We start from the raw sequence: 57,671 nt of genomic DNA, 5'->3' as shown, positions 1-57,671 counted from the left end.
TGGACCGGTACGGCGCGCGCGTCGAGCGAAGAGGGTGGCAACAACGGTGGTGGCGGCCTGATCGGCATGCTGATCACTGCCGCCGTGAAGCAGATCATCAACAGCTCCACCGATGCCGGCTACCCGATTGCCGGTGTGGCGAGCAATCGTCTGCTCTCCGCCGGCCACCCGGCAGGCCTGCTGTACGGCCCGCGTTCGCCGAAATACGGCACCGATTGAGCCAGTACCGGTGATCGTTCCCACGCTCTGCGTGGGAATGCCGCCATGGACGCTCTGCGTCCACTGTGACGCGGAGCGTCACGGGATGCATTCCCACGCGGAGCGTGGGAACGATCAACACCAGCTGCCGCTACCAGCCGCGCCGCCATCTCCCCACCGAAACCCCTGTATCCTGACGCCAAAGTCGATATTCTGCGCCTCGGGCCAACCGACGCCAAAGGAGTGTTCGTATGACCGACAAGAAACCGGAGACCACGGTCGACCGCGTCTATCAAGGGGTTTATCAGGCAATCAGCAAGCGCTCGCTGCGTCCGGGGATGAAACTGGGCGAGGCCTCGCTGGCCGAGCTGTTCAATGTCAGCCGCACCTCGGTGCGCGCGGCGCTCAAGCAACTGGAAGCGGAAGGGCTGGTCACCACCGAGCCCAACAAAGGCGCATCGGTGTCATTGCCGAGCAACGAAGAGCTGCGTTCGCTGTTCGAAACCCGCCGTCTGATCGAGATTGGCATCGTCACCGAACTGTGCCGGCGCAAAGACCCGGCGGCGATGCAGGACCTGCGCGCGCACCTGCTGCTCGAAGACGAAGCCCACGCGGCGGGCGATCATGAACGGCTGATTTACCTGCTGGGTGAATTCCATCTCAAACTGGCGCGCAGCCTGAACAACCCGGTGTTGCTCGACTGGTTTCAGAAGCTGATTTCCCGCGCCTCGCTGTATGCCGCTGCACTGGATGATGACAGCCACGAAGTCTGCCGCGACGACGAGCATTTGCGTCTGATCGAGCATATCGAGGCCGGCAACCAGAGCGCTGCCATCGAACTGACCTGTACTCATCTGAACGGTATCGAGAAGGCCATTCTCGACGTCGCCGCGAAAATGAAAACCGGCTACCACCCGCTCAAGCACTTGATCGGCGTCTAGTCGGCTGCACGCCAACAAATCGGCTAATCTCTGATGAAACCAATACGACCGAAGACGCTCGAAACACACGAGCGTCGCGTCGTTCCGGCGTCGCGACAGATCGGGCATTCACCACAGGACACCGAGTCAATCGATGCAGTTTTTATCCGATAGCTACGGTTGTGACGGCTGGAAAGGCGAAATGGCCGAGCGCATCCGCGCGTTCGACTGGAGCCCTACCGAGCTTGGCCCGTTGCACAGCTGGCCGGCCAGTCTGTGCAGCGCGGTACAACTGATGCTGGCCTCGCCGCTGCCAATGGTGATGCTTTGGGGCCGTGCCGGTTACATGATCTACAACGACGCCTATTCGCAGTTCGCTGGCGGTCGTCACCCTTATCTGCTCGGAGCGCCAGTGGAACTGGGCTGGCCGGAAGTCGCCGAATTCAATCGCAACGTGGTCGATACCTGCCTGGCGGGTGGCACGTTGTCCTACCGCAATAAACTTCTGGTGCTGTTGCGTGATCGCGTCCCGGAAGACGTCTGGCTCGATCTCTATTACAGCCCGGTGGCCAATGATGAAGGCGCGCCCGCAGGCGTGATGGCAATGGTGGTGGAAACCACCGAACTGGTGATTTCCGAACGCCTGCGTCAGGAAGCGGAGAATGCCTACCGAGCCGATAACGAACGGGTGCGCCTGGCGCTGAATGCCGGGGCGTTGCTCGGCTCGTTTGTCTGGGATATCAAAAACAACCGACTCTCGGCTGATGAGCGCTTCGCCCGGACTTTCTCCTATCCGCCGGACCAGGACCTGAGCAACCTGGCCCAGGACATTGCCGACTCACGCATTCATCCCGATGACCTCGCCTGGGTCCAGGAACGCGTCGCCCATTCGGTGCAGACCGGTGAGCCGTATAACGCCGAATATCGTGTGTTGCGCGGCGATGGCAGTTATCTATGGGTGCTGGCCAGCGGTGCTTGCGAATTCGACGAAGACGGCGCGCCGCTGCGTTTCCCCGGTGTGCTGATCGATATTCATGAGCGCAAGAACGCCGAAGAATCGCTGCTCAAATTCACTCGCAACCTCGAGCAACGTGTAGCCGAAGAAGTCGAGGCGCGGCTTGCGGCTGAAGAGCAGTTGCGCCAGTCGCAGAAGCTCGAATCGATCGGCGGATTGACCGGCGGCGTCGCTCACGATTTCAATAACCTGCTGCAAGTGATCGCTGGCAATCTGCATCTGCTCGCACGGCATGAGCCGGACAACGCCAATGTGCAGCGCCGGGTCGGTGCTTCGCTGGCAGCGGTCGAGCGCGGCGCCAAGCTGTCTTCGCAACTGCTGGCGTTTGCCCGGCGCCAGCCGTTGTCGCCGGCGGTGTGCAATCCGCAGCAGATCTTCGAAGGCGTCGGTGAATTGCTCCAGCGCGCCCTCGGCGAAACCATTCAGATCGATGTGCAGCTGCCGCCAGCACCGTGGCATGTCTACGTCGACCGCAACCAGTTGGAAAACGCCATCCTCAACCTGGCGATTAACGCCCGCGATGCCATGCAAGGCGAGGGCGTGATCGGCCTCAGTGCCTCCAACGTCCAGCTCGACAGTGCGTTCTGTGCCGGTAAAGGCATCAGCCCCGGTGACTTCGTGCGGGTCGCGGTCAGCGACAGCGGCGCGGGTATCCCGCCGGACATTCTCGAGCAGGTGTTCGAGCCGTTTTTCACCACCAAGGCCGATGGCCAGGGCACTGGTTTGGGCCTGAGCATGGTCTTCGGTTTCGTCAAGCAGAGCGGCGGTCACGTCGAAATCGACAGCCAGATGGGCGAGGGTACGCGGGTGCAGTTGTATTTTCCGCGCAGCCTGCGCCCGATCCTCGATGAATCACCTAATCTGCAACGCCAGCAGAGCGGCGGCAACGAGACGATTCTGGTGGTCGAGGACAACGATGCCGTGCGCACCTCGGTGGTCGAGTTGTTGCGCGAGGAAGGTTATCGTGTGGTCACGGCCGGCAATGGCGATGTGGCGATGCAGATATTGCTCGAAGGCACCGACGTCGATCTGATTTTCACTGACGTGGTCATGCCCGGGCTGATCAAGAGTTCCGATCTGTTCGCCTGGGCCAAGGTGCAGACACCACCGGTGGCGGTGCTGTTCACGTCCGGGCACACCCGCGACATCATTTCGCGTAATCATCAACTCAGTCCCGACACCCATCTGCTCGGCAAGCCGTACAGTCCGCAAGCGCTGCTGCAGACGATCCGCGCGGTCCTCAGCAGTTGAGCGTTGCACACTTCTTCAGCAAGGCAGGTCGATGACTTCCAAACGCAGCTCGAAAGCGCCCGCCGGCATGGTCCGGGTTCGCGGCGCCCGCGAACACAACCTGAAAAACGTTGACGTCGATATTCCCCGCGACGCCTTGGTGGTGTTCACCGGGGTGTCAGGTTCGGGCAAGTCATCGCTGGCCTTTTCGACGCTGTACGCCGAGGCGCAGCGCCGTTATTTCGAGTCTGTGGCGCCTTATGCGCGGCGTCTGATCGATCAGGTCGGCGTGCCGGATGTTGACTCTATCGAAGGCCTGCCGCCTGCCGTGGCGCTGCAGCAACAGCGCGGTACGCCGAGTACGCGTTCATCGGTGGGCAGCGTGACCACGTTGTCGAGCCTGATCCGCATGCTTTATTCGCGCGCCGGCAGTTATCCGCCGGGGCAACCGATGTTGTACGCCGAGGATTTTTCGCCGAATACCCCGCAGGGTGCCTGCCCGGAATGTCACGGGCTCGGTCGCGTCTACGAAGTTACCGAGGCGCTGATGGTGCCGGATCCGAACCTGACCATCCGCCAGCGCGCTGTGGCGTCGTGGCCGTTGGCGTGGCAGGGGCAGAACCTGCGCGACATTCTCGTAACGATGGGTATCGATGTGGATATTCCATGGAAGAAACTGCCGAAAAAGCAGCGCGACTGGATTCTCTTCACCGAAGAGACCCCGACGGTGCCGGTGTACGCCGGGCTGACCCCCGAAGAAACTCGTGTCGCCCTCAAACGCAAAATGGAACCGAGTTATCAAGGCACCTTCACCGGCGCCCGTCGCTACATCCTGCACACGTTTACCCACTCGCAAAGTGCGCTGATGAAAAAGCGCGTTTCGCAGTACATGCTCGGCAGCCCCTGCCCGTTGTGTGAAGGCAAGCGCCTGAAGCGTGAGGCGTTGTCGGTGACGTTTGCCGGGCATGACATCGGTGCGCTGTCGCAGATGCCGTTGCTGCAAGTGGCAGAGGTGTTGCGCCCGGTCGCGGCGGCGGATTATCTCGAGCAGGCTGAAGAAAGCAGCGCCACCCTCAGCCATGCGCAAACCCGCGAGGCCCGCCAGCAGCGCGTGGCCCACGGCGGTAGCGGCCACGCCAGCGCGCCGGATGTGCGTCACACGCCGAACCTGTCGCTGGAAAAACGTATTGCCGCACAGCGCATCGCCGAAGATCTGCTGGAGCGAGTCAGCACCCTGACCGATCTGGGCCTGGGTTATCTGGCACTGGAGCGCAGTACGCCGACGCTGTCGTCCGGCGAGTTGCAGCGCTTGCGCCTGGCAACGCAGTTGGGCTCGCAGTTGTTCGGGGTGATTTACGTGCTCGACGAGCCGTCCGCCGGTTTGCATCCAGCCGATGGCGAGGCGCTGTTCGAGGCCTTGCAGCGCTTGAAGGCGGATGGCAACACGCTGTTCGTGGTCGAGCATGATGTCGAGACCATGCGCCGCGCCGACTGGCTGATCGACGTCGGCCCGGCGGCGGGCGAGAAGGGCGGTCAAGTGTTGTACAGCGGCCCGCCGGCCGGTCTGGCCGAGGTCGAGTCGTCGCAGACCCGGCCCTATCTGTTTGGCGAATTGCAGCGTCCGCCACGCAAGGCGCGTAAGCCCACGGCGTGGCTGAAACTTGCGGGCATCACCCGCAATAACCTGAACAACCTCAATGCCGAATTTCCCTTGGGCTGTTTCACTTCGGTGACTGGCGTCTCCGGTTCCGGCAAATCGAGTCTGGTCAGCCAGGCCTTGCTCGAACTGGTCGGTGCGCAACTGGGCCGGCCGACGGTCGACGCCGAACCCGAAGAACTCAGCCTCGAAGACGATGCGCCGCAGGTCAGCGGTGGGCAGGTCACGGGGGGGCTGGAATCGATCAAGCGTCTGGTGCAAGTCGATCAGAAGCCTATCGGCCGCACGCCACGCTCCAATCTGGCGACCTATACCGGGCTGTTCGACAACGTGCGCAAACTGTTTGCCGCCACCGATGCGGCGCGCGCCGAGGGTTACGACGCCGGGCAGTTTTCCTTCAACGTCGCCAAGGGCCGTTGCGCCACTTGTGAAGGCGAGGGGTTTGTCAGTGTCGAGTTGCTGTTCATGCCCAGCGTTTATGCGCCGTGCCCGACCTGTCATGGCGCGCGCTACAACCCGCAGACCCTGGCGATTGTCTGGCAAGGCTTGAGCATCGCTCAGGTGTTGCAATTGACCGTCGATGAAGCAGTGACGGTGTTTGCCGAGCAACCGGCAATTCGCCGCTCCCTGGAAGTGCTGCGCGACATTGGCCTCGGTTATCTGCGCCTCGGGCAGCCGGCCACCGAGTTATCGGGCGGTGAAGCGCAACGCATCAAACTCGCCACTGAATTGCAGCGCAATCAGCGCGGGGCGACCTTGTATGTGCTCGACGAACCGACCACCGGACTGCACCCGCGCGATGTCGATCGGCTGCTGGAGCAACTGGACACGCTGGTAACGGCGGGGCACACAGTGATTGTGGTCGAGCATGAAATGCGCGTGGTCGCGCAGAGTGACTGGGTGATCGACATCGGCCCGGGCGCGGGGGATCAGGGCGGCAGGATCGTCGCCGCCGGCACACCGCCAAAAGTCGCCGCCAGCAAGAAAAGCAAGACGGCGGCGTTTCTCGCACGTGCCTTGAACCGATGACGGCGGCGCTTGGACTCGCGCCATCGCTGGCAAGCCAGCTCCCACAGTCATCCTTGGTGTTGCCGAAAATTGGTGCACGCCGGCAATCCCTGTGGGAGCGAGCCTGCTCGCGAACGCGTCCGTCCAGCCAACTCATCTGCAGCTGACACAACGCTTCGCGAGCAGGCTCGCTCCCACAGGGAAAGGGGTGTGTCGGCTATTCCTGCACCACTGCAAAACTGTGTGGGAGCTGGCTTGCCAGCGATAGCGTCAGTTCAGGCACCATCCAGCGTGCGGCGAACCTTGTCGAGCAGCTCGTTGATCTGGAACGGTTTGACCAGCATGTCCATGCCCGTGCCAAGGAACACTTGGCGGTTGAGTGCGGTTTCGGCGTAGCCGGTCATGAACAGGATCGGCAACCCTTCGCGCCAGCCACGGGCGACATCGGCCAGTTCGCGGCCGCTCATGCGCGGCAGGCCGACGTCGGTCAGCAGCAACTGGATCGACGGATCATTCTGCAAACGCTCCAGCGCCGATTCAACATCGACCGCCTGCGTGCAACGATAACCGGCATCTTCCAGCACTTCGGTGACGAACAACCGCACCGTCGCCATGTCCTCGACGATCAGCACGTGTTCGCCGCTGCCTTTGGCGTCGGGCAAGGGCGCCGGGACGTCGGCACCGGTCGGGTCGTTGGTGCCAGGGAGCATGATGGTCACTTCGGTGCCACGCCGGGCGACGCTGCGAATGTGCGCGTCACCGCCCGACTGACGGGCGAAACCGTAGATCGTCGACAGGCCCAGCCCGGTGCCCTGACCCAGCGGTTTGGTGGTGAAGAACGGTTCAAACACCTTGTCGATCACGTTGTGTTCGATGCCCGTGCCGTCGTCCCGCACCGACAGGGCCACATACGCGCCATCGGCCAGATTCGGATCGCCATGGGAATACGCAGCGTAGGTGTTGACCCAGATATTGCCGCCCGAGGGCAGGGCATCGCGGGCGTTGATCACCAGGTTCAGCACTGCGCTTTCCAGCTGCACCGGATCGACCAGGGCAATCGCCGGTTTATTGGTCAGTTCCAGCTTGAGGGTGATGCGCTCGCCGATGGTGCGCACCAGCAGCTCTTCCAGCGAGCGAACGTGTTCATTGATGTCCACCGGCCGCGTGTCGAGTGGTTGCTGACGGGCAAACGCCAGCAGGCGATGGGTCAGCGAGGCCGCGCTCATCGCTGAGCTCAGCGCCGCTTCGGTATAGAACTGGACTTTGTCCAGACGCTCATCGGCAATGCGCTTCTGAATCAGTTCCAGGCTGGTGATGATCCCGGTCAGCAGGTTGTTGAAGTCATGGGCAATGCCGCCGGTAAGCTTGCCCAGCGCATCCATTTTCTGCACTTGCAGCAATTGCGCTTCGGCGCGCACGCGCTCGGCGACTTCCTTGGCCAGTTGCGTAGTGGTGTCGTCGAGCCGGGCCAGATGCGAGCGCTCACGGTGACGGTGTTCGGTGACGTCCTCGACGAACACCAGGCTCAGTTCTGGCGTGCGATAAGGCGAGATCTGCCACTGCGTTTCGCGAATCTCACCCTGCACGCGCATGTTCAGCGTGCCTTTCCAGCGCTCGCCGTCCACCAGACGCAGACGTAATTCGTCGAGAATCGCCGATTGATCCTCGGCAAAGCATTCATGCAGGACCTGCGGGTCGCGATTGTCGACGATCAGTTGGGCGAATGCATGGTTACATTCATGAACTTTGAGGCTGGCATCGAGCACCGCGATCGGCGCCGAGACGTTGGCGAAGATTTCGCGAAAGCGCGCCTCGCTCTCACGCAAGGCATTTTCCGTGTCACGCACCCGCAGCAAGGTGCGCAGCGTGGCCAGCAGCACGTCGGGGTCGACCGGGTGAATCAGATAGGCATCGGCGCCCGCGTCGAGGCCGGTGATGATGTCGCCGGTCTGGATCGATGCCGCCGACACATGAATCACCGGCAGCAGCGCCGTACGCGGGTCGGCACGCAGCAGGCGAACGATATCGAAACCGCTCATGTCCGGCAGGTTGACGTCGAGGATCAACGCATCGAGCGCTTCGCTCTCGATCAGGGCCAGCCCGTCGCTGCCGGTGCCGGCTTCCAGCACCGTGTAAGCGTGGCGCTCCAGGCGCCGGCGCAAGGCATACCGGGTGGCCGCGTTGTCATCGACGATCAACAGGCGGATGTCACGATTCATCGACGTTCTCCAGAGCGATCGCCAGCGGGATGATGACAAAGAACGTCGAGCCGACGCCCGGGGTACTCTGCATGCCGACTTCGCCGCCCAGCAGCGCGGCGAAACGCTTGCACAGTGACAGGCCCAGACCGGTGCCGCGCAGGCGTTTCTGCAAAGGCGAATCGACTTGGGAAAAGTCTTCGAACAAGGCGTCATGCAGTTCCGGCGCTATGCCGATGCCGGTATCGCTGACGGCAAAACGAATCCGGTCTTCGCCTTCCATGCGCGCCGACACCCGCACCTCACCTCGGGTGGTGAACTTCAGCGAGTTGGAGATGAAGTTGCGCAGAATCTGCCCAAGCTTCTTGTCATCGGTATACAGGCGCGGCAGGCCACGCGGTTCTTCGAAAATCAGATCGACTGCCGAGGCATCGACGATCGGCCGGAACATTCCGCGCAGGGCCGAGAACAGGTCGAACATGTCGAACCAGGCGGGAGAAATGCTGATGCGCCCGGCCTCGATCTTCGCCAGATCGAGCAGGTCATCGACCATGTCGCTCAGTTCGCGGGCAGCCGTACTGACGAAGGCCACCTGCTTGTGCTGTTCCGGGCTGAGCGGTCCGTCGAGTTCGTCGGCCAGCAAGCTGTTGATGCTCAGAATCGAACCCAGCGGCGTGCGGAACTCGTGGCTCATGTACGACAGGAAACGGCTTTTCAAATCCGAGGCCTGACGCAGCTCTTCGGCCTGGGTGTCGAGTTCGGCGTACAGCGCCAGCACGCCCTGGTTGGTTTCATCGAGTTCTTCGCGCAGCGCCGTGGTTTCGCGCTGCAACTGGGCGATCAGGGCAGCCTGTTCGGCAGGGCTCAAGTCGGTCGATTCAGCCATGGCTGGCCTCCAGCGCAACGACCAGTACCGTGACGTCATCGCGACCGCGACAGAAGTCGCGGTGCAGGACGCTGGCTATCACGGCGGGATGGCGATGCACCAGGCCGGGGTAGTCTTTGAGGTTCCAACGGGACTGTAAGCCGTCGCTGTACATGATCAATAAATGTCCGTTCACGTGAGCATAGTCAAAAGGTTTGGCTTTTCGGTACTGAGCACCGACGATGCCAGGATGCGAGGCCAGGCCGCGCGATTTTTCCGGGTCAAGCAGACTGGCGCCGATATTACCGACACCGGCGAACGTCAGGCCATCGCGCTGACTGTCGAACTGGGCGAACGCCACAGCGCCGCCACGCGTGCCGAGCATGTCCTGATGCAGATCTTCCATCAACCTCACCGGATCGGCAAACGGCGCTCGGGCAAACGCCCGGGCCCCAGCCAAAGCAGCACGTTCGGCGTCTTCGCCATGACCCAGGCCATCAATCACCAGCGCGCTGATCCGCGAGCCTTCATACGCCAGGTGCCAGACATCGCCGCACGCAGGGTCGGCATGCAGCGAATGCTGGCTGACGCCATATCGGATATCCGCCTGCCGATCGCAGCGTGGGAAGATCCGCGCCAACAGCACAGCGCCACGGTGGTCAGCGTAGACATCGAACGCGTCGGTCTGCCGAGATACCGCCCCGAGACCAATGCCTTGTGTGCCGCCGGTGGAAAAGCCATCGGCCAGACACGCATCGAGATCAAAACCCTGGGCCCGATCCACCGTCTGCATTTCAATGCCGAAGCCGTTGCCCGGCCGCGCCAGTACCCGCAGGTGAAACTCACCGCGCTGGGCGTGCTTGAGCACATTGCTGGTCAGTTCCGTCGCTACCAGCGCGACACGGCCAGCATCGTTTTCATCGAAACCATGCTGTTCGGCGAGTTTCTGCGCAGTGCGCCGCGCGTGGCCGATCTGGCTGCTGTCCTCGATCGGCAAAACCTGGGTCAACGACCCGGCAATATTCATGTCCATCGGGTGATCGTTATGCGCGTGCCTTTGCCGGGCTCAGTGTCGAGTTCGAACTCATTGACCAGCCGCTTGGCACCGGTCAGGCCAAGGCCCAGGCCACTGCCGGAGGTCCAGCCGTCGGTCATCGCCAGTTTGATGTCGGGGATGCCCGGGCCTTCGTCGCGGAAGGTGATACGCAAGCCGACCCGGCCGTTTTCCTCGAGGATCTGCCAGTCCATGTCGCCGCCACCGCCGTAGACCATGGTGTTACGCGCCAGCTCGCTGACGGCGGTCACCAGTTTGGTCAGGTCGATCAGGCGCATGCCGCATTCAGTGGCGAGCTTGCGCGTGGTCTGGCGGGCCAGCACTACGTCCTGTTCAATGAGAATGGGTTGAGTACCACTGCTGCGCACGGTCATTGCAGGCGCACTCGATCCTGCAGCAGTTTCATTCCACGCTCGACGTTCAACGCGGTGCTGACGCCGGGCAAGGTCATGCCCAGCTCAACGAGGGTGATCGCCACCGCCGGTTGCATGCCGACCAGCACGGTTTCGGCGTCCATGATTTTCGACAAACCGGAAATCGTGCCGATCATGCGCCCGATGAACGAGTCGACCATGTCCAGCGCGGAAATGTCGATCAACACGCCGCGCGCCGAGGTACGACTGATGCGTTCGGACAGATCGTCCTGCAGGGTCAGGGCGAGCTGGTCATGCATGTCGACCTGAATGGTCACCAGCAGCAGATCGCCCATTTGAAGAATCGGAATACGTTCCATCGGCTCAGACCGCTTTGCCGAGGGTGATGCCCAGCCGTGTCAGGGCCAGCTTCAATGCATCGGCCAGATTGGCTTTGGTGACCACGCCTTGCAGGTCCAGGCCCAGGTGCACGATGGTTTGCGCGATCTGTGGACGCACGCCACTGATGATGCAATCGGCACCCATCAGACGGATCGCGGTGACGGTTTTCAGCAAGTGCTGGGCGACCAGGGTGTCGACAGTCGGCACGCCGGTGATGTCGATGATGGCGATTTCCGAACCGGTGTCGACGATGCGTTGTAGCAGCGATTCCATCACCACTTGCGTGCGCTGCGAGTCGAGGGTGCCGATCATTGGCAGGGCGAGCACGCCGTCCCACAACTTGACCACCGGGGTCGACAGTTCGAGCAGCTCTTCCTGCTGACGCTTGATCACCGCCTCGCGGGATTTCTGGAAGGTGCCGATGGTGTGCATGCCGACCGTGTCCATCAATTCGGATATTTCCAGCAATTGCTCGGCCAGCAGTGCCGGCTGATCCTGATAATGGTTTTGCAGCAAAGCGAACAACGGACCCTTCAGGGCAAAGATGAAGTTGGCGGTCTGCTGGGAATCCTGGCCGAGCAGGGCGCGGCTCTGCGAGAGTTTTTCAAGGAACTGCCGGGTGTCTTCCCAGCCGGTGGCGGCGACTTTGCTGCCGTTGCCATTTTCCAGGCCGGCCAGCAGCAGGCTCAGCAAGTCGCGGGTTTGCTGAGTGATGTCATGCTCTTTGAGATTGCGCGTGGCGCCGCTGGCTTCGAGGCGTTTGGTCCATTCGTTCAACAGTTGAGTCTGGTTGTTCTTGATTGCTTCGACTGTGCTGTTCTGCAGTGCTGCCATGTGCGTGTCGCTCCGTTGCGTAAGGGGGCCGGCGTGGCGAAATGGCCGGCGCGAATTGACTGACATTTGCCGCTTGAAATAGTTGTTCATCCAGCGGTGAATTTTTCTGCCTGCCGCGTCGAACGCCCCGGTAACTCTAGTCGGCGTGGCAGCAGGCAACGATGTTTTGAACGAATCTACGGCGTCAGGCTTCGAATCTGCAGGCCCGACGTTTTTCCAGTCGTGCTGGAACAACAATGCTGGACTATGAATGAGGTGCCCATGAACGATCAAGCGTCGCAACCGCAACATCAATCGCCTGATTCGATCAACCGCAACGACCCCGCGATCGACCCGCAAACACCGGGGCAAACCACGCCCGCACCGGCTGAAGAAGGGCAGGCGGACAGCGCTGCTGCCGAGGTCGATCAAAAGCAGCATCACGACGATAACAGCAACGACTTCAGCCCCGGCTTCAAGCCCGATCCGGACCGACCTGCACCCGGCGAGAGCACCGATGCTGACATCGACACGGACGGTGGTTGATTGCTGCGCAAACACAAAAAAGCCGCATCCATGGATGCGGCTTTTTATCGCCCGTGCGTTTATTTGCTCGGGTGCTTGGCTTGCAGCTCTTTGGCGTGGGCCAGGTGTTTTTCCAGCGCCGGGAGCATTTTCTGTGCAAACGCTTTGAGTTCCGTAGCGCCTTTGGTCTTGTCATCGGTCACGGTGTTCGCCTGTTTCTTGAACAGCTCGATGGTTTCCTGGTGCGCCATGACCTGGTTGTTGGCATAGGCCGCGTCGAAGGACTCATCGCGCATGTCGAGAATCTTCGCCTTGGCCTGTTTGGTCAGGGTGGTGGTGTCCGGCACTTCGATGTCGTTGGCTTTGGCAATCGCCGCCAGCTCATCGTTGGCCTTGCTGTGATCAGTGATCATTTGATTGGCGAAGGCTTTGATGTCGGCGGACTGACTTTTTTCCAGGGCCAGGCGACTGGTTTCGATTTCGGCGATGCCACCGGCGGCGGCGTTATCGACAAAGTCATTGTCAGTCGCGGCAAAGGCGCTGCCCATGCCGGCAGACAGTGCAACAGCCAGAGCGAGATGACGCAGGTTGAATCCGTCCATTAGGTATCTCCACGCAGGTTTTTGTGAGCGTTATCCAATGGAGCGAACGCAAACGGCAAAGGTTTTATCGCATTTACGACAGGGCGACGAACGGCAACCGCTGGTCTGACAGGGTGTCGACAGACGCCTGCGGGTGAGGCCATGCTGATAACGAGTCAGCGCATCGGTCGCGTTGATTGTCGATCAATTGATGGAGGTGTTTCATGCCGGTTTCACACGATCTGTATCAGGACCTGGGTTGCAAGAAGGAAGAGATCGAGCAAAAACGCTCCGAGGATCCGAAGCTGGATTCGCTGCTCAACAAGTATTTCGATGTCGATAAAGCGGTCGTCGAGGCGGAGAAAGCCCAGTCCGACGCCCCCACTGACGACGAGCTGAAAAAACTCAAAGAGAAGCGTGTGATCGTCAAGGAACAGATCGTCTCCCAACTGGCCGGGCAACCGCTGACGGGCCAATAAGCCGCCGACCGGCGGTCACTGACTGACCGGAACGACCCTCGGCAATGGCACCTCGAATATTCAGAGTCTTCCAAACCCGACTCTTGGCGAGGTGCCTTATGAACGACCCCAGATTCCCCAGTGAGGAGCAGGGTGGATTCGACCCGATTCCAACCCGTCCCGAACAGCCCGGCGCACACCACCGCGCATCCCGAGAAACCCGTGGAAGAATTGCCCGAGGATGAAGATCCCGAAAAATTCGACAGATCCAGCAACTGACACATCGCTATCGCCAGCAGGCTGGCTCCCACAGGGTTTTGTGCCGTTGCAGGATGTGTGATCAACACAATTCCCTGTGGGAGCTAGCCTCCTAGTGATGGCGGCCGCCCATTCGACGAAAGTCCAAGCGGCTCACTTCAGAGCCGCCTCCAACGGTATCCGCGCCATATGCCGGGCCTTCAACGAGCCGAAATACAACCACTCCCCATACTCGCGCACCGTGGTAATCGGCGAATAATTACCGCTGCTCGCATCCTGCAGATTGGCGATCACCTTGCCCTGCAGATCCAGCCCCAGCACAAAGCCGCGTTTTTCCACCGGTTTGGGCAGCACGGTCAGCGCCCGCACGATCATCTTGCGCACGAACGGGTGCTCGGCAGTGCCATCGAGCAAAGCATTGCGCGGCGCATACAAAGCCACCCAGAAACGATTGCTGCCATTGAACGCGAGGTTGTCCGGCAGTCCCGGCAAGTTGTCGATGAACACGTCATGGGTGCCGGCTTGCGGTCCGCTCAGCCAGTAACGGCTGATGCGGTAGGCGCCGGTTTCGTTGACCAGCACGTAGGCGTCGTCCGGGCCAAGTGTCACGCCGTTGGCGAACTGCAATTTGTCCAGCAGTACGCTGGTCTTGCCGGTCTGAAAGTCATAGCGCAGCAAACGCCCGTCAGCGCCGTGCTCGATGATCGCCTCGCCGTCGTGGCCATAGCCCCAACGGCTGGAAGCGTCGCTGAAGTAGGCGTAATGCCCGGATTTGTCGATCGCCACGTCGTCGGTAAAACCGAAACCCAGACCGTTGGCCTCAGTGCTCAAAGGAATCAACCGGCCTTGCGCGTCGAGGGACAGTAACCCCTTGAGCGCATCAGCGATCACCAGCAAACCGTTGGGATGCCGCGCCAGGCCCAGCGGACGTCCGCCGGTGTCAGCCAGCACTTTGCGTTCCTGGCCGTCGAGGCTGGTGCGGATCAGTCGGCCGTCGTGCAGGCCGGTGATGAGGTAATCGTTCTCCAGCAGCAACGCTTCCGGCCCGTCGATATCGCTCGGCCCGATCTTTACCGCGGCTTTGAGTTTCTGGTTTTCGATGTAAATGCCCTCTTTGAGCGAGGGTGCTGGCGGCGGGGTCCAGGCCTGGGGTTCGACGCGGGTCGGCATCAGCAACACAAATCCAATAACGATGACAATCAGCAATAACAATCCATGTCGTAGCTTCACGCGCGCGCCCTCGCTGAGGCCAGGTACTGCGTGGCCATGTCGCGCAACGCCAGCAGCGACGCGGCGGACTCACGTTCGATACGCCGCTTGAGCAGCAGGCGATTGGCGATGCGCAGGGCGAAACCGTCGAAACGATAGTCCAGCGTGCGCACGAATCGCGTCGCGCCAGCCTCGGCGCTGCATTCGTAGGTGAGGTGCAACGACAAGCCCTGATCACCCTGTGCCCACGCACACCAGCGGCGGCCCGGCAGATATTCGCTGACTTCCCAGCGCAAATGGCCGCTGCGCCCGCCGGCGTTGATGTCTTCCTCGAAACGCGAGCCGGCATGCAGCGGCCCTTGTGCGCCGTCGATTTTCAGCGACGAAGGATGCCACTCCGGCCAGCGACTGACGCTGGCGGCATAGGCGAGGACGGCAACCGGGTCGCCAGCGATATCGATCTGGTGCTGCATGCGGGTCATGGGCAGTCTCGAATGGCTCGAAAGGGTGGCTTCAGGCTCGCGATAAAGCGTCCCGAACAGGTAATCCATCAGCGGTACAACGATGTTGAAATTGCTTGCTTGCATGTGTTCGCGGCGGTGATGCAATTCATGCAGGCGGCGCATCTGACTAATCCACGGCAGGCGCGCCAGTGGATGATCTGGCGGTAGATGTTCGCAGGCGTGAAAGACTTCGTAAGTCAGATAGCCCAGCACCATGCAGCCGCCGAACAACCCGGCGACGTTGGCGTTGGCCTGCGCCAGCAGCCACCACAGCGGCAAGGTGACGAGCAGCGTATGAATTACGATCAGCCACGCCGGAAACAGAATCACCCGCCAGTCGCGCGCGCTGTCGTAGCTCATGTGGCCAGGGGTGAAAAAGCTGTGGTGATCGCCGGCATGGCGGGCGTAGAACATTTTCGCCCAAGCCTTTTTATGATGGCCGAGATGGCGATGGACCATGTACACGCCGAAGTTGAACAGCAGCAGGGTCAGCGGCACCGTCAGCCATTCCAGCAGACTGACCTGCTGCACGCCGCTCCAGAACCCAGCGATCGTCAGCACACCAAACGCCAATACAAACCCGCCGTGCAGCCACGGGTTGTAGCGTGGATGGACGGCCGCGCGATAGCGCTCGCGGAACATCTCGGTGGTCTGCCTCACTGCCTCACCTGCGGGTGTTGTTGTTATACCCGGCAGCGTAGCCGATCCGGCCATTCGTGCAGGCCCGACCTTGATGGCAGTTGCGCCATCATCGGGTGTAAAGCGTCAGAGTCAGCTCAACGGGTTCCAGCGCTGCGACCAGTCGTCGTCGGTGCGGATCACTTCGCGCAGCAGATCGAAGGCCTGCTGCAGGGTTGCCGAATCCCGGTCGCGTGAATAGACGAGGTAGGTCGGGTAGCCGAATTCCGGGGCCTTGGTCACCGCCTCGAGCGCGCCAGTCTCCAGATAGGTGCGCACCACGCGAGTGCGGAAGTAGCCACTGCCGCCGTGTTCGAGAATGTATTGCAGGGCCAGCGGGCCGAGATTGAAACTCAACGGCGCCTTGGCTTTTTCAGGCAGCGCCGCGTCGTGCTGGCGGCGGAAGTCCGGGCCCCAGTCGATGTACACGTAGGGATCCGGGCGATCGGGCGCGCGCACCAGAATCAGTTTTTCTTCCAGCACTTGCTCGACCTGCAAGCCCGGCCAGTATTCCGGTTGATAGACCAGAGCTGCGTCGAGCACGCCGAGTTCGAGCTGGCGCAGCAGGTTCTCGCCGTCGCGGATTTCCATGCGCAGGGCGTGACCGGGGATCTTCTCGCGCAGTTCCGCCGCCCAACTGAGCATCAATGGGTTGCACAGGCTGACTTCGCCGCCGATGTGCAGCACGTTGTGATAACCCTCGGGCAGCGGCAGGTCGCGGCGTGCGGCTTCCCAGGTCTGCACCAGCTGGTTGGCGTAGATCACGAAGGCCTCGCCGTTGGGCGTCAGCTTCGCCCCGGCGCGGTTACGCACGAACAGCGTACTGCCGAGCTGGCTTTCCAGCTTCTGTACCCGCGCGGTGATCGCCGTCTGTGTGACGAACAGCTTCTGCGCCGCTGCGGCGAGGCTGCCATGGCGGACAATTTCCAGAAAGGTACGAGCGAGATCGATGTCCATGGGGCGGCCGGTGGTTTCAGATGGCGCATTGTAAGTGTCCACTTGATACCGCGTCATCGTTCATCGCGAGCAGGCTCGCTCCCACCGAGATCCCTGGCGACCCTGAATTCGGGGCTCACTATCGAACCCTGTGGGAGCGACGCTGCTCGCGAAGAGGCCCGTGCGGTCAACCAGAAGTCACCCCGCCAGCTCAACCGAACGCACCCGCGCCCAATCCTCGACCAACCGCGCCGGCGTGCCGCAAACCTTGCGCTTGTAGACGAAGTTGCGACACTTCTCGGCAAACCGGTTGCGGTTGTGCAGCATGTCTTCCTGCATCTCCCGCAGCTCGTTTTCCCGGCATTCGCGGATCAATTCGTGATCAACCCGCGCCTTGCGTTCGCGCACTGGCGCGTAAGCCGGATCGCTCAGCGCCGCATTGGCTCGTTGCAGCACCCACAGGGAAAATTCGTCGGGGCAGCGCGGGCCGACTTCCTGCACCATGCCCAGTTGCCACGCCTGCATTGCGCTCAGCGGCAGGCAGGCCTGGGTCAGTTGCTCGGCCACCGCCGGGCCGACGGCGCGGGACAGGCTGTAGGTCCAGTATTCGGAACCGTACAACCCCATGCTTTTATAGTGCGGATTGAAGACGATATCGGCGCGGGCCAAAACGATGTCCGCTGTAAGCGCGAGCATCACACCCCCGGCGCCGGCATTGCCGGTCACACCACTGACTACCAGTTGCCGGGCTGTCAGCAGTTCTTCGCAGACGTCGTCGATCGCCTGAATATTCGCCCAGGCTTCGGCACCCGGCTCCTGCGCGGCCTGGATCACATTCAAGTGCACACCATTGGAGAAACTGCCACGCCCACCCTTGATCAGCAACACCTGAGTATCGCGCGACTTGGCCCAGCGCAGCGCGGCAACCATGCGTTGGCATTGCTCGCTGCTCATCGCACCGTTGTAGAACTCGAACGTCAGCTCGCCGACATTACCGCACTCGCGATAGCGCAGCGGCTGATAGGCCTCATCGCAGAACGGCTGCGTCGCAACCGACCAGTCCAGCACCGGCACATCCACCAGTTGCCCGGCCAGCACATGCCGCGCCGGGCGCTTGAAGGTTTCCTCGCCCGGTTGCGGTTTGCGCCGCAGTGCGCCAATCCACAGGCTTTGATCGCCAGCGGCCACCAGCACGGCGTCGTCGTGCACCGCGAGAATTTCCCCGGGCAGGCCGCTGCGCGAGTCGAGGTGTGCGTCGTAAACGTAGTACTGACCGCCGGCCAGGCTCGCGAGCACACCGGGCTGGCCGTCGGCGGCATCGATGCAGCGTTTGATGAAACGCGCGCAATCGTGCCAGCTGAAACTACGGTCGAGCTGCTTCATGTTCGGCTGCAAACGCCCGCGCACGTTGGCATCGGTGTAATCCAGCACTACCGGTACGAAGCCTTCGACGAATTTTTCCAGCACCTCGCGTATGCAGCGAATCGCTGCATCACTGACCCGACCGTTGTACAACTCAGATTTACGCAGGCCCGCGGGCAGGTTGAATTCACAAGCGGCCCACACCGGCCCGGCGTCCATTTCCTCGACCGCTTGCAGCGCAGTCACGCCCCAGCTCGGCAATTGCTGGGTGATCGCCCAGTCCAGTGCGCTGGCGCCGCGGTCGCCAACAATGCCCGGATGGATGATCACCACCGGGCGCTTGGCATTACTCCACAGCGTGTGTGGCACACGGTCCTTGAGAAACGGGCAGATCACCAGGTCCGCGCCGCTGTGCTCAATCTGCTGACACACCGACGCTTCATCGGTAAACAGCACCACGCTGGGCAGATGTCCGGCCTGGCGCAGCTCCAGCCAGGCGCGCTGGGTCAGGCCGTTGAACGCAGACGACAACAGAATGATCTTGAGTGACCGCATGGTGATTTCTTCCTTGAGCGACATCGGGCCGCAGGCTCCCGGTGAGCCTTCCCTGGCGTTCGATGGAGCCGGAAGATTAATCAGTGCTTAGCGATGTGACAGTGATCGGGGTCAAGGTTCTGTCAGCAGGGGTTTATTGTTGCGCAGCCCGGCGTTTCGTTCAGGTCCTACGGAAACGGGCCAGTTTTCAGCAGATCAGGGGATATTTCTGACGAGTTTTTCAGGTTGGTTGTCGGATGCCTGACCTATAGCATCAGTCCTGACATTGAAGTCATTGAGCGCGCTTATCGCTCTGCACCCAGACAAAGGACGGAATCATGCGAATCCCATTGATTGAAAACCATACGCCTGCTTACTCCCCTCGCCATTACTGGCGCGACGATCGGGCCAGATGCCCCTCGGAGGACGTCGCCATGCCTGCCGCCAAAGCGCCCCGGCTTACGGGTTTGAAGAAGCTCGAGGGCAAGCCCGTCGAATTGTTGCTGCGAGGGCAGGACACCGGCGACGACCCGATGCTGATTCTCCGTTGCACGACCGAAGGATTTGAACTGCACGACGTCATCAACATGCTCGCCACCAGCGAGCTCTATCAGCGTGGCGATCTGGTCAAACGCATCACCGGCAGGTCCGTCAGAACCGTGCGGCGCCTGATCAAAGAGAACAAACCGGTGCGCCTCGACACGCCGCAGAGCATCATCGCGTACCAATATGCCGCAGCGCTGGAACTGGCCACCGAAGTGTTCGCACGCCAGGCGAAGGCCGAGTCGTGGCTGCAACAATCGGCTACCTATTTCTATGGCCATGTACCGCTCGATCTGGTCGGTCACGCATTGGGCTTCAGTATGGTCGAGGAGTATCTGAACCAGATCAAATACGGGGTTTATCAATGAATCCCTTGCCCTGGGATGAACGCTGGTACGCCTGGCGACTGGATCTCGAGATGTACAGCGATACGTGGGATCGCGGTCTGGGTTCGAATCGCCGTGGCGGCCGCTGGAATACACCCGGGCGACGCGTGGTTTATGCGTCAGTCGACCCATCCACGGCCATCCTCGAAGTGGCCGCCCATGGCGGGTTCGATGCACTGGACGGGGAGCCTCATGTATTGACCTGTTTTGAGGTCATCCACGAAGCCAGCGTCAGAATCGTGCAACCGGAAGAAGTGCCCAATCCGCATTGGCTGCACCCGATGAAAACCTCGCCCAATCAGCGCCGATTCGCCGACGCCTTGTTGGCCGAGCACCCCTTCGTACTGGTGCCCTCGGTGGCAACCCGCCATTCCTGGAACTTGCTGGTGAGTTGCGAATTGGCAGAGGGGCAATTCAAGATGATTTCGCAGGAACGGTTTGGTCTGGATACGCGGTTATTGAAGGATTTGGCGGCAAGCTGAGCAGACGCTCAACTGTCAGACTAAAGCTTGGCGCTGAAACGACAAATCCCGCCACAAGGACGGGATTTGCAGATAACCAAGCCGCTTCTTACGAAGGGAACAGCTCGGAAAGTTTCATCGACAGCATCATGTCGCCTTCAACGCGCAGCTTGCCGCCCATAAAGGCTTGCATGCCGTCGGTTTCGCCGCTGACGATGTCTTTCAGGGTCTGGCTGTCGAGTACCAGCGTGCAGTTGGCATCCGGGTTTTCGCCTTCCTGGATGTCGCAAGTACCGTCCTTGACGATTAGTGCGTACTGCTTGTCTTCGTCGGTGATGTTGAAACCGAAGACCAGATCCAGACCGGCAGCGGCGGCTGGGTTGAACTTGGCTTGCATTGCTTTTACGGCATCAGCTACGGAGGTCATGGTTCGATCCTTTGTTGGGTAATGGTGCTGGTGTTACAGCAAGGTCACAGTTGTCCGGTACTCAGCGGAAGGTGATGAGTTCCGGTGCCTTCAGCAGTTGCAGGTGCGCATGACTGTTGAAGGAAGCCAGGGCCACCTCGCGACCGCGGAATTTCAGCTGGTTGAGCGAGGTGTTGACGATTTGCCAGTTCAATTCAAAGGCCTGTTTCGCAGGCATTTGCGTAATGAGGTGGAGCAGGGCGGTGATGGTGCCGCCGGAAGTGAACACGGCGACGGTCTGGTGTTTTTCCGCCAGGTCGAGGATTCGGTGCAGCCCGGCGCGGACGCGTTCAACGAAACCCAGCCAGCTCTCCAGGCCAGGCGTGTCGTACGTGCCGGCCAGCCAGCGTTCGATGATCCGGGCGAAGATGCGCTGGAATTCGCCTCGGTTCTGCGCAGCGTTACGCAGGATATCGAGCGCTTCCGGTTCTTCCGGCAGCATCGCCGGGAGCAGGGCACGAATCACCGCGTCAGCATCGAATTCATTGAACGCGGAATCGGTTTCGAGAATCGGCACCGGCAAGCCTTTGGCGCTGAACTGCTCCAGAGCACTGGACGCCGTGTGTTGCTGGCGGCGCAGGTCACCGGCGAGGCAGCGGTCGAAGCGAATCCCCAGTTCCGCGAGGTGCTGACCGAGGATTTCTGCCTGGCGTACACCGGTCGGCGACAGCACGTCGTAGTCGTCTGCACCGAAGGAGGCTTGGCCATGTCGAATCAGGTAGATGCTGCCCACGTCCGTGTCTTCCCGGTACGTTGAAGGTTCGGCGAGGTTATGAGGATGGCGGGTAGCTGTCAATGAAAAAACATACGCTTGTTTGAAATGCCCGTTACAGGGGTGTTGCCGAAGGTTTCACGGCTGGTCGACACGGCGGCGCATGGGTATGCTGGGGCCATCCCGCGTGTGCCGTATAACCACGCATTGTTCTAAGGAGTCTCTGTGGAGTTTTTCACCGAATACGCCAGCTTCCTGGCCAAGACTGTCACGCTGGTGATCGCCATTCTGGTGGTGCTGGCCAGTTTTGCTGCATTGCGCAGCAAGGGCCGGCGCAAGTCGGCGGGGCAACTGCAGGTCAGCAAGCTCAACGATTTCTACAAAGGTCTGCGTGAGCGTCTGGAACAGACGCTCCTCGACAAGGATCAACTCAAGGCGCTGCGCAAGAGCGAGGCGAAATCCGAGAAAGGCGAGAAGAAACAAAAGAACAAGCCCGAGAAAAAATCGCGGGTGTTCGTGCTGGATTTTGATGGCGACATCAAGGCCTCGGCCACCGAAAGCCTGCGCCACGAGATCACCGCCTTGCTGACCCTTGCCACGCCCAGGGACGAAGTGGTCCTGCGCCTGGAAAGTGGCGGCGGCATGGTGCACAGCTACGGTCTGGCCTCCTCGCAACTGGCGCGCATCCGTGAGGCCGGCGTGCCGTTGACCGTGTGCATCGACAAGGTTGCGGCGAGCGGCGGCTACATGATGGCCTGCATCGGCGAGAAGATCATCAGTGCGCCGTTCGCGATTCTAGGCTCCATCGGTGTGGTTGCGCAGTTGCCCAACGTCAACCGCCTGCTGAAGAAGCACGATATCGACTTCGAAGTGCTGACTGCCGGTGAATACAAGCGCACCCTGACCGTGTTTGGCGAAAACACCGAAAAGGGCCGGGAAAAGTTTCAGGAAGACCTGGACATCACCCATCAATTGTTCAAGAACTTCGTCGCGCGTTATCGCCCGCAACTGGCGATCGATGATGTGGCAACCGGTGAAGTCTGGCTCGGCATCGCGGCGCTGGACAAGCAACTGGTCGACGAACTGAAGACCAGCGACGAATACCTGGCAGACCGGGCGAAAAAGGCCGAGGTTTACCACCTGCACTACGCCGAGCGTAAAAGCCTGCAGGAACGTATCGGCATGGCCGCCAGCGGCTCAGTCGATCGCGTGCTGTTGAGCTGGTGGAGCCGCCTGACCCAGCAACGCTTCTGGTAATTCAACAGGCAAAAAAAACGCCGGTCACATGACCGGCGTTTTTGTGTTCGCAGCAAAAGCCCTGTGGCTTAACGGCGACGGAACAGCGGCAGCGGTTCGTCAGTCGCGGCCTGATAGGTCACCGAGAAATCCTTGAGACCTTCCAGCGCTTCGTACGGGTCTTTGTCGGCGCGAATGGCAAAGGCGTCGAAACCGCAGCGATGCATGTAGAACAGTTGATCGCGCAGCACGTCGCCGATCGCCCGCAGTTCGCCTTTGAAACCATAGCGATCACGCAACAGGCGCGCATTGGAATAGCTGCGGCCGTCAGTGAACGCCGGGAAGTTCAGGGCGATCACCTGAAACTCATTGACCACTTCACCGATCTCTTCTGCTTCTTCGTCTGCATCCAGCCAGACACCCAGACCGCCGTCGCGGGCCTTGAGCATGCGGCTGTGCTCGCGCCACAGTTGCAGGGGAACGATGAGGTCGTCGCAGTTGCTGATCTCGTCGATGTTGAAATCCTTGGGCAGCAGGTGCCAGGTTTCGTCGACGACTTCGTTGTTCTTAATGATTCGCTGCATAGACGCGTTCCTTGAAGAGGTCGATGCCAATACGCTGGTAGGTGTCGATGAAACGCTCGTCTTCGGTGCGTTGTTCAACGTACACGTCGATCAGCTTCGAAATCACATCAGGCATGGCGTCCTGAGCGAAGGACGGGCCGAGGATCTTGCCCAGGCTCGCGTCGCGGCTGGCGCTGCCGCCGAGGGAGACCTGATAGAACTCTTCGCCTTTCTTGTCCACACCGAGGATGCCGATGTGGCCGACGTGGTGGTGACCACAGGCGTTCATGCAACCGGAGATGTTCAGGTCCAGCTCACCAATATCGAACAGGTAGTCGAGGTCGTCGAAACGGCGCTGGATCGATTCGGCGATCGGGATCGACTTGGCGTTGGCCAGCGAGCAGAAATCACCGCCAGGGCAGCAGATGATATCGGTCAGCAAACCGATGTTCGGCGTAGCGAAACCTTGCTCGCGCAATTCACCCCACAGGGTGAACAACTGGCTCTGCTCGACGTCGGCGAGAATGATGTTCTGCTCGTGGGAGGTGCGTAGCTGACCGAAGCTGTAGCGCTCGGCCAGGTCGGCGACGGCATCGAGCTGCTTGTCGGTGATGTCGCCTGGCGCCACGCCGGTCGGCTTCAGCGACAGGGTCACCGCCACGTAACCCGGCTTCTTGTGGGTCAGGGTGTTGCGGCTGCGCCAGCGGGCGAAACCCGGATGCTCTTTATCCAGATCGGCCAACTGCGCGTTCTGGTTGTCCAGCGCCTTGTACTCGGGGTCGACGAAGTGTTTGGCGACGCGCTGCAGTTCAGCTTCGGTCAATGTGGTCTGGCCACCGCGCAGGTGCTCCATTTCCGCATCGACTTTCTGCGCGAACACTTCAGGCGTGAGCGCCTTGACGAGGATCTTGATCCGCGCCTTGTACTTGTTGTCGCGACGGCCGTAGCGGTTGTAGACCCGCAGGATGGCGTCGAGATAGCTCAACAGGTCCTGCCACGGCAGGAACTCATTGATGAAGGCGCCAACGACCGGCGTACGACCGAGGCCACCGCCGACCAGCACGCGGAAGCCCAGTTCGCCTGCGGCGTTGTACACCGGCTCAAGGCCGATGTCGTGGACTTCAATGGCAGCACGGTCAGTGGTTGAACCATTGACGGCAATCTTGAATTTGCGCGGCAGATACGCGAATTCAGGGTGGAACGTAGTCCACTGGCGAATGATTTCGCACCATGGACGCGGATCGATTACTTCATCAGCGGCGACACCGGCGAACTGGTCGGTGGTGACGTTGCGCAGGCAGTTGCCGCTGGTCTGGATGGCGTGCATCTGCACGGTGGCCAGTTCAGCCAGTATGTCCGGGATGTCTTCGACCGCCGGCCAGTTGAACTGCACGTTCTGCCGCGTACTGATGTGGGCATAGCCCTTGTCGTAGTCGCGGGCAATTTTGGCCATCATGCGCACCTGACGCGAGGTCAGTTGGCCGTACGGCACGGCAACGCGCAACATCGGCGCGAAACGCTGGATGTACAGGCCATTTTGCAGGCGCAGGGGGCGGAATTCTTCTTCGCTCAGCTCACCTGCCAGATAGCGTCGGGTCTGATCACGGAACTGCTTGACGCGGTCCTCGATGATCCGCTGATCGTACTCGTCGTATACGTACATATAAGTCCTGTTCTCAGGCTTTGGGCTACTCGGAAAACGCTGCGTTTTCGCTTGCTGGAGTCCGATTGTGCCTCTGCAATTCTGCGCGCACGGCCGCGCACTCCCTGACGGAGCCGGGGCAATATACCTGTTTGCAGTTATGCGCAAAAGTGATGTTTGAGTATATGTAAAGAACCAAATCGCCTAACGAGAATCGCTGCCAACTAATCCACATTTGTCGTGCGGACAATCTTCGTCTTAACTGTGGTCGAGTCTTCCTGCAATCACCGATAAAACCGACAAGAGGCGATGCAATGAGCAATCCGACCAAGGCAAGAAAGAGCGACAGCAGTGTCGATGCGTGGGCCATCCTGTTCCTGATCATTCTCGTGGTAGGGACCGCTGTATTCTGGGTCAGCCATCAGTAAACGACGTATCCGGGCCTGGTTCCGACAATTGTCCGACAAAACAACGGATCAGGCGTCGATAGCCAGAGGACGACGGCTATAATGCGCGGCCATTTTTCCGGGGCCCGGATGCTTCATGCGCAGGTTTTTTCATATCACTCTTCTGTTGTTTGCCGCTGTGTTGCCCTGCGGCGCACGGGCGGAGTCAGTGCTGTTCCTGAATCCAGGTTCGACCCATGAATCCTTCTGGGTCAGCTATTCACAGTTCATGCAGGCGGCCGCGCGGGACCTGGGTATCGATCTGCAAATTCTCTATTCACAACGTCAACCGGAATTGGCTGTGGCGCAGGCGCGCGTCGCCCTGCAGGGAGCGAATCGCCCGGATTACCTGATGTTCGTCAATGAACAGTATGTTGCCCCGCCAATCCTTCGTCTGGCCCAGGATAGCGGCGTAAAGCTGTTCATGGTCAACGCTGCGCTGACCCCGGATCAGCAGGCACTGGTGGGCGAGCGCCCGGACCATATCGGCAGCCTGGTGCCGAACGACGACGAGGGCGGCTACCTGATGATGAAGGAGTTGATCCGCCTGCATGCGCCAAGGAACGCGGCCGGGCCCATCGAAGTGTTGGCGTTCTCCGGGCTGAAAGTCACCCCGTCGGCGCAACTGCGCGAGCAAGGCATGCAGCGCGCGCTGGCCGAACATCCGCAGATTCGCTTGCGCCAACTGGTCTATAGCGGCTGGACTCAAGAGCGCGCCTATGAACAGGCCAAACAGCTGTTTGCCCGTTATCCCGAGGTCTCGCTGGTGTGGTCGGCCAACGATGAAATGGCTTTCGGGGCGATGCGCGCCTACGCAGAAACCGGCAAGGTGCCTGGCAAGGATGCGTTGTTCAGCGCGGTCAACACTTCACCGGCGGCATTGCAGGCATTGCTCGACGGACGCTTGAGCGCGTTGATCGGCGGGCACTTTACATTGGGCGGCTGGGCGCTGGTCGAGGTGCATGATTATCATCAGGGCGTTGAACTCAACCGCTATGGGGGGCGTGATCGACAGATTCCGCTACTGCAATTGATCGACAAAAAACAGGCACGACAACTGCTCGCCATGGGCGCTTCGCCTCACTCGCGGCTGAATTTCCGCACGCTTTCAGCCAAGGGGCGACCGGAGTCGTATCGCTACCCGTTCACCCTGCAGACCCTGATGCACTGAGCGCTTCAGACGCCGGCAAAGTGCAGCACCAGTTTGACGATGGCAAACAGGGTCAAGGCAAATACTGCGGTGAACACAACCCCCAGCAGCACGAAATGGCTGGGCTTGCCGTGGGTGAAGTCCCTTGTCCGGTTCTTGCCGCTCTGCACCCCGAAGGCTGCCGCCATCACGCTGTGCAGCATCTGCCAGAAACTCGGTGGTTTGTTGTCGACTGGATCTTCCATAAATCCCTCCACATAAGCCGTGCCCCACAAGCATAGTCAAAATGCGCGAGTCGGCCTGACACATCGTTACAAGTGCGCCTGTGGTGCGATAACTATGTACCGCAAGGGTAATCGCCCGAACTGGTCTTCTGACGCTCCATTCACAGGAGCGACGTATGCCCGCCCATTCCAGCCCCCGACCAGATCACAACGCGCCGGCCAGACCCGTGGCCACGGACAGCCTTCACGCCGGGTACCTCGAAAGTGCGCTGCCGCAATGGCTGATCGACGCCAGCGCGCAAAGAAAAACCGAGATCAAAAATGCCGGCACGCGGATGCCGGCCTGGTACACGCAAGCGTCGGCACCGCAACGCCAGACGCTGGACGACAGTTTCAGGGCCAGCCTCGCCGCGCAGTCCGCGCTCGACCAAACGATGTCGTCGCTCAAGGACATTGATGCGTTTGCGCGACCGATACTGACCCGCGCGCTGAAAAGGCACTACAAGGTCAATGTCGACGTCGACAAGACCGTGCTGAGTCTCAAGCGACCTCTTGCCTTGGGTCTCTTCAATGTCGAGATCGGCTCTTTCGAAGTCCTGAGCCTGACGATGCTGCAAGCCGCATTGCACAATTTCGAACTGCGTGAATGCATGCCCGGCGCCTTTCACAAAAGCTCGGGTTTTGGGCACCAGACTTCCCCCGGCACGTACGCACCAGCGAAGGTCAACCTGACGGTTACCGATTTCTTGCGCTTGTGCCGCAAGCTCGACATTGGTGCGCAGTACCAGGCGCATCTCAAGGCGTTTTTCCATACTACAAACCCATACCGGGAAAAAGCCTTGCGCGAGCAATTTGTCGCCTGCCAGAAATCCGCCTTGCGCGCGGCGGCCGAGCAAGCGTTGCTGGCAGGCGATATCCGGCCCGCGGATCACGCGATGATTGTCTCGGTGATCGAGGGTGAGCAACACCCTCGAATGGGCGACAGACACGTCTGGTTTCATGACCTGGGCCTGATGAAGATCAGGCTGGTTGGCTGTGTCGTCTTCGTTATCGGAAGAAGGCGACATGCCGCTGAAGCGGCGATTGTTTATGTGCCCCATGATCCTGAGCATCCCCTGAAGCGCTACACGGGGACGCAAATGAACGATATGTTCAAACGCCTGTTGACTACCCCCGATGCACAATCAGCGCAGAATCCCGCACCGACGTCCTACCAGCGCTTCTTCAGCCAGTTTCTGCCTTACGACCAGCGCGCGTACTTTTTCAGCCAGTTCGTACGCGAATCTGCTGATACCCCGCTCAATGTCTCGACCTCGCTCCTGCGCAGGGTTCCGGAAGCCATAAGCCCGCTTTCTCCTCTGATCACGCTCAGGGAGTTGCCGCCCGAACACCCATGGATGGAGCCGGAGCCCGATCCGTACATCGGCGTCACGATCATGCCGCTCGATGAGCATGATCCCTGGGCGCAAAACAGTGATCTGTGGGACCGGCTCTACGAGCTGCATCGCGACAAGGTACTGGCCGATGCCCGCAGTCATGCGGTGCCGTCAAAAGATGTCGACGTCAAGGCACGCGATGCCAGGCTCGCGGCGCTGCTGCAGGTCGGGCTGCTGGCGCTCAACCTGGTGTCGATGTTCGTGCCGGTACTGGGCGAGATCATGATGGTGGTGATGGCCGGGCAGTTGCTCTACGAAACCTTCGAAGGCGCAGTCGAGTGGAGTGAGGGTGACAAGCACGCCGCCAAAGCGCACTTGGTGGACGTCGCAGAAAACCTCGCGTTGATCGCGGCGATGAGCGCCGGGGGCGCGTTGTTCAGCAAGCTCACTGCAGTCGCGCCGGAACCGGTGATCGAGGATATGCACCCGGTGACCTTGCCCAACGGTGAGACACGTCTGTGGAAACCCGACCTCAGCGGCTATGAGCAGGACATTTCCTTGAAAGACGCGAGCGGCCCGGATGAGGCGGGACAGTACCGGCTCAACGGCAAAAATTATATCCGTCAGGGGGACAAGGTCTACGAGCTGGTGGTTGATCGGTCGGCTTCGCAATGGCGGATCAAGCATCCCGGCGAATCCAATGCTTACCAACCTGTAGTGCAACACAATGGCCGGGGCGCCTGGCGACACACGCTGGAACAACCCATGCGCTGGAATCGCCTGGAGCTGTTGCGGCGCATGGGCCATGTCACCGACGGGTTTTCCGATGAGAGCTTGCTGGCATTGGCCGATGTCAGTGGCGTCAGCGAAAGCACCCTGCGCAAGATGCACATGGATCATGCGCCAGCGCCGCCGGAACTGCGCGACGCCATGCGCTTGTTCAAAGCCGATGCCCAGATCAGGCAAATGGTCGAGCAGCTGCGCGGTGAAACGCCTGTCGATCAGCGTTATCTGCAAGCATTACCACGGGTGACGGACATGCCCCGCTGGCCAGACGATCGGGTATTGGAGATTTTCTCGGGGACTGAGCTGGCGGGGCCATCGATCCGCTATGGCGCCGAAAAACTCGTGCCCGGCGTCAGTGATAAAGCGCCAATCCAGCTCACGCGCGCGCAGATATTGAACGGCGAGCTGCCAGCGCGAATCCTCGCGGCACTGGAAGAAAACGAGATCAACTATCTGCTCGGCAGGGACACCGCGCAGTTCCGTCCCGGCCGGGCCGAGGCTTTCAGCCGACAACTGGCGGATCATCTCGCCACTCACCAGGCCTCAATGGTTGATGAGCTTTATCGCGGCACCGAGCCGGTGAATCCGCATCTGCGTATGTTGCAGCGGGCGACGCCGGGGCTGAGCGAGGCCGCCGCGCAGGATGTGCTGGATCACGCCACGGCGGCAGAGCTGGCACGCCTGCAAAGTACGGGGCGAGCACCGCTGAAAATGCTCGAAGAGGCGCGCTGGCATGTCTTTCGGGGCCGGCAGACGCGCGCATTTGCCGGTCTGCACAGCGACAACCTCGCCTCGGCGGACAGCCGCCGGCTCGCACTGCACGCCTTGGCAAAGTTGCCGGGCTGGCCAAAGACGTTGCGCCTGGAAATTCGCGAGGGCAGCCCGACCGGCACGCTGCTCGACAGCCTCGGTGAAGCCACTGCACCCAACAGGCAATACCTGATCAAGGACGGGCCGTTCTACCAGGCTTTCGATGCCAGGCGCGAACCACTCGGCAGTGCCAGCCGCGAGGCCGACAGCTTTTACCGCGCGATCATGCGTGTTCTGCATGATGACGAGGCGGCCGCGCTCGGATTGACCGATGGTACACGAAGCCACGAGTTGCAACGCAAGGTCATTGAATCTGCCCGCGAACACCGCGTCGCTGCCGCGCAGTTACTGGCGCCACGGGCCAGCAACTTCAAAGCACCGACCCGGATCAACGCAACGTTGAGCGGCTATTACGCCAGCGGGCGCGGCACTGGTTTGCGTCCTTCATTGGTGGTGCGGCTCATGGAGCTTTACCCGGGGCCGCGACAGGCAGAGGCATTTCTCAGCCAGCAGCGTGACCTGAACGACCGGCAGATCTATTCAGTGCTGGAGGCACGCCGACGCGAATGGAACGAACTGAACGCTGCGCTTGAACAATGGCAGGCGGGGCCGAGTGGCAGCCAGGCTACTCACGGCCGGTCTCAGGTAGCCCTGGCGCTGCGCGAGGCCTGGCGCAATGCGCCACTGGCCGGACAGGATGCTGAAGCGGCACGCTTGTTGTTGGTCTGCGATGAGCCGTTGCCGGAGTTGACCGGTTCGTTTGCCCATGTGCGTGAACTGTCGGTGACCGGAGACGGGATGACCGATACCAATGCCGATGCCTTTCTCGGGCGTTTCCCCGAGGTGACCCATCTGGCGATCGGCAATCTTCAACGCGGTATCAACTATCTGGCGAGCAGACCTCGGCCGCTCACCGCGGTGCCGTCGGCGGTCGGCCAGATGCCCCGGCTTGTCAGCCTGCGTTTTTCCACTCACGCCTCAGTGCTGGCGTCAGATTTTCCCGCCAGCCTCGGTGCGCTCACCTCGCTGGAAACGCTGCACATCGACTATGCCGGTTTCGACGCCCGCAGCCTGCATGCCCTGGACCTGAGCGCTTTGCATCGCCTGCGCAACTTGCGCATCGACGCGCCTTACGCGCTATGGGAATGGCCGGCCTACACCGAACGGCTGGCGCAACTGCAACGCCTGGATCTGAGCCACACCGCGATTCGCGCATTGCCTGATTCGCTGTACAACGCACAGGAGCGGTTATGGGCCGGACTGTCGCTGGACTGGGCGGCGCTGACCCCGGCGCAGTTCATGCGCGCTTACCAGTACGTGCGCAACTACTCTGGCGAACTTGGCCATCTGGTTGATCTGAATCAGATGGTCAGTCAGTACTGCCGGGCAGAACTGGATTTCATGGCGACCTTGCCGGATCTGCGCGACCCCTTGCCGGCAAGCTTCGATGCCGCGTGGGTAACGCCCGAGGCGAGGATGGCGGCGATCGCCCGGCTCAGGGCTGAACACGATGCGATTTTTGCGCAGTTTCATGAACCGACCAGTCCCGAAAGGATGCGCGTTGTCGCACCACGATGGCAGTGGGCAACGGGGCGTAACGCCGGGATTCTACGCGCCCTCAAGCAGAGCTGGAATGCCGCCCTGCGCCAGCATTACGGCGTGCCCGCTGACATTGCTACATTTGAGCTGCCTGAGCCGAGCATCGGCCTGATTGAACAGACGCGCACGCAAAACGTCATCGAACTGCCGGGGTTGCCCGCCGGCAGCTTTCCTCATGTGCGCACGTTGCGGCTGGGGCAACTGGACGTGACCGTCGAGCAGGCGCGGGCCTTTGTCAGAGGATTCAGCGCGAGCGAAACGCTGGTCATGAATGGTGGCACGTTCACCGAGTTACCATGGGTTGCCGCTGATCTGCCGGCATTGAGACAAGCGGATCTGTCGGGTAATCGCATCGTAGTCACTGCAGCGGTCCAGGCGCAGTTCAATGGCCTGCAACGGCTCGGCAGGCTCAATCTGCAAGGTAATCCACTAGGCCAACTGGACGTCAGCGCCATGCGCCAGCTCCAGGCACTGAATCTGCGAGCGACCGGTTTGCGCGCCTGGCCGGCGGGTGCTGAAAGCCTCGAGCGCTTGTACTGGCTCGATCTGCGTGATAATTCAATCGCGTCGCTACCGGCACAAGCGCTGGCTGATCCCCATGCGCTGATGAAGGTCAATCTGAGCGGTAACGCCTTCAGCCCTGAAGGTCAGACAGCATTGAACAGCGCAATGCAGCGTATCGAACGGGTCAACGGCCTGGCCGAAGGCACGTTGGCACGGTTTGCCGCAGAGCCAGTGCCTGCCGACAGTCTGCCGAGGCAATCGGCCTGGACGTTGACTGAATTGCTGCTGGCGCTCCCGGAACGCTCTGCCGTTGCCCCGGGCGAGGCCGGGAGGCTGACACGGTTGCGGGACTTGCATCCCGGCATGTCGCAAGAACGTGCCGCGCGGGTGGTGCAGACCCTGCGTGAATCGGGGCTGAGCGATGAGCAGATCGATGCGCAGATCGGCCAGTGGCTCCAGCATTGTGAAGCATTGACCCGCCAGTTGAACGACTGGCTCTACACCCGCGGAGCGCCTGCGGGCGAGCGACGGGCGTCGGCGCAGAGCCGTTCCCGTGCCGCGCTGCGCATTCGCGAGGCCTGGCTGACAGGCCTCAGTCAAAACCCAGGTGAAGAAGGGCTGACGCTGAATCTGGGAGGGCTGCAAACCGGCGATCTGCCGAGCCTGGTGCAGCCGCTTCCCGCAGTCAGGGTGCTTGATGCGAGCGGCCTCGGCATGACCGGCCCCGGTGCCAACGGCTTTCTGCAGGGCTTTGCCAACCTCAGGCGACTGATCATCAGCGGCAACGAATTGCTGACCGTTCCGGATGCGGTTATGCACTTCCAGCAACTGGAGCGACTGGACATGCAGTATTGCGGCCTGTTCAGCGCTGCGAGCGTCTATCCGCTGCTCGGCGGCGCCCGATTGCGTTGGCTTGATTTGAGCTATAACGATCTCCAGGCCTTCAACCCGCCACGGCTCGGCGCCATCGAAACCCTGGATCTGCGCTTCAACGAACTGGCCGATTGGCCCGACGCAGTCCTTGATGCGCCGAACCTGCGCACGCTGAACCTCAGTGGTAACGACATCACCGATATTCCCGAGGCCCTCTTCGATGGTCATCATGCCCGGCTCATGGCGGGCACCGATGTGTCCGAGAACACCGAACTGTCGCTCGACGCGCTGCAGCGACTGAGGTTTTACGGCCGGGTCAACCATTTGCCAGAGGTGCTCGGCATTGCGCGCGAGGACATCGACGCGATGATCGATGCGCAAGTGTTCGGGGTTGACGAAAGCGGCGTTTCCGATATTGACCATGACAGCAACGGTGTCGCTGAAGAGGGGGAGGCCAGCGATCCGCATGCACAAGTAGAACCGGTCGAAGAGATTTCTGATTCGGCCTACGCGATTTCTCCAGCCGCACTGAGTCCCTGGCTCGCCGATTCACCGGCCTTGGCTGCTACCCGCAGAGCACTCTGGACGCACTTGGCGCAAGAGCCGAATCACGAGCCTTTCTTTCAGTTGATATCGTTTTTGCGGCACACCGGCGATTTCCGCTTCGCCCGGGCCGAGCTGACCCAGCGCTTGTGGCGTGTCATGCAAGCGGCCAGCGATAACACCGAGCTGCGCGAGTTGATGTTCCACAACGCCGAGGTGCACGGAACCTGCAGCGACGGGCGGATCCTGACCTTCAGTGAACTGGAAACCCGCGCTTATCAATACACCGCGTTGCGCGATCTACCGCGCGATCGCCTGGACCTGCGCGGACGCGCCTTGCTCGATATGACGCGACGCTTGTTTCGCCTCGAACGGGTCGACAGGCTGGCGGAAGCCGCCGGGGTCGGGCTGGATCGAGCAGAAATCCGTCTGCGCTACCGCATCGGCTTGACTCGCGGCTGGCCAGACGGGCTCGAGCTGCCCGGTCAGCCGGAGCACATGCTGTACGGCACGCCGATTACCGGGCAGCGCTTGCAGGATGCCAGGGCGGCGGTACTGGCAGACGAGGCGTCGAGCCTGTTCATCGATGACCTGATTTCACGCGACTACTGGGCGGATTACTTAAAGGAACGCTACCCCGCTGCTTTCGACGAACTGGAGCGCGACGCCGCGTTACGGCATGAGCAAATCGAGGACGCCGACGCTGTGGGAGCGTACGACGAGCAATATCTGGAGGCGATGAACCGGCTGCAGATCGAGCTGGCGCTGGCCCGCGCCGTTCGGCTGAAAGCACTGTCGCGCAGCGAATTGCAAATGTTGGCGCAGGTCGTTGTCGACGTCCCGCAACCGGCGCCGTCATCCCCACAACCGGGGCCTTCAAGGCGCCAGTGAGTGAGCGCGACGGACCCGAGAGCGAGTACTCCCGGGTCCGTGGCGGGTTTCAGTTGTCGTAACCCAGGTTCGGCGCCAGCCAGCGTTCGGTCACGCTCAGGTCCTGGCCCTTGCGCGCGGTGTAGCTCTGCACCTGGTCCTTGTCGATCTTGCCCACGGCGAAATACTGCGCCTGCGGATGGGCGAAGTACCAACCGCTGACCGCCGCCGCCGGGAACATCGCGTAGTGTTCAGTGAGGAACACGCCGCTGCGTCCGGCGCGCATTTCGGCCGCTTCAGGATCGAGCAGGGCGAACAGCGCAGCCTTCTCGGTGTGGTCCGGGCACGCCGGGTAGCCGGGGGCAGGGCGGATACCGCTATATTGCTCTTTGATCAATGCTTCGTTGTCGAGCGTTTCATCCTTGGCGTAACCCCAGTGTTCTTTACGCACCTGCTGGTGCAGCCACTCGGCGCACGCCTCGGCGAGACGGTCGGCCAGGGCCTTGACCATGATCGAGTTGTAATCGTCGCCTGCGTCCTGATAAGCCTTGGCGACTTCTTCGGCGCCGATACCGGCGGTGGTGATGAAACCGCCGACGTAGTCGGTCACTTCGCTGTCCTTGGGCGCGACGAAGTCGGCCAGCGAGAAATTCGGCTTGCCGTCGGTCTTGATGATCTGCTGGCGCAGGTGATGCAGTTTCGCCAGCGGCTGGCCGTCATCGCCGTACAACTCGATGTCGTCGTCATGCACCTGATTGGCCGGCCAGAAACCGAACACCGCGCGGGCACTGATCAGCTTCTCGTCGATCAGCTTGGCGAGCATTTCCTGCGCGTCCTTGTACAGTGCGGTGGCGGCTTCACCGACCACTTCGTCTTCGAGGATGCGCGGGAACTTGCCGGCCAAGTCCCAGGAAATGAAGAACGGTGTCCAGTCGATGTATTCCGCCAGCACCTTGAGATCGATGTTGTCGAGCACTTTGCTGCCAGTGAAAGTCGGCTTCACCGGTTGGTAATTGGCCCAGTCGAACTGCGGCTTCTTGGCGATGGCGGCGGCGTAGCTCAGGCGCTCGGTGCGGGCGCTGCGGTTCGAGGTGCGCTCACGCACATCGATGTATTCCAGACGGGTTTTCTCGACGAAACCGGCCTTCAGTTCCTTGGACAGCAACTGCGTCGCCACGCCCACCGCGCGCGAGGCGTCGGTCACGTAAACCACGGCATCGTTGCTGTACTTCGGCTCGATCTTCACCGCGGTATGCGCTTTGGAGGTGGTTGCGCCACCGATCATCAGCGGCAGATGGAAGTCCTGACGCTGCATCTCCCGAGCCACATGGACCATTTCATCCAGCGACGGCGTGATCAGGCCGGAGAGGCCGATGATGTCGCATTTTTCTTCCTTGGCAACCTGGAGGATTTTTTCCGCCGGGACCATTACGCCGAGGTCGACGATGTCGTAGCCGTTGCAACCGAGCACCACGCCGACGATGTTCTTGCCGATGTCATGCACGTCGCCCTTGACCGTAGCCATGAGGATCTTGCCCTTGGCTTCCGGTTTGTCGCCTTTTTCCAGCTCGATGAACGGGATCAGGTGCGCCACGGCCTGCTTCATCACCCGCGCGGATTTCACCACTTGCGGGAGGAACATTTTGCCTGCGCCGAACAGGTCGCCGACGATGTTCATGCCGGACATCAGCGGGCCTTCGATCACTTCGATCGGCCGCGCAAACGACTGGCGCGATTCTTCGGTGTCTTCGACGATGTGCGTGGTGATGCCCTTGACCAGTGCATGCTCCAGACGCTTGTTGACGTCCCAGTTGCGCCACTCTTCGGTCTCGGCTTCCTTGACGCTGCCATCGCCCTTGTACTTGTCGGCGATGGCGAGGAGGGCGTCGGTGCCGTCCGGCGTACGGTTGAGGATCACGTCTTCAACGGCGTCGCGCAGCTCTTGCGGGATCTGGTCGTAGATCTCCAGCTGGCCGGCGTTGACGATGCCCATGGTCAGCCCTGCGCGGATCGCATACAGCAGGAACACCGAGTGGATCGCCTCGCGCACCGGGTTGTTGCCACGGAACGAGAACGACACGTTGGATACGCCGCCCGAGCTCAGGGCGTACGGCAGTTCATCGCGGATGTAGGCGCAGGCATTGATGAAGTCGACCGCGTAGTTGTTGTGTTCTTCGATGCCGGTGGCCACGGCGAAGATGTTCGGGTCGAAGATGATGTCTTCGGGCGGAAAGCCGACTTCGTTGACCAGAATGTCGTAGGAGCGTTTGCAGATTTCCTTCTTGCGCCCTTCGGTGTCGGCCTGACCGGCCTCGTCGAAGGCCATCACCACCACCGCCGCGCCGTAGCGCTTGCACAGTTTGGCGTGGTGGATGAACTGCTCGACGCCTTCTTTCATGCTGATCGAGTTGACGATGCCCTTGCCCTGAATGCATTTGAGGCCGGCTTCGATCACTTCCCACTTCGACGAGTCGATCATGATCGGCACGCGCGAGATGTCTGGCTCGCCGGCGATCAGATTGAGGAAGGTCACCATGGCCTTCTTCGAATCGAGCATGCCCTCGTCCATATTGATGTCGATCACCTGCGCGCCGGCCTCGACCTGTTGCAGGGCGACCTCCAGCGCTTCGGTGTAGTTGTCTTCACGGATCAGACGGGCGAATTTGGCCGAACCGGTAATGTTGGTACGTTCGCCAACGTTGACGAACAGCGAGCTGCGGTCAATGGTGAACGGTTCCAGACCCGAGAGACGGCACGCCTTGGGAATGTCCGGAATCTGCCGCGGCGCGTAACCGGCAACGGCTTTGGCGATGGCTTCGATGTGCCCCGGCGTGGTCCCGCAGCAACCGCCGACGATGTTGAGGAAGCCGCTCTGGGCGAATTCTTCGATGACTTTGGCGGTTTGCGACGGCAGCTCGTCGTATTCGCCGAACTCGTTCGGCAGGCCGGCGTTCGGGTGCGCGGAAACATGGGTGCTGGCCTTGTTCGACAGCTCTTCCAGATACGGCCGCAGTTCACTGGCGCCGAGCGCGCAGTTCAGGCCCACGGAAATCGGTTTGGCGTGGGCCACCGAGTTCCAGAACGCCTCGGTGGTCTGCCCCGACAGGGTCCGCCCGGACGCATCGGTGATGGTCCCGGAGATCATGATCGGCAGTTCGATGTGCAGTTCTTCGAACACGCCCTGCACGGCGAAAATCGCCGCTTTGGCGTTGAGGGTGTCGAAAATGGTTTCGATCAGGATCAGGTCGGCGCCGCCCTCGATCAGGCCTTTGGTGGCTTCGGTGTAGTTCTCCACCAGCTCATCGAAGGTGACGTTGCGGTAGCCGGGGTTGTTGACGTCAGGCGACAGCGAGCAGGTGCGGCTGGTCGGGCCGAGTACGCCGGCAACGAAACGCGGCTTGGCCGGGTTTTCGGCCGTCTTGGCGTCGGCGACCTTGCGGGCCAGGCGTGCGCCTTCTACGTTTAACTCGTAGGCCAGCTCTTCCATGCCGTAATCGGCCATGGAAATACGTGTGGCGTTGAAGGTGTTGGTTTCGAGAATGTCGGCACCGGCGTCGAGATAAGCTTTCTCGATGCCGCCAATTACGTCCGGACGGGTGATCACCAGCAGGTCGTTGTTGCCCTTGACGTCACTCGGCCAGTCGGCAAAGCGCTTGCCGCGATAATCCTGCTCTTCGAGCTTGTAACTCTGGATCATCGTGCCCATCCCGCCGTCGAGAATCAGGATGCGCTCTTTAAGGGCTTGCTTGAGAGCTTGAAGGCGGACGCTGCGATCGGACATGTGGACTACTCGAAAAGACCATTACGAAGGAGCGGGATCATAACAAACCTGTGCGCTTTTGGAGCATGTCGGGTTTTTTCATGAATATCGCTCATGTTGGTACGGACGTCATAACGGTAGAATCGCAGCCTTTTTTACAATCGGGATCAGCAGCATGTCGTACCGCGTCATCAGTTTCATGTTGCTGTTCCTGAGCGGCGTTGCTGCAGCGCAGACGCCTGCGACCTCGTCCCCGATCAGTTACACGCGCGATATCCAGCCGATCTTCACCGAGAAATGCGTCGCCTGCCACGCCTGCTATGACTCGGCCTGCCAGTTGAACCTGGGCAGCGGCGAAGGCGCGGCGCGTGGCGCGAGCAAGATGCCGGTCTACGACGGCGAACGCACCCAGGCGGCACCCACCACTCGTTTGTTCTACGACGCCTTCGGCAAACGTGCCTGGCAGCAGAAGGATTTCTATTCGGTGCTCGACGCCCAGGGCAGTCAAGCGGCGCTGATGACGCGCATGCTCGAACTTGGCCACAAAACCCCGCTGACGCCGAACGCCAAACTGCCGCAAGAGATTGTGCTGGGCCTCAACCGCAGCAATCTGTGTGCGATGCCCGCTGAATTTGACGCTTACGCCGGGGCGCATCCCAAAGAAGGCATGCCGCTGGCGGTCACCGGGCTGACCGACCAGCAATATCAGACGTTGCAGCGCTGGCTGGCGTCCGGCGCGCCGATCGATGAGCAGGGGCTGGCGCCGAGCGCCAAAGAGGCGTTGCAGATCGTCCAGTGGGAAAACCTGCTCAATGCCCCAGGGGCGCGGCAGAGTCTGGTCGCGCGCTGGCTGTTCGAGCACTGGTACCTGGCGCACATCCATTTCAAGGATGGCGAGCCGGGGCATTTTTTCCAGTGGGTGCGTTCGCGCACGCCGACCGGTCAACCGATCGATCTGATTGCCACGCGTCGGCCCAACGACGATCCGGGCACACAGGTGTATTACCGCTTGTGGCCGGTGCAAGGGGTGATCGTGCATAAGACCCACATCACCTATCCGCTGAGCGCGGCGAAGATGGCGCGGGTCAAAAGCCTGTTTTACAGCGGTAACTGGCAGGTCGATGCGTTACCCGGTTATGGCCCGCAGAGTCGCGCCAACCCGTTTGCCACCTTCGAAGCGATTCCGGCGCAGGCGCGCTACCAGTTCATGCTCGATAATGCTGAATACTTTGTCCGTACGTTTATTCGCGGCCCGGTGTGCCGTGGGCAAATTGCGACCGACGTGATTCGCGACAACTTCTGGGCGCTGTTCCAGGCCCCGGAACATGACCTGTACATCACCGACCCGCGCTATCGCGGCCAGGCCACGCCGTTACTGGCGATGCCGGGGCAGAACGATGACGTCGGCAGTGTCCTGAGCCTGTGGCGCGATTATCGAAACAAACGTAACGAATATGAGGCACTGCGCCGCGACAATTACGCCGAGATTCCGGCGCCGAGCTGGTCGACCCTGTGGGCCGGCAACGACAACGCGCTGTTGAGTATCTTCCGCCACTTCGACAGCGCAGCGGTGGTCAAGGGCCTGATCGGCGATGTACCGCAGACGATGTGGTTGTTCGACTATCCGCTGCTCGAGCGCACCTATTACCAGTTGGCGGTCAACTTCGATGTGTTCGGCAACGTCTCCCATCAGGCGCAGACGCGTTTGTATTTCGACCTGATCCGCAACGGCGCCGAGCAGAACTTCCTGCGCCTGATGCCGGCCGACTCCCGTGAGGACTACCTCGACGATTGGTATCAGGACGGCGGCCAGTTCAAGATGTGGCTCGATTACGAAGCCATCGATGACGACAAGCCGACGGCATTGAAACTCGATGAAAAGGATCCGAAACGCGACTTCGCGATGCAATTGCTGGCGCGTTACGGTGATCTCAATGCGCGGCCCGATCCGATCAACCGTTGCGATGGTGCTTATTGCTCGCGGCCGAACATCGACCCGGCGCTGCAAGATGCCGAACAGGCCTTGAGCCGTCTGGCCTCACGCCCGGCAGCCGGCATGAAGGTCATCGATCAACTGCCGGAAGCGACCCTGCTGCGCATTGAAACCGCGGGTGGCAAACGTGAGGTGTACAGCCTGCTGCGCAACCGCGCACACAGCAACGTGGCGTTCCTGCTCGGTGAATCGCTGCGCTACCAGCCGGGGCTGGACACGTTGACGATCTATCCGGGTGTGCTGACCAGTTACCCGAACTTCATCTTCAATGTCCAGGCGGAGCAGGTACCTGCATTTGTCGATGCCATGGACAATGCCAGGGATGCCAATCGCTTCGAGAAAATCGTCGAACGCTGGGGCATCCGTCGCAGTCACCCGCAGTTCTGGTTTTATTTCCATGATCTGAGCCAGTACCTGCACGAAACCGACCCGGTGGAAGAGGGCGTGCTGGACATGAATCGCTACGAGAATCTGTGACCACCCAATGACGCAGGCATGTGCCTGCGTCGTTAGCCACGTCAACGCTGAGCAACGCTCATGTCGGGTCGGGCGCTGACCCTACGCCAGCGGGCTTGAAGGCTTTCCAGTACTCAGGCCCGTAATCGAGAAACAGCTCGGTGCCTGCCGGGATCTTTTCCCAAGCGAGCAAAAACACCATGTACTTGCCGACGCAGATCGAGCCAACGTTCTCCACGCCGATGTTGGCCTGGCCGGGGACGTTGACGGCGTTGATCATGCTTAACAGGTTGCTGTTGCCATGGCCGCTGACGGTGGCGTTTTTCGTCGCCGTTGCGTACAGGAACGATCTGACCTTTTCCGTGGATTTATCGAGTATTTCGGCACGCACCGATTTTGCGCTGCGGTGCAGTTTGCCGGTGTAAGGGCCAAGTACATCGAACGGTTCGATATCGACTTTGGCGAACACGGACAAACCCCGTTCCGGGCCATCGAGCGGCCGCCTGAGTTCGAATCGTTCAGTCAACCGTTCGTGATGACGGCCTTCCTCGGCGATCCATTCATGGATGTCCTCGGTAATTCTGCGGGTCATTTCCTTGAGTCGGGCGCCGTGGAAATCGGCGAGAAAGCGGTTGGTTTCGGTGATGGTGATTTTTTCGATCGGGCCTTCGAGTTTGTGCGTCAGGCTGACTCTGACGTCCGTTGGATCCTGGAGAATGGGGGCATTGTTGTTGATATGGTGACCGAGCGAGGGCGTTGAATCCGCTACGGAAACTTCGTCTGCAACAGGACTTTCCAACCGGCGGCGCTTTGAATTGCCAGTCGTGGACGGCGATGGCTGCCCTGTGTCGCCGGGCGGTTCCGGTGGGCGGGATCTTTTCGCAGTTGCAGCAGGAAGGGATTTGCGTGCGTGCATGACCTCTGGGTCGGAAGCCGCCAACAACTGCAGGCACTCGTTGACGGCACTTCTCAATTGGCCTTTGTCATTGACGAAGGTTGACCAGAGTACGGGGTCGAGATTGTTGTCATCGAGAAACGTACTCATGGTGTCGGCAGATCCGCTTGCGGTGTAACGCATGCGCCATTGCTCAATGTGCGCGGCGGTCAGAGGGTTGAAAGCCTGGTTGCTGGCATACTTTTCCAACACTTTTCCCGGCGCTCTGAAGGTGCCATCGGCGTTGACGTGGGCGATGAAGTCCTGCGGGTCAAGATTGTGCGTGGCGGCGAAACCTTCGCGAGTGAGGGTTTTACGGGTATCCGGGGGCATCGTGCGCCAATCCCGCAGATGTTCGTAGGTAATGATCGTACGAGCGGTGTCGACCCGGTCGAGTATTGCCTGTCCCAGCGGTTTCAACGGGCTTTGGGTGTGAACGAATTGCCTGAAGGCGGCGGGATCCAGCCCATGTTTTTTCGCAAAGGCTTTCAGGGTGATGTCGAGCATCTGCTCGCTGAACCGGCTCCATTTTTGCAGGTGCAAGGGCGTTGTGACGTTCGGATCATCAGGCGCACCGCCTTTGACCCGGATTTCCCGGGTGTACCAGTGACCGGGTTGCACCGACGACAGATTGATCGACACGTCACGGTTGTTTTTCGGATTGACCAGCACCACCGAAAAGCTGTTTTCCCCGGTTTGCGCGGTCTCCTGAATGAATCCATAGGAGTTTTCACGTATCTGGTAAACGGCGACGGTCCCGCGCTGATCGATGTTGCAAATGAACTTCTGATTGTATTCGGGCCGGAAAAAAATGCCCCGCGAGTCGGCTTCAAGGCCGGAAATCCAGTGCGGTTCAACTGCGTAGGGACGCAATAACGGACTGTTGTTGCTCATGACCGTTACGGGCTCGCGATAGCGCGGGCCGAACGCCTGGTTCGACAGGGCATCAATGAGCCGATAGTCCGTCGCATCGACGCTGCCAACGTTGCGCATCGCAATATTGGCAATTCCCTCGACCGTACACAGCCGATCACCAAGCTGGCGCGGGGTCCAGGTGTTCGGGTCGACTGCGATCAGATGCTGAGCGCTGACCGTGCCGTCGCGCAACTGCGCAATGCCCAGGCGTGCCTGACGCATAGCTGCCGCGCCGAGCTTGCGCAGAGTAAAGCGACCTAGCCTGAGCAATCCCGACACCGCTTCCAGCGGGTTGAGTTCGCGCAGCGTCGAGATCAGCAGGGTTCGCGTCAGGATGGCGAATTTTGGCAGGGCGAGGCGCATGCCGATCCTGCCCGCCTGGCTGACCAGGCGAGTACAGCCGGCGAGATATTTTCCGATGGGCAGGGCAAACGAAACGATGTCGGTAAACAGGCCGAGCCCACCGCGCTCGATACGTTGCGGGTCGCCGGACGCCAGATCGTCAATGGCGCCCCAGAAAGGCACGAACATCTTTCCCCAGAAGGAGATGTCTTCGAGGAAATCCCTGCCGATATCGGTGCTGCGCGTGGCTTTGCGGGTGTCCTCGAGCATGGCCGATTCATCTTTATAGAACAGTTCGCGGGCGATCATGGCTGCCAGTTCTTCCGCGCGGGCTGAGGTCAGGTTATTTGCCGCGAAGGGCAGGGTGCGAGTCGCAACATCGGGGGCGCGTTGCTCAATGGCAACTGCGGCGAATTTTTCGCCGACCTGCTCCATGATCAAGGTGGCGTGCTGATGCGCTCTGGGTTTCGAACCGTCGCGGTAGGCTTCCCAATCAAAGGGCATCTCAGTGCCTTTTCTGAAGGCGCCGCGGCTGGTGCGGCTGCTGGAACCGACTTTCTCGACCTTGATCTCGCCGCCGACTGGCAGCGCATCGATGTCTTCGCGCAGGCGCACAACCCCCGCACGCGGGAAGACTTCTATGTAGCGGGCCGTTGCCGGATAGACCGGATTGACCATGCGCAGAATGAACCCGCAGCGGCCGCGCACTGCGTCGGTGTTGGCTTTGTTCTCATGTTCGACCTGCGTGTCGTTGAGTGGCAGGCGTAACGAGTAAACGGTCACTTCGTCGCGTTCAAGATCACCGCGACAGGCGGGCAGGTATTGGGCGAGCAATGTCTTGATCAAGGACTTGTAGGCAGCTCTTGGCGTGCCCAGCCAGGCATGAAACGCCTGGTCATACGCTGCGTCCGATGCGTAGCGAAAGCGGCTCGGCGGACTGAGCACGAGGTTTTTCAGGGCATCGAGCATTTCTTGCTCATGCTTTTCCAGCGTGCTCAACGCCAGCTCAATTTCACTGGTCGGGTAAGCCGTTTGACGTGTAGCGAATAACCCCATCGCCGCTGCCCACTCCACCGTTGGACGGACTTTGGCGGCGGCAACCAGCCGCTGTTGCTCGATATCGCTGGCGAATGCCTGAAAGTGCTCTGCCGGTAGATTCAGCAACTGTTCGAACGTCATATGTCGGGATGAGCCGGGCGCGATCGATTCGGCGAGAATAAAACCACTTTTCAAATTGACCCAGGCACTGGACGTGGCGTACGGCAGTTCGTCGGGAATATCCTGAACCCATACTTCGCTTGCTACGTTGCTTCGCATGACAGCCACCGCCAACAAAGCAATGGGCCGTTCGACGTGAAGTGATCGTTGAAATTCTTCGATCAATGATTTGTGTATGGACGAATAACTACAACCGGGCTCGATCAATATCTGCAATTCGTTTTGATAGTTACCGTGCGGGCCCGGTTTGATACTCAGCCAAAGCGCTCGCCACAACAGCTTCGTCAAAACGTTGGCTGGGCCATCTTGCTTGTTCTTTGCGGCGTACCAATTCAGTTCCCTGGCAATACGTTGCGCCAGTTGCAGGTTATCGGCCGACTGCAGGGCTGTTTCCAGAAGTGCTACCGGCGTGGTTTGGCTCAACGTTTCAAATTTGCCATTGGGATTCACCGGTACGACATTTGCCAGCAGGCAGCGTGATGTTTCGGCTTCGATTTGGCGGACAACCCGCATGATCGTTTCGTCGCTTTCAGCGCTGAACAAGTGTTCGAAGTCGCTGACGGGACCGTGATGCCCGAGCAACCATAACGCGCGATGCTCAATCAGGTTGTTCAGCACGCGCTGCCAGTCGGCATGTTTGGCGGGACGCCCGGGAACCAGCGCGTAATACGCCAGCACCAGGTCGAAGCGCACGGAACCGTCACTTTTAAGCCCGTTGCCGACCTTGCGGTAGATATCCAGCAAGACATCAACGTCGATGGACCAATAGACAGGAACATCTCTCAGCGTTACCGAGTGACCGGCGATCGGGAAAACTTCCGCAGGGTCAGGTGTTGGTGTCTTCGTGGAACTCAACTGAAAGGACAGAAAGTCGTACAGGAAGTCGGTGCCCAGCAACGATTGATCGTTCGTGGCTGGCGTAGAAAGGTGGGTTATGAAATCTTCGTCTGACTCCAGTTTTTTCAGGACACGAAAGGCTTCCTTACACTCGCGCCCCAATTCAGAGGCGGCGGGCGGGTAGTAATAGAGTTCGCTGGCATCCGTGTTGAAGTTGTCGTCGATGAGCCCATGCAGGTAGCTGATCAGGTGGTTGAGATCCTGCAATCTGCGAGGTGGCGTCTTGTTGTAAAAGCTTGATAACGAGGTAGACATTCAAGGCCTTTGAACCGTAGCGGCTGGAAAAATAGTCGAAGGCCTTGAATATAGGGGGGCGGAAAACCGGCTGAGGTATACATATATATGGGTGCGAATGCGCTTCGGTTTCCATTTGTTAACGGCGCACCAACGATCAAGCGCCCAGCCGTCGCCGTCGGCAGCTTGCGGGCGAGGGCATACGCCCGGCTTTTTCCGACAAAAATACTGGGACTTTGTCCCGCGCGCCGATTGGCGTAAACTGCGCCCAAGCCTGCGAGGAGTTTCCATGACCGCTATTACCATTACCGACGCCGCCCACGACTACCTGGCTGATCTGCTGTCCAAGCAGAACACCCCGGGCATCGGCATCCGCGTCTTCATCACCCAGCCTGGCACCCAGTACGCCGAGACTTGCATTGCCTACTGCAAGCCGGGCGAAGAAAAACCTGAAGATACGGCGCTGGGGCTGAAAAGCTTCACCGCTTATATCGATTCGTTCAGCGAAGCGTTTCTCGACGACGCCGTGGTCGATTACGCCACCGACCGCATGGGCGGCCAGCTGACCATCAAGGCGCCAAACGCCAAAGTACCGATGGTCAATGCCGACAGCCCGGTCAACGAGCGCATCAATTATTACCTGCAAACCGAAATCAACCCGGGGCTGGCCAGCCACGGCGGTCAGGTCAGCCTGATCGATGTGGTTGAAGACGGCATTGCCGTGTTGCAATTCGGTGGCGGTTGCCAAGGCTGCGGCCAGGCAGACGTAACCCTGAAGGAAGGCATCGAGCGCACCTTGCTCGAGCGCATCCCTGAGCTCAAGGGCGTGCGCGACGTAACCGACCACACGCAGAAAGAAAACGCCTACTACTAAGGCGTTCGCTGCGAACAGAAAAAACGGCGCCCCGTGAGCGCCGTTTTTTTATGCCCCCGCTTCACCCAAGGTGGGAGCGAGCCTGCTCGCGAAGAGGCCATCAAGGGCGATAAAGATGCGCATGCCCCGCCCGATACAACGACGACTCACTGAACACCTCACTCCCCAGCACCCGCCCGACCAGAATCAGCGCCGTACGCCGAAAGCCTTTCGCTGCAACCTTTTCGGCAATGTCCGCCAGCGTGCCCACCACCCAGTCCTGATCGGGCCACGTTGCCCGATGAATCACCGCAATCGGGCAATCCGCACCGTAATGCGGCAACAATTGCAGAATGATCTTTTCCAGATGATTGACCCCCAGGTGAATCGCCATGGTTGCGCCATGCTGGGCCAGATTGCCCAGTTCTTCGCCGGCCGGCATCGCGGTTTTATCGGCATAACGGGTCAGAATTACGCTTTGGGATACGTCCGGCAAAGTCAGTTCGGCACCGAGCAACGCGGCACAGGCTGCGGTGGCGGTAACTCCCGGAATGATTTCGAACGGAATATTCAGCTCTCGCAAACAGCGGATCTGCTCACCGATAGCGCCATACAGGCTCGGATCGCCGGAATGTACCCGGGCGACGTCCTGGCCGTTGGCATGCGCGGTGTTGATCAGCTCGATGATCTGCTCAAGGTGCAACTCGGCACTGTTGACCACGGTTTGCGCCTGATGCCCTTCGAGCACCGCTGCAGGCACCAGCGAGCCTGCGTAAATGATCACCGGACATTGGCGGATCAAGCGTTGGCCTTTGACGGTGATCAATTCCGGGTCGCCGGGGCCGGCGCCGATGAAATAAACGGTCATCGTTGAATCCTTGAAGAAGAAGCGCAACAACTCTTCAGATGAAGATTGTTCATGATGGACGGTGGGGATTATCGAGATTTACGCGGCGCCGGCCAATGCCAGAGTGGCTTGAGCGTATTTTTGTCGGCTGATCAGCAGCTTTACCGGTGCCTGCAGCAGTTGTTCGGCAAGCGCCAGCGCCGCGCTTTCCGCTACGCCATAACAACCGGTGCGTTCGTAAGCAATCTGCGACTGGTGGCTGAGCATGGATTGATAACCGGCCAGTTCGTCACTGCTGAAGTACAACAACGGCAGTGCCAGTTGCGCGGCCAACTCTTGCAGGCCCGGTTCGTCGCGCTTCAAGTCGATGCTGGCCAGGGCCTTGATCGAGCGCAGCTCAATGCCGTGCGCCTGCAAGGCCTGGTCGAGTAACGCACGCAGCGTGCTGACCGGACAGCCGCGCTGGCAGCCGAGGCCGACCACCAGCGGCGGCTCTGCGCGGTCAGCGCTCATGCGTGGTAGTGGCCGTCGCGGTTGCGGCGGAACAACCATGCGCTGATCAGGCCCAGGGCCAGCCAGAACGCCACGTTGGTCAATTGCGAAGCGATTTTGAATTGAGTTTCCAGCGCTTCGGGCGCGAGCATTGAATGCACCAGTGGTTGCGGCGCGCCGATCACATGCGGCACCGCGAGAATCGCCACGCCCAGCAACTTCATCAGCCAGTGCCGGCTGAAGGCGATCAGCGACAGGCCGACGGCGGTCGAGGCCGCGGTGGCGATCCACCACGTCTGCCGCGACGCCAGATCTGCCGCCGCAGTGCCCGGCAATTCCGGCGGCAGGCCCAGGGTCGGCGCCAGCACGAACGTGGCATAACCGGCCAGCCCCCAGAGCAAGCCTTGCGCGGCGGAGCGCGGCGCACGCAGGGTGTACAGGCCCGCCAGTATCAGGGCGAAACCGACCGCCACCACCAGATTGCCACCGGTGGTCGAGACGACACGCTGCCAGCCGTTTTCCGGCTCCCAGGCTTCGCCATCGTGGCTGTGCGCCGCGGTGCCGGCCGCGTGTTCGTGGACTTCAGTGGCCGGTTCGGATTTTTCATAGGTTTCAGCGTGAAGAATCAACGGCGAGACCCAGAAGCTTTGCAGCAGTGTGAGCAGCAGGGCGGCCAGCAGGCCGCTGAAACCTGCGGTTTGCGCGATTCGCTTGATCATGTCGGAAGGTCTCAGTGGCAAGGAAACGCAGCGCTGTGACGGGTATCGTGGGCAGCGTTGTGCACCGCTTCGATATGCGAGAAACCGGCGAAATACACCAGGCCCGCGCCGAGAATCGAGGCGAAGGCGGCGGCGATCAGGCGTTGGCTGAGGGTGGTAGTGCTGGCGATTTTGTCCGTGTTGCTGTCGGTGCTGCTGATGATCGACATGGCGCTTCCCTATGGAGTGTCAGGGGCGGTCGAACGCATGCGAACCCTGCGTGACAGACGCGCAGAAGTACGAACAGCGCCCGCCCACCGCGGGTTTGTTATGTCCAGTGACGCCGATTGCGCACTGTGTGTTGCGGGCCGGTCTCCGGGCTCACGAGGGGTTGGCGCCTGGCCGACCTGCAAGCGTCACCTTCCCATGCCGGGTTGGCACAGTGGTTTTGACGCTTCGCTCGCTTACCGTTGCGGGGGCAGCACCGGACTGACATGGCTCTGAGTAAAGCACATGATTCACCGGTTTCCCGTTTCACCCCGTGAGGGGCACCCGTAACAAGGCGTACAGGAGAGCATGTGGGTGGGCTTGAGTCAATTTCCGGGCGGTAGCGAATATCCAGGAAACCAAAGCATTGACCCATCACCAAGCCATGCGTAGCCTTGCGCCTTCGAGGTTCTTCGGCATCTGTCGAAGCTAAGAAGGGAACGCGGTCAAAGCCGCGGCTGCCCCCGCAACTGTGAACAGTGATGTTCGCTGCCACGCCACTGCCAGCTCGGTCCACGAGCCCGCGGGAAGGCGCAGCGAACGCCAGGCTCGGCGCCTGAACACTGTCAGCCAGGAGACCTGCCTCGTCACAGATTCTCACTTTCAACCGGGCGGGGTGATCCGGTGGCGAATACTTCCGGCGCGCATCCGCGTGGCTGGTTCTCGTCCCGTGTGCCCGCCGCTTGCCAAAGGGCATACCGATGAAAACACTGGCCAAACTCCCTGTCACCATCGTCACCGGTTTCCTCGGTTCGGGCAAAACCACTTTGCTGCGGCACATGCTCGACAACGCCCAGGGCCGGCGTATCGCGGTGATCGTCAATGAGTTCGGCGAGCTGGGCATCGACGGCGAAATCCTCAAGCAATGCACCATCGGCTGCACCGAAGAAGAAGCCAGCGGCCGCGTCTACGAACTGGCCAACGGCTGCCTGTGCTGCACGGTGCAGGAAGAGTTCTTCCCAGTGATGCGCGAACTGGTCGCACGACGCGGCGATCTCGATCACATCCTTATCGAAACTTCGGGCCTGGCCCTGCCCAAGCCGTTGGTGCAAGCCTTCCAGTGGCCGGAAATCCGCAGCGCCTGCACCGTTGATGCGGTGATCACGGTGGTCGACAGCCCGGCCGTGGCCGCCGGCACCTTCGCCGCATTCCCGGATCAGGTTGATGCGCAGCGTAAACTCGATCCGAACCTCGATCACGAATCGCCGCTGCACGAATTGTTCGCCGACCAACTGGCCAGCGCCGATCTGGTGATCCTCAATAAAGCCGACCAGACCAGCCCGGAAGATCTGGCGCGTGTACGTCTGGAAGTCGCCGAAGAGCTCCCACCTGCGGTAAAAATCATTGAAGCCAGCAACGGCCGTCTGCCGCTGGACGTGTTGATCGGCCTCGGCGCCGGTTCCGAAGAGCACATCGACAGCCGGCACAGTCATCATGACCATCATCACGACGGTGATGACGATCACGATGACCACGATCACGACGCCTTCGACTCGATCTCCATCGAACTGCCGCAAGCCGACGAAAGCCTGCTACTCGACGCCCTTACGCAACTGGTGGTGCAGCACGGCATCCTGCGCGTGAAGGGTTTCGCCGCGATTCCGAACAAGCCGATGCGTCTGCTGATTCAGGGCGTAGGTACGCGCTTCGACAAGCATTTCGACCGTCAGTGGGGCGCCGACGAAGCGCGTGTGACGCGTCTGGTGTTGATCGGCCAGGAATTGGACGCAACACAACTCGAAGCGCAACTGCGCGCCGCGCTCAGCGTTTAAGCCATGCACCTGCTCAGGACCCAGCCCGGCGGTTTCGTCTCGGATGACAACATTGCCGACCTTGGCCAAACCCCCGCCGAGCTGGTGATCCTGTGCAGCGGTGATTCCAGCCTGGCGCTGCTCGCCGAAGCGGCGCAGCAGTTGCCGCAAGACTACCCGAGCCTGCGTCTGGCCAACCCGATGCAGGTGCAGAATCACGCCTCGGTCGATCTGTACGTCGATGAAGTGTTGCGTCACGCCAAGGTGATTCTGATTTCGCTGCACGGCGGGATTGCCTATTGGCGCTATGGCGTCGAACGCCTTGTCGAACTGTCCGAGCGCGGCGTGCAAGTGATTCTGGTGCCGGGCGACGATCGTCCTGACCCGGAACTCAGCGACTTGAGCACCGTCAGCGCGGCGGATCGTGACCGTCTCTGGCAGTTCTTGCGTCAGGGCGGCCTGGGCAATGCGCTGGATTTCTTCCGTTGCCTGGCCAATCGCTGGTTCGCCCGCGATTACCCGTGGGCCGAGCCGCAAACCCTGCCGCGCACAGCGATTTATCATCCGGACAAAACCACCGCGACGCTCAGTGATTGGCAAGCCGAATGGCTGCCCGCGCAACCGGTCGCGGCGCTGCTGTTTTACCGCTCGCACCTGCAAGCGGCCAACACTGGGTTCATCGATGTGTTTTGCCAGCGCATGCAAGCTGCGGGGCTCAATCCTTTGCCCATCGCCGTGGCCAGTCTGAAAGAACCCGGCTGCCTGACGGTGGTCGAGGACTGGCTGGACGAAGTCGAGGCGGGGGTGATCCTCAACACCACAGGTTTTGCCCAGTCCAGCCCCGAAGCGCCGCACCTGCGACCGTTTCGCCGCAATATCCCGGTGATTCAGGCGATCTGCGCCCAGGACAACGAGCCCGGCTGGCGCGACAGCGAGCAAGGCCTTGGCCCGCGCGATCTGGCGATGCACATCGCATTGCCGGAACTTGATGGGCGCATCATCAGCCGGCCGATCAGCTTCAAGGATCTGGCCTGGCGCAGCGAGCGCAGTCAGTCCGATGTGGTGTGCTATCGCGCGCAACCCGAGCGCATGGATTTTGTCGCCGAACTGGCGCGGCGCTGGACTGAGCTGGCGCGGGTGCCGAATGGGGAAAAGCGCATTGCGTTGATTCTCGCCAACTACCCGACCCGCGACGGGCGCATCGGCAACGGTGTCGGCCTCGACACGCCAGCGGCGGCGCTAAATATTCTGCGTGCGTTGCAGGCCGAGGGCTATCCGGTTTCGGCCGGGTTGCCAGGCAGCGGCACCGAGTTGATCCAGCAATTGCTCGGCGGTGTCAGCAATGACCTCGACACGATTGACCTGCGCCCGTGCCAGCAAAGCCTGGCGATGGATGCTTATCTGGCAATGTTCGACGCGCTGCCAGAAACCAATCGCGCCGCCGTGATCGCGCGTTGGGGCGCCCCGCACAATGACCCGATGTGCCGTGACGGACGGATGATGATTGCCGGGCTGCGTTTCGGTCTGACCTTCGTCGGCATTCAGCCGGCACGCGGTTATCAGGTCGACCCGAGCGCGGTCTATCACGACCCCGATCTGGTCCCGCCGCACGCTTATCTGGCGTTCTATTTCTGGCTGCGCAACACCTACGGCGCCCACGGCGTGATCCATGTCGGCAAGCACGGCAACCTCGAATGGCTGCCGGGCAAAGGCGTTGGCCTCTCGGAGCATTGCTGGCCGGACGCGCTGCTCGGGCCGTTGCCGAATATCTACCCGTTCATCGTCAATGACCCGGGCGAGGGCGCCCAGGCCAAACGGCGCACGCAAGCGGTGATCATTGACCATTTGATGCCGCCGCTGACCCGCGCCGAAACCTACGGTCCGCTGCGCAATCTCGAACTGCTCGCCGATGAGTATTACGAAGCGCAGTTGCTCGACCCGCGCCGCGCCCGGGAATTGCAGCGCGACATCCTGCAATTGGTGCGCGAAACGCAGATCGACCGCGAGCTGCAACTCGACGCCGCGCTGGACAGTGACGCCGATGCGGCGATCTGGTTGCCGCGTCTGGATACGTATCTGTGTGATTTGAAGGAATCGCAGATTCGCGACGGCCTGCATATCTTCGGCGAATCGCCGAGCGGGCGTTTGCGCATCGATACCTTGCTGGCCTTGCTGCGGATTCCGCGCGGGGATGGGAAGGGCGCGCAGTCGAGCCTGTTGCGCGCGCTGGCAAAAGCCTTTGAACTAGGTTTCGATCCGCTGGATTGTGCCCTGGCCGAACCGTGGGAAGGGCCGCGTCCGAACGAACTGCAAATCGTCACCGATGAAGCCTGGCGTACCGCCGGCGACACCCGCGAACGCCTGGAATTGTTTGCCACACACCTCATCTCCCAAACACTGCTTGACCCCTGTGGGAGCGAGCCTGCTCGCGAATGCGCCGGGTCTGATAAATCATTGTTGAATGACACGCCGCTTTCGCGAGCAGGCTCACTCCTACAGGGGCCGCGGTGGGCTGAGGTTGGGGCAATCATCGAGCATTTGCGTGAGGTCATCGCCCCACGCCTGGACGCCTGCGGCGCGGCAGAAATGCGCGGTCTGCTCGACGCCCTCAGCGGCCGTTTCGTTCCCGCCGGTCCGAGCGGTGCGCCCAGTCGCGGGCGTCTCGACGTGTTGCCGACCGGGCGCAATTTTTATTCGGTGGACGTGCGAAATTTGCCGACCACCACCGCGTGGCGTATCGGTTTCCAGTCGGCGACGCTGATTCTCGAACGGCATTTGCAGGATCACGGCGACCACCTGCGCCAGCTCGGCCTGTCGGTCTGGGGCACCGCGACCATGCGCACCGGCGGTGACGACATTGCCCAGGCCATGGCATTGATGGGCGTGCGCCCGGTGTGGGCCACCGGCAGTCAGCGCGTCGATGATTTCGAGATTCTGCCGCTGAGTCTGCTCGACCGACCGCGTGTCGATGTGACGTTGCGCGTCTCGGGTTTTTTCCGCGATGCGTTTGCGAACCTGATTCGCTTGTTCGACGCCGCCGTGCAAGCGGTCGCAGCGCTGGACGAGCCGGACGAGCTCAATCCGCTGGCCGCCAAAGTGCGTGCCGAGCGCGAGGCGCTGCGTCAGTCCGGCGTCGACGAAGACACCGCGCGGCGCCAGGCCGGCTGGCGCATCTTCGGCGCCAAACCGGGTGCTTACGGCGCTGGCGTGCAGGGCGCTATCGACGGTCGTCTGTGGCAGAGCCGCGAAGACCTTGCCGAGGTGTATCTGAACTGGGGCGCTTACGCCTATGGCGGCGCCGACGAGGGTACCGCTGCCCGCGAACAGTTCGTTCAGCGTCTGAGTCAGGTGCAGGCGGTGCTGCAGAATCAGGACAACCGCGAGCACGACCTGCTTGATTCCAACGATTACTACCAATTTCAGGGCGGCATGCTCGCCGCTGTGGAGAGCCTGCGTGGCGAAGCTGCGGCCAGTTATCACGGCGACCATAGCCAACCCGACTTGCCGAAAATTCGCACCCTGAAAGAAGAGCTGAACCGGGTGATCCGTTCACGTGCGGCAAATCCGAAATGGATCGACGGGGTCAAACGCCACGGCTATAAAGGCGCGTTCGAGATGGCCGCGACGGTCGATAATCTGTTCGCCTTCGACGCGACCACGCAATTGATCGACGATCATCAGTATGCGCTGCTGGCCGACGCCTATCTGCTTGATCCGCAGACTCGGGAGTTTGTCCGCGAGCACAATCCGCATGCCTTGCGAGACATGACTGAACGCATGCTCGAAGCGCAGCAGCGCGGCATGTGGCAGGAGCCGGGGGCTTATAAGGAAGCGCTGGAGAATTTGCTGCTGGATATCGAGGAAGATGGATAGCGCGTCTAAAAGCCAACCCTCACCCCAACCCTCTCCCGGAGGGAGAGGGGGCCGATTTGTATTGGCTTTCGGGCCTGAGTTCAACTCGATAATTCAGGTCGGCGCAACGTGCAAGAACACCCAAATCAGTTCCCTCTCCCTCTGGGAGAGGGCTAGGGTGAGGGGCTTCTGACTGACACCCCACAACATGCAGAACACCCGAATCAGTTCCCTCTCCCTTTGGGAGAGGGCTAGGGTGAGGGGCTTTTAAATGACGCTCCGCAACATTCAAGACCACCCACGACCACGCCAGAGACCCCACCAATGACCGACACCCCACATTTCCCCCTCTCCGCCGTGGTCGGCGCCGATGACCTCAAGCTCGCCCTGTGCCTCACCGCCATCGACCCGAAAATCGGCGGCGTACTGATCGAAGGCCCACGCGGCATGGCCAAATCGACCTTGGCCCGCGGCCTTGCGGACCTGCTCGCCAGCGGCCAGTTCGTCACCTTGCCGCTGGGCGCGACCGAAGAGCGTCTGGTCGGCACTCTCGATCTGGACGCCGCCCTCAGCGACGGGCGCGCGCAGTTTTCCCCCGGTGTGCTGGCCAAGGCTGACGGCGGCGTTCTCTATGTCGATGAAGTCAATCTGCTGCCCGATCACCTGGTCGACCTGCTCCTCGATGTCGCCGCCAGCGGCACCAATCTGATCGAACGTGACGGGATTTCCCATCGCCATTCAGCAAAATTCGTCCTGATCGGCACGATGAACCCGGAAGAGGGCGAGTTGCGTCCGCAGCTGCTCGACCGATTCGGCCTGAACGTCGCTCTCAGCGGCCATACACAACCGACCGAGCGCGGCCAGATCATCCGTCGCCGTCTGGATTTCGACAGCGATCCGCAAGCGTTCTGCGCACAATGGGCCGCCGCGCAGCAGAGCCTGCGTGAACGCTGCGAAAGCGCGCGGATTGCGCTGGCCGATATTGAGCTGGACGATGCCGCGCTGGCGCAGATTACCGAGCGTTGTTTCGCCGCTGGCGTGGATGGTTTACGCGCCGATCTCGTGTGGCTGCGCGCCGCCCGTGCTCACGCGGCATGGCGTGGGGCAACGCAGATTGGCGAGGAAGATATCGACGCCGTGGCCGAGTTTGCCCTGCGCCATCGACGTCGCGAACCGTCGGCGGCGAGCCCGCAACAGCCACAACAACCGCCGCAGGCGCCCAGTCAGGCACAGAACACGGCGAGCGAAGGGCAGGGGCAGTGGGGCGATATGCCAGCGCCCGCGCTCGCCACCGGCACTCGACGAGAAGTGCCCGTCTGGCCAAAAAAGCCCTAGGCATTCGCCCCCGATCCGACGCGGGGGCGAATGCCAGACCCCGCGTTGGACGGCTCGACAATGGACGTCTAGGGAAACGCCAGAGCGCCAGCAGTGGCTCGGTGAACTGGCCGGGTACGTTGCTCAACGGACGACCCCGGCTACGCGAAGATCTGCTGTTCCAACTACGCACCCGCTCGCCCCATGAGTTGTGGCTGGTGATCGTCGACGCCTCCGCTTCGACTCGACGTCACCAGGCGCTGAGCGATGCCAAAGGTCTGCTCGCACAAGTGTTTGATGACGCCTACCGTCAGCGCGCGCGGCTCGCTTTGTTGACCGCCAGTGGTTCGACGCCGAAATGGCAAGTGCAGGGGCTGAAAGCTTCCAGCGGCCTGCAAACGTGGCTGCAAACACTGGGGGCGGGCGGGGGCACGCCGTTGCTCGCGGCGCTGGCACAGGCACAGCAATGGCTGACGCAACGGCGCAAGCGTTTCCCTGCTGAGCAGCAGCGATTGCTGCTGGTAACGGACGGGCGTTTGAAGCAATGCTCCGGGTTGCCGGCGCTGGATTGCCCGGGATTGCTGGTTGATATCGAGCGCGGACCGATTCGCCTGGGCAGGGCGCAGGCAATGGCCGACGCGCTGGGCACTGAGTATCGACACATTGATGAGCTGGCTGCGCACTGACGATCGCTTGGCGAGGCTGCTCGCGAATGGAACGGCCGTCAGCTTATTCGTACAGATCTTGAAATGATTTGCCACTGGGGAAAATGTGTCTTGAGGCGGTACGCTCCAAGGCCATTTTTCATTCAGGATTTGCATGAACACCCTCTCGGAGCCCCCCAGCTTTTCCGTCTCCTCGCGCCACGGCGCGGTCTTGATGCTCGCGCAGCATCCGGTTTTTCGACTTCCGACTATCTTTGGCAATGCGGCTCTTGAGCCTTCGCGTTGCGCATTGTCGTGTCCGGCAGCCTGAATTCACTGAGAGATCGAGACGTTTTATGGAATGGTTAGCGGATCCTACGGCCTGGTTGGGCTTGTTGACACTGATTGTGCTGGAGCTGGTGCTGGGTATCGACAACCTGGTGTTCATCGCGATTCTCGCAGACAAACTGCCGCCGCATCAGCGCGACCGCGCGCGAATCATCGGCCTGTCGCTGGCGTTGATCATGCGCCTGGGCCTGCTGGCGAGCATTTCCTGGCTGGTCACGCTGACGCAACCGCTGTTCGAAGTGTTCGGCAAAAGCTTCTCTGGGCGTGATCTGATCATGCTGTTTGGCGGCGTGTTCCTGCTGTTCAAGGCCACCATGGAATTGCACGAACGGCTGGAAGGCCATGTCGGAGAGCGCACGACCAACGCGGCGTATGCGCTGTTCTGGCCGATCGTTGCGCAGATCGTGGTGCTGGACGCGGTGTTCTCCCTTGATGCGGTGATTACGGCGGTGGGCATGGTCGATGAACTGGCGGTGATGATGATCGCGGTGATCATTTCCATCGGCCTGATGATTGTCGCGAGCAAGCCGCTGACCCGTTTCGTCAATGCGCACCCGACGGTGATCATGCTGTGCCTGGGCTTTTTGATGATGATCGGCTTCGCCCTGACCGCCGAAGGCCTGGGCTTCCATATTCCGAAGGGTTACCTGTATGCGGCCATCGGCTTTTCGATCCTCATCGAGGTGTTCAACCAGATTGCCCGGGCGCGCCGCAAACGCTCGATGCAGGGCCTGCGCCCGCTGCGTGAGCGCACGGCCCACGCGGTCATGCGTTTGCTCGGCGGGCGCACCCTGGCTGCGGAAGAGGTCGGTGAAGAAATCTCCGACCTGCTCGATAACGGTGACGCGCCGAGTGCCGAGCTGTTCGACCGCCGTGAGCGGGTGATGATCAGCGGCGTGCTGCAACTGGCCGAGCGACCGATTCGCCACTTGATGACCGTGCGCGCCGACGTCGATGCCATTGACCTGGCCGATGAAGCGGAGACGATTCGCACGAAGTTGATGCACTCGTCCTACTCGCGCCTGCCGCTGATACGCAACGGTGCGGTGGATGAGCCGCTGGGCTTTGTGCACAAGAAGGAACTGCTCAAGGACTATCTGGCCGGCGCCGAGCCGAACCTGGAGCAATTGGCGCGCCAGACCGTCAACCTGCTCGACAGCTACTCGATCCTCAACGCGCTGGAACAGATGCGCGCCGCTTCGACGCACATCGCGTTTGTGGTTAACGAGTTCGGTGATTTTGTCGGTGTGTTGACCATGACCGACATTCTTGAATCGATTGCCGGTGAGTTGCCTGACGCCAGCGAGATCGAAGGTCCGGACGTGCTGGAGGAGCAGGGCGGTTTTCTGGTCAGCGGTGCGCTACCACTGGCCCGAGTGCGCCAACGTACCGGCTTCGCTGCCGAGCCGACCGAGGATTACCAAACCATGGCTGGCCTGGTGATGAGTTTGCTGGATCGCTTGCCGATGAAGGGCGACCGGCTGGCATACGAAGGCTGGCAATTGACGGTGAAGGCAGTGGAAGAGCGACGGGTGACGCGGGTATTGCTGGAGCGCGCCGTTGCATGATTGCGACGGTCCCTGACCCATCGCCAGCGGGCTGGCTCCCACAGGTTTTGTGTTTGCTTCAGATCGAATGCCGTGCGCATCCCTGTGGGAGCTGGCTTGCCAGCGATGGCAATCAGTCAAGCGACGCAGCTGTCATGAATGAAAGGTGTACCGGTCCTTGCCGGTATGCTTCGACTCATACAACGCCGCATCAGCCTTGATCAACGCCTGATTCAACGTGTCGCCGTTTTCAACCCGGGTAATGCCGATGCTGATGGTGACCGGATGCTCGGCAGGCTGTTCACGGACCAAACGGCACAGTTCGGTGGCGAGCCCGGCAGCATCTTCGCGCCGTACGGCGG

General features: G+C 60.9%; 41 protein-coding genes and 2 riboswitches (2 of these 43 only partly in view). Of the genes, 18 read left to right on the top strand and 23 right to left on the bottom strand.

What is annotated here, in order from left to right:
- The 4 genes from ACGSLL_RS02590 to ACGSLL_RS02575 form a co-directional block, all read left to right on the top strand.
- Positions 1-219 carry the 3' end of a DUF799 domain-containing protein gene (locus ACGSLL_RS02590; protein WP_394502843.1) on the top strand. 441 nt of this gene lie to the left of the window's left edge, so the window shows 219 of its 660 coding nt (coding positions 442-660); its start codon lies off the left edge, out of view; it ends in the stop codon at positions 217-219.
- 230 nt (positions 220-449) lie between these two features.
- Positions 450-1,139: a GntR family transcriptional regulator gene (locus ACGSLL_RS02585; protein WP_090283193.1), complete on the top strand. Its 690-nt coding sequence runs from the start codon at positions 450-452 to the stop codon at positions 1,137-1,139.
- A gap of 133 nt (positions 1,140-1,272) precedes the next feature.
- Entirely contained in the window at positions 1,273-3,384 is a 2,112-nt protein-coding gene (locus ACGSLL_RS02580) for a hybrid sensor histidine kinase/response regulator (RefSeq protein WP_394502840.1), read from the top strand.
- A gap of 31 nt (positions 3,385-3,415) precedes the next feature.
- A complete protein-coding gene (locus ACGSLL_RS02575) occupies positions 3,416-6,049 on the top strand; it encodes an excinuclease ABC subunit UvrA (RefSeq protein ID WP_394502838.1) in 2,634 nt (877 codons plus the stop codon).
- A 254-nt stretch (positions 6,050-6,303) separates the two neighbouring features.
- Here the strand turns inward: ACGSLL_RS02575 and ACGSLL_RS02570 are convergent, their stop codons facing one another.
- From ACGSLL_RS02570 to ACGSLL_RS02545, 6 genes are read right to left on the bottom strand one after another with little or no spacing between them, the layout of a single operon-like run.
- Complete coding sequence (locus ACGSLL_RS02570; RefSeq protein WP_394502836.1) at positions 6,304-8,247, bottom strand: response regulator; 1,944 nt, start codon at positions 8,245-8,247, stop codon at positions 6,304-6,306.
- Positions 8,237-9,112, bottom strand: a complete 876-nt coding sequence (locus tag ACGSLL_RS02565) for a sensor histidine kinase (protein WP_394502834.1) — start codon at positions 9,110-9,112, stop codon at positions 8,237-8,239. Before ACGSLL_RS02565 ends, ACGSLL_RS02570 begins: the two co-directional genes overlap by 11 nt.
- Positions 9,105-10,118: an ATP-binding protein gene (locus tag ACGSLL_RS02560; protein ID WP_394503092.1), complete on the bottom strand. Its 1,014-nt coding sequence runs from the start codon at positions 10,116-10,118 to the stop codon at positions 9,105-9,107. The genes ACGSLL_RS02565 and ACGSLL_RS02560 overlap by 8 nt, the downstream gene beginning before the upstream one ends.
- Positions 10,115-10,519 (bottom strand): anti-sigma regulatory factor, encoded by a 405-nt coding sequence (locus ACGSLL_RS02555; RefSeq protein WP_016774465.1) that lies wholly within the window; start codon positions 10,517-10,519, stop codon positions 10,115-10,117. The genes ACGSLL_RS02560 and ACGSLL_RS02555 overlap by 4 nt, the downstream gene beginning before the upstream one ends.
- Positions 10,516-10,878 (bottom strand): STAS domain-containing protein, encoded by a 363-nt coding sequence (locus tag ACGSLL_RS02550; protein ID WP_090283199.1) that lies wholly within the window; start codon positions 10,876-10,878, stop codon positions 10,516-10,518. Before ACGSLL_RS02550 ends, ACGSLL_RS02555 begins: the two co-directional genes overlap by 4 nt.
- Before the next feature lie 4 nt (positions 10,879-10,882).
- Entirely contained in the window at positions 10,883-11,734 is an 852-nt protein-coding gene (locus ACGSLL_RS02545; protein ID WP_394502831.1) for an STAS domain-containing protein, read from the bottom strand.
- Between the two features lie 261 nt (positions 11,735-11,995).
- On the opposite strand from ACGSLL_RS02545, the gene ACGSLL_RS02540 reads away from it, so the two are divergent.
- Complete coding sequence (locus ACGSLL_RS02540; RefSeq protein ID WP_394502829.1) at positions 11,996-12,259, top strand: hypothetical protein; 264 nt, start codon at positions 11,996-11,998, stop codon at positions 12,257-12,259.
- 59 nt (positions 12,260-12,318) lie between these two features.
- Here ACGSLL_RS02540 and ACGSLL_RS02535 read toward each other — a convergent pair whose 3' ends face one another.
- Positions 12,319-12,840: a DUF4142 domain-containing protein gene (locus ACGSLL_RS02535; protein WP_394502827.1), complete on the bottom strand. Its 522-nt coding sequence runs from the start codon at positions 12,838-12,840 to the stop codon at positions 12,319-12,321.
- Between the two features lie 203 nt (positions 12,841-13,043).
- Between ACGSLL_RS02535 and ACGSLL_RS02530 the strand changes: the two genes are divergently transcribed.
- Entirely contained in the window at positions 13,044-13,298 is a 255-nt protein-coding gene (locus ACGSLL_RS02530) for a hypothetical protein (protein WP_394502825.1), read from the top strand.
- 390 nt (positions 13,299-13,688) lie between these two features.
- Here the strand turns inward: ACGSLL_RS02530 and ACGSLL_RS02525 are convergent, their stop codons facing one another.
- From ACGSLL_RS02525 to ACGSLL_RS02510, 4 genes are all read right to left on the bottom strand, one after another.
- Positions 13,689-14,705, bottom strand: coding sequence for an SMP-30/gluconolactonase/LRE family protein (locus ACGSLL_RS02525; protein WP_394503090.1), 1,017 nt, complete (start codon positions 14,703-14,705; stop codon positions 13,689-13,691).
- Between the two features lie 56 nt (positions 14,706-14,761).
- Positions 14,762-15,907: a sterol desaturase/SRPBCC family protein gene (locus ACGSLL_RS02520; RefSeq protein ID WP_394502823.1), complete on the bottom strand. Its 1,146-nt coding sequence runs from the start codon at positions 15,905-15,907 to the stop codon at positions 14,762-14,764.
- A gap of 111 nt (positions 15,908-16,018) precedes the next feature.
- A complete protein-coding gene (locus ACGSLL_RS02515; RefSeq protein ID WP_394502821.1) occupies positions 16,019-16,882 on the bottom strand; it encodes a LysR family transcriptional regulator in 864 nt (287 codons plus the stop codon).
- A gap of 177 nt (positions 16,883-17,059) precedes the next feature.
- Positions 17,060-18,778, bottom strand: coding sequence for a hydrogenase maturation protein (locus ACGSLL_RS02510; RefSeq protein ID WP_394502819.1), 1,719 nt, complete (start codon positions 18,776-18,778; stop codon positions 17,060-17,062).
- A 413-nt stretch (positions 18,779-19,191) separates the two neighbouring features.
- Here ACGSLL_RS02510 and ACGSLL_RS02505 point away from each other — a divergent pair, with 413 nt between their 5' ends.
- Together ACGSLL_RS02505 and ACGSLL_RS02500 are read left to right on the top strand one after the other, a co-directional pair.
- Positions 19,192-19,668 carry an MbcA/ParS/Xre antitoxin family protein gene (locus ACGSLL_RS02505; protein WP_208941108.1) on the top strand — a complete coding sequence of 159 codons (477 nt, stop codon included), beginning with the start codon at positions 19,192-19,194 and terminating at the stop codon, positions 19,666-19,668.
- Positions 19,665-20,168, top strand: coding sequence for an RES family NAD+ phosphorylase (locus tag ACGSLL_RS02500; RefSeq protein WP_394502816.1), 504 nt, complete (start codon positions 19,665-19,667; stop codon positions 20,166-20,168). The genes ACGSLL_RS02505 and ACGSLL_RS02500 overlap by 4 nt, the downstream gene beginning before the upstream one ends.
- Before the next feature lie 88 nt (positions 20,169-20,256).
- Here the strand turns inward: ACGSLL_RS02500 and ACGSLL_RS02495 are convergent, their stop codons facing one another.
- A complete protein-coding gene (locus tag ACGSLL_RS02495; protein WP_016774477.1) occupies positions 20,257-20,574 on the bottom strand; it encodes an SCP2 sterol-binding domain-containing protein in 318 nt (105 codons plus the stop codon).
- Between the two features lie 61 nt (positions 20,575-20,635).
- On the bottom strand, positions 20,636-21,346 hold the full coding sequence (locus tag ACGSLL_RS02490; protein ID WP_394502813.1) for a histidine phosphatase family protein: 711 nt from the start codon (positions 21,344-21,346) through the stop codon (positions 20,636-20,638).
- A gap of 204 nt (positions 21,347-21,550) precedes the next feature.
- On the opposite strand from ACGSLL_RS02490, the gene sohB reads away from it, so the two are divergent.
- Positions 21,551-22,582 (top strand): protease SohB, encoded by a 1,032-nt coding sequence (gene sohB, locus ACGSLL_RS02485; RefSeq protein ID WP_394502811.1) that lies wholly within the window; start codon positions 21,551-21,553, stop codon positions 22,580-22,582.
- Positions 22,583-22,650: 68 nt separating this feature from the next.
- Here sohB and ACGSLL_RS02480 read toward each other — a convergent pair whose 3' ends face one another.
- Positions 22,651-23,145, bottom strand: a complete 495-nt coding sequence (locus ACGSLL_RS02480; protein WP_090283212.1) for a DUF934 domain-containing protein — start codon at positions 23,143-23,145, stop codon at positions 22,651-22,653.
- Positions 23,129-24,787, bottom strand: a complete 1,659-nt coding sequence (locus tag ACGSLL_RS02475; protein ID WP_394502809.1) for a nitrite/sulfite reductase — start codon at positions 24,785-24,787, stop codon at positions 23,129-23,131. The genes ACGSLL_RS02480 and ACGSLL_RS02475 overlap by 17 nt, the downstream gene beginning before the upstream one ends.
- A gap of 522 nt (positions 24,788-25,309) precedes the next feature.
- On the opposite strand from ACGSLL_RS02475, the gene ACGSLL_RS02470 reads away from it, so the two are divergent.
- Positions 25,310-26,383 (top strand): ABC transporter substrate-binding protein, encoded by a 1,074-nt coding sequence (locus tag ACGSLL_RS02470; protein ID WP_394502807.1) that lies wholly within the window; start codon positions 25,310-25,312, stop codon positions 26,381-26,383.
- Between the two features lie 5 nt (positions 26,384-26,388).
- Here the strand turns inward: ACGSLL_RS02470 and ACGSLL_RS02465 are convergent, their stop codons facing one another.
- Positions 26,389-26,607 carry a DUF2970 domain-containing protein gene (locus ACGSLL_RS02465; RefSeq protein WP_394502805.1) on the bottom strand — a complete coding sequence of 73 codons (219 nt, stop codon included), beginning with the start codon at positions 26,605-26,607 and terminating at the stop codon, positions 26,389-26,391.
- Between the two features lie 155 nt (positions 26,608-26,762).
- On the opposite strand from ACGSLL_RS02465, the gene ACGSLL_RS02460 reads away from it, so the two are divergent.
- Positions 26,763-33,968 (top strand): NEL-type E3 ubiquitin ligase domain-containing protein, encoded by a 7,206-nt coding sequence (locus ACGSLL_RS02460; RefSeq protein ID WP_394502803.1) that lies wholly within the window; start codon positions 26,763-26,765, stop codon positions 33,966-33,968.
- A gap of 49 nt (positions 33,969-34,017) precedes the next feature.
- On the opposite strand, the gene metH is transcribed toward ACGSLL_RS02460, so the two are convergent.
- Complete coding sequence (gene metH / locus ACGSLL_RS02455) at positions 34,018-37,728, bottom strand: methionine synthase (protein ID WP_394502801.1); 3,711 nt, start codon at positions 37,726-37,728, stop codon at positions 34,018-34,020.
- Positions 37,729-37,882: 154 nt separating this feature from the next.
- Between metH and ACGSLL_RS02450 the strand changes: the two genes are divergently transcribed.
- Entirely contained in the window at positions 37,883-40,177 is a 2,295-nt protein-coding gene (locus ACGSLL_RS02450) for a fatty acid cis/trans isomerase (protein ID WP_394502799.1), read from the top strand.
- Positions 40,178-40,235: 58 nt separating this feature from the next.
- On the opposite strand, the gene ACGSLL_RS02445 is transcribed toward ACGSLL_RS02450, so the two are convergent.
- Positions 40,236-44,717, bottom strand: a complete 4,482-nt coding sequence (locus ACGSLL_RS02445) for an SET domain-containing protein (RefSeq protein WP_394502797.1) — start codon at positions 44,715-44,717, stop codon at positions 40,236-40,238.
- Between the two features lie 268 nt (positions 44,718-44,985).
- On the opposite strand from ACGSLL_RS02445, the gene nfuA reads away from it, so the two are divergent.
- A complete protein-coding gene (gene nfuA, locus ACGSLL_RS02440) occupies positions 44,986-45,570 on the top strand; it encodes a Fe-S biogenesis protein NfuA (RefSeq protein WP_003225494.1) in 585 nt (194 codons plus the stop codon).
- A 100-nt stretch (positions 45,571-45,670) separates the two neighbouring features.
- Here the strand turns inward: nfuA and cobM are convergent, their stop codons facing one another.
- The 4 genes from cobM to ACGSLL_RS02420 form a co-directional block, all read right to left on the bottom strand.
- On the bottom strand, positions 45,671-46,417 hold the full coding sequence (gene cobM / locus ACGSLL_RS02435; protein WP_394502794.1) for a precorrin-4 C(11)-methyltransferase: 747 nt from the start codon (positions 46,415-46,417) through the stop codon (positions 45,671-45,673).
- A gap of 78 nt (positions 46,418-46,495) precedes the next feature.
- The gene (locus ACGSLL_RS02430) at positions 46,496-46,909 is read right to left on the bottom strand and encodes a cobalamin biosynthesis protein (RefSeq protein ID WP_394502792.1); all 414 of its coding nucleotides are present in this window, start codon (positions 46,907-46,909) and stop codon (positions 46,496-46,498) included.
- Entirely contained in the window at positions 46,906-47,607 is a 702-nt protein-coding gene (locus ACGSLL_RS02425; protein WP_394502790.1) for a CbtA family protein, read from the bottom strand. Before ACGSLL_RS02425 ends, ACGSLL_RS02430 begins: the two co-directional genes overlap by 4 nt.
- An 11-nt stretch (positions 47,608-47,618) precedes the next feature.
- On the bottom strand, positions 47,619-47,816 hold the full coding sequence (locus ACGSLL_RS02420) for a CbtB domain-containing protein (protein WP_394502788.1): 198 nt from the start codon (positions 47,814-47,816) through the stop codon (positions 47,619-47,621).
- Between the two features lie 119 nt (positions 47,817-47,935).
- Positions 47,936-48,157, bottom strand: a riboswitch (cobalamin riboswitch).
- A gap of 85 nt (positions 48,158-48,242) precedes the next feature.
- A riboswitch (cobalamin riboswitch) is annotated at positions 48,243-48,454 on the top strand.
- A gap of 100 nt (positions 48,455-48,554) precedes the next feature.
- Here ACGSLL_RS02420 and cobW point away from each other — a divergent pair.
- The 5 genes from cobW to ACGSLL_RS02395 all read left to right on the top strand — a co-directional run bounded on the left by cobW (position 48,555) and on the right by ACGSLL_RS02395 (position 57,330).
- A complete protein-coding gene (cobW, locus tag ACGSLL_RS02415) occupies positions 48,555-49,625 on the top strand; it encodes a cobalamin biosynthesis protein CobW (RefSeq protein WP_394502786.1) in 1,071 nt (356 codons plus the stop codon).
- 3 nt (positions 49,626-49,628) lie between these two features.
- Positions 49,629-53,477 carry a cobaltochelatase subunit CobN gene (gene cobN / locus ACGSLL_RS02410; RefSeq protein ID WP_394502784.1) on the top strand — a complete coding sequence of 1,283 codons (3,849 nt, stop codon included), beginning with the start codon at positions 49,629-49,631 and terminating at the stop codon, positions 53,475-53,477.
- A 303-nt stretch (positions 53,478-53,780) separates the two neighbouring features.
- A complete protein-coding gene (locus ACGSLL_RS02405) occupies positions 53,781-54,791 on the top strand; it encodes an ATP-binding protein (RefSeq protein WP_394502782.1) in 1,011 nt (336 codons plus the stop codon).
- On the top strand, positions 54,773-55,456 hold the full coding sequence (locus ACGSLL_RS02400; protein ID WP_394503088.1) for a vWA domain-containing protein: 684 nt from the start codon (positions 54,773-54,775) through the stop codon (positions 55,454-55,456). The genes ACGSLL_RS02405 and ACGSLL_RS02400 overlap by 19 nt, the downstream gene beginning before the upstream one ends.
- Before the next feature lie 314 nt (positions 55,457-55,770).
- A complete protein-coding gene (locus ACGSLL_RS02395) occupies positions 55,771-57,330 on the top strand; it encodes a TerC family protein (protein WP_394502780.1) in 1,560 nt (519 codons plus the stop codon).
- A 132-nt stretch (positions 57,331-57,462) separates the two neighbouring features.
- On the opposite strand, the gene ACGSLL_RS02390 is transcribed toward ACGSLL_RS02395, so the two are convergent.
- A protein-coding gene (locus tag ACGSLL_RS02390; protein WP_394502778.1) for a GGDEF domain-containing protein crosses the window boundary here: on the bottom strand, positions 57,463-57,671 show its end. The gene runs 868 nt beyond the window's last position; the window shows 209 of its 1,077 coding nt (coding positions 869-1,077); its start codon lies beyond the right edge, outside the window; its stop codon occupies positions 57,463-57,465.

The organism is Pseudomonas retamae, from assembly GCF_043496865.1.
GTDB lineage: Bacteria > Pseudomonadota > Gammaproteobacteria > Pseudomonadales > Pseudomonadaceae > Aquipseudomonas > Aquipseudomonas retamae.
The sequence above is the reverse complement of the archived record's forward strand: the minus strand, read 5'-3'. Positions and strand labels throughout refer to the sequence as shown.

Bases quoted from the DNA above. Each gene is read 5' to 3' on its own strand.
- ACGSLL_RS02535 (WP_394502827.1), bottom strand. From the start codon at position 12,840: ATGGACGGATTCAACCTGCGTCATCTCGCTCTGGCTGTTGCACTGTCT.
- ACGSLL_RS02495 (WP_016774477.1), bottom strand. From the start codon at position 20,574: ATGACCTCCGTAGCTGATGCCGTAAAAGCAATGCAAGCCAAGTTCAAC.
- ACGSLL_RS02565 (WP_394502834.1), bottom strand. From the start codon at position 9,112: ATGGCTGAATCGACCGACTTGAGCCCTGCCGAACAGGCTGCCCTGATC.
- ACGSLL_RS02470 (WP_394502807.1), top strand. From the start codon at position 25,310: ATGCGCAGGTTTTTTCATATCACTCTTCTGTTGTTTGCCGCTGTGTTG.
- ACGSLL_RS02585 (WP_090283193.1), top strand. From the start codon at position 450: ATGACCGACAAGAAACCGGAGACCACGGTCGACCGCGTCTATCAAGGG.
- ACGSLL_RS02510 (WP_394502819.1), bottom strand. From the start codon at position 18,778: ATGCGGTCACTCAAGATCATTCTGTTGTCGTCTGCGTTCAACGGCCTG.
- ACGSLL_RS02445 (WP_394502797.1), bottom strand. From the start codon at position 44,717: ATGTCTACCTCGTTATCAAGCTTTTACAACAAGACGCCACCTCGCAGA.
- ACGSLL_RS02430 (WP_394502792.1), bottom strand. From the start codon at position 46,909: ATGAGCGCTGACCGCGCAGAGCCGCCGCTGGTGGTCGGCCTCGGCTGC.
- cobN (WP_394502784.1), top strand. From the start codon at position 49,629: ATGCACCTGCTCAGGACCCAGCCCGGCGGTTTCGTCTCGGATGACAAC.
- ACGSLL_RS02505 (WP_208941108.1), top strand. From the start codon at position 19,192: ATGCCTGCCGCCAAAGCGCCCCGGCTTACGGGTTTGAAGAAGCTCGAG.
- ACGSLL_RS02405 (WP_394502782.1), top strand. From the start codon at position 53,781: ATGACCGACACCCCACATTTCCCCCTCTCCGCCGTGGTCGGCGCCGAT.
- ACGSLL_RS02515 (WP_394502821.1), bottom strand. From the start codon at position 16,882: ATGGACATCGATCTCGCTCGTACCTTTCTGGAAATTGTCCGCCATGGC.
- ACGSLL_RS02530 (WP_394502825.1), top strand. From the start codon at position 13,044: ATGCCGGTTTCACACGATCTGTATCAGGACCTGGGTTGCAAGAAGGAA.
- ACGSLL_RS02545 (WP_394502831.1), bottom strand. From the start codon at position 11,734: ATGGCAGCACTGCAGAACAGCACAGTCGAAGCAATCAAGAACAACCAG.
- ACGSLL_RS02420 (WP_394502788.1), bottom strand. From the start codon at position 47,816: ATGTCGATCATCAGCAGCACCGACAGCAACACGGACAAAATCGCCAGC.
- ACGSLL_RS02570 (WP_394502836.1), bottom strand. From the start codon at position 8,247: ATGAATCGTGACATCCGCCTGTTGATCGTCGATGACAACGCGGCCACC.
- ACGSLL_RS02550 (WP_090283199.1), bottom strand. From the start codon at position 10,878: ATGGAACGTATTCCGATTCTTCAAATGGGCGATCTGCTGCTGGTGACC.
- ACGSLL_RS02395 (WP_394502780.1), top strand. From the start codon at position 55,771: ATGGAATGGTTAGCGGATCCTACGGCCTGGTTGGGCTTGTTGACACTG.
- ACGSLL_RS02475 (WP_394502809.1), bottom strand. From the start codon at position 24,787: ATGTACGTATACGACGAGTACGATCAGCGGATCATCGAGGACCGCGTC.
- nfuA (WP_003225494.1), top strand. From the start codon at position 44,986: ATGACCGCTATTACCATTACCGACGCCGCCCACGACTACCTGGCTGAT.
- metH (WP_394502801.1), bottom strand. From the start codon at position 37,728: ATGTCCGATCGCAGCGTCCGCCTTCAAGCTCTCAAGCAAGCCCTTAAA.
- ACGSLL_RS02460 (WP_394502803.1), top strand. From the start codon at position 26,763: ATGCCCGCCCATTCCAGCCCCCGACCAGATCACAACGCGCCGGCCAGA.
- ACGSLL_RS02560 (WP_394503092.1), bottom strand. From the start codon at position 10,118: ATGAATATTGCCGGGTCGTTGACCCAGGTTTTGCCGATCGAGGACAGC.
- ACGSLL_RS02465 (WP_394502805.1), bottom strand. From the start codon at position 26,607: ATGGAAGATCCAGTCGACAACAAACCACCGAGTTTCTGGCAGATGCTG.
- ACGSLL_RS02450 (WP_394502799.1), top strand. From the start codon at position 37,883: ATGTCGTACCGCGTCATCAGTTTCATGTTGCTGTTCCTGAGCGGCGTT.
- ACGSLL_RS02425 (WP_394502790.1), bottom strand. From the start codon at position 47,607: ATGATCAAGCGAATCGCGCAAACCGCAGGTTTCAGCGGCCTGCTGGCC.
- ACGSLL_RS02555 (WP_016774465.1), bottom strand. From the start codon at position 10,519: ATGACCGTGCGCAGCAGTGGTACTCAACCCATTCTCATTGAACAGGAC.
- ACGSLL_RS02480 (WP_090283212.1), bottom strand. From the start codon at position 23,145: ATGCAGCGAATCATTAAGAACAACGAAGTCGTCGACGAAACCTGGCAC.
- ACGSLL_RS02580 (WP_394502840.1), top strand. From the start codon at position 1,273: ATGCAGTTTTTATCCGATAGCTACGGTTGTGACGGCTGGAAAGGCGAA.
- ACGSLL_RS02540 (WP_394502829.1), top strand. From the start codon at position 11,996: ATGAACGATCAAGCGTCGCAACCGCAACATCAATCGCCTGATTCGATC.
- ACGSLL_RS02500 (WP_394502816.1), top strand. From the start codon at position 19,665: ATGAATCCCTTGCCCTGGGATGAACGCTGGTACGCCTGGCGACTGGAT.
- ACGSLL_RS02575 (WP_394502838.1), top strand. From the start codon at position 3,416: ATGACTTCCAAACGCAGCTCGAAAGCGCCCGCCGGCATGGTCCGGGTT.
- ACGSLL_RS02525 (WP_394503090.1), bottom strand. From the start codon at position 14,705: ATGCCGACCCGCGTCGAACCCCAGGCCTGGACCCCGCCGCCAGCACCC.
- cobM (WP_394502794.1), bottom strand. From the start codon at position 46,417: ATGACCGTTTATTTCATCGGCGCCGGCCCCGGCGACCCGGAATTGATC.
- cobW (WP_394502786.1), top strand. From the start codon at position 48,555: ATGAAAACACTGGCCAAACTCCCTGTCACCATCGTCACCGGTTTCCTC.